The sequence below is a fragment of the Pseudomonas sp. P1.31 genome (assembly GCF_001269815.1).
Taxonomy (GTDB): Bacteria; Pseudomonadota; Gammaproteobacteria; order Pseudomonadales; family Pseudomonadaceae; genus Aquipseudomonas; species Aquipseudomonas rustica.
Genome location: NZ_LHVN01000001.1, coordinates 1 through 40,699 on the forward strand (window position 1 = coordinate 1; position 40,699 = coordinate 40,699).

The 40,699-nt window shown below is 58.2% G+C and carries 40 protein-coding genes, 2 tRNA genes and 1 rRNA gene; 18 read left to right on the forward strand and 25 right to left on the reverse strand.

The features are described 5' to 3' along the window. Positions 1 to 59: 59 nt before the first annotated feature. Together AD669_RS00005 and AD669_RS00010 are read right to left on the reverse strand one after the other, a co-directional pair. On the reverse strand, positions 60 to 1,586 hold the full coding sequence (locus tag AD669_RS00005; protein WP_053116386.1) for a SulP family inorganic anion transporter: 1,527 nt from the start codon (positions 1,584 to 1,586) through the stop codon (positions 60 to 62). 90 nt (positions 1,587 to 1,676) lie between these two features. After that, positions 1,677 to 2,405, reverse strand: coding sequence for a carbonic anhydrase (locus AD669_RS00010; RefSeq protein ID WP_053116387.1), 729 nt, complete (start codon positions 2,403 to 2,405; stop codon positions 1,677 to 1,679). Between the two features lie 500 nt (positions 2,406 to 2,905). Here AD669_RS00010 and AD669_RS00015 point away from each other — a divergent pair, with 500 nt between their 5' ends. Further along, positions 2,906 to 3,484: a hypothetical protein gene (locus AD669_RS00015; RefSeq protein ID WP_156316116.1), complete on the forward strand. Its 579-nt coding sequence runs from the start codon at positions 2,906 to 2,908 to the stop codon at positions 3,482 to 3,484. An 85-nt stretch (positions 3,485 to 3,569) separates the two neighbouring features. Here the strand turns inward: AD669_RS00015 and AD669_RS00020 are convergent, their stop codons facing one another. Next, positions 3,570 to 4,628 carry a PA0069 family radical SAM protein gene (locus AD669_RS00020; RefSeq protein ID WP_053116389.1) on the reverse strand — a complete coding sequence of 353 codons (1,059 nt, stop codon included), beginning with the start codon at positions 4,626 to 4,628 and terminating at the stop codon, positions 3,570 to 3,572. Positions 4,629 to 4,851: 223 nt separating this feature from the next. On the opposite strand from AD669_RS00020, the gene AD669_RS00025 reads away from it, so the two are divergent. Then, on the forward strand, positions 4,852 to 5,154 hold the full coding sequence (locus AD669_RS00025) for a hypothetical protein (protein WP_053116390.1): 303 nt from the start codon (positions 4,852 to 4,854) through the stop codon (positions 5,152 to 5,154). Between the two features lie 71 nt (positions 5,155 to 5,225). On the opposite strand, the gene AD669_RS00030 is transcribed toward AD669_RS00025, so the two are convergent. The 3 genes from AD669_RS00030 to AD669_RS00040 are packed head-to-tail and all read right to left on the reverse strand — an operon-like array spanning position 5,226 to position 9,052. Next, complete coding sequence (locus AD669_RS00030) at positions 5,226 to 6,506, reverse strand: cytochrome c (RefSeq protein ID WP_053116391.1); 1,281 nt, start codon at positions 6,504 to 6,506, stop codon at positions 5,226 to 5,228. A 12-nt stretch (positions 6,507 to 6,518) separates the two neighbouring features. After that, positions 6,519 to 8,303, reverse strand: coding sequence for a GMC family oxidoreductase (locus tag AD669_RS00035; RefSeq protein ID WP_053116392.1), 1,785 nt, complete (start codon positions 8,301 to 8,303; stop codon positions 6,519 to 6,521). A 2-nt stretch (positions 8,304 to 8,305) separates the two neighbouring features. Then, on the reverse strand, positions 8,306 to 9,052 hold the full coding sequence (locus tag AD669_RS00040; RefSeq protein ID WP_053116393.1) for a gluconate 2-dehydrogenase subunit 3 family protein: 747 nt from the start codon (positions 9,050 to 9,052) through the stop codon (positions 8,306 to 8,308). Between the two features lie 309 nt (positions 9,053 to 9,361). Between AD669_RS00040 and AD669_RS00045 the strand changes: the two genes are divergently transcribed. Beyond that, positions 9,362 to 10,006, forward strand: a complete 645-nt coding sequence (locus AD669_RS00045) for a dual specificity protein phosphatase family protein (RefSeq protein WP_053116394.1) — start codon at positions 9,362 to 9,364, stop codon at positions 10,004 to 10,006. Here AD669_RS00045 and AD669_RS00050 read toward each other — a convergent pair. From AD669_RS00050 to prlC, 3 genes are all read right to left on the reverse strand, one after another. Further along, on the reverse strand, positions 9,993 to 12,041 hold the full coding sequence (locus tag AD669_RS00050; RefSeq protein ID WP_053116395.1) for a M3 family metallopeptidase: 2,049 nt from the start codon (positions 12,039 to 12,041) through the stop codon (positions 9,993 to 9,995). The two genes, AD669_RS00045 and AD669_RS00050, sit on opposite strands and share 14 nt — an antisense overlap. Positions 12,042 to 12,154: 113 nt before the next feature. After that, positions 12,155 to 12,448, reverse strand: coding sequence for a YheV family putative zinc ribbon protein (locus AD669_RS00055; protein WP_053116396.1), 294 nt, complete (start codon positions 12,446 to 12,448; stop codon positions 12,155 to 12,157). Beyond that, positions 12,445 to 14,496 carry an oligopeptidase A gene (gene prlC / locus AD669_RS00060; RefSeq protein ID WP_053116397.1) on the reverse strand — a complete coding sequence of 684 codons (2,052 nt, stop codon included), beginning with the start codon at positions 14,494 to 14,496 and terminating at the stop codon, positions 12,445 to 12,447. Before prlC ends, AD669_RS00055 begins: the two co-directional genes overlap by 4 nt. Before the next feature lie 88 nt (positions 14,497 to 14,584). Between prlC and AD669_RS00065 the strand changes: the two genes are divergently transcribed. From AD669_RS00065 to AD669_RS00075, 3 genes are all read left to right on the forward strand, one after another. Next, the gene (locus tag AD669_RS00065) at positions 14,585 to 15,130 is read left to right on the forward strand and encodes a gamma carbonic anhydrase family protein (protein WP_053116398.1); all 546 of its coding nucleotides are present in this window, start codon (positions 14,585 to 14,587) and stop codon (positions 15,128 to 15,130) included. Positions 15,131 to 15,159: 29 nt separating this feature from the next. Beyond that, entirely contained in the window at positions 15,160 to 15,810 is a 651-nt protein-coding gene (locus AD669_RS00070; RefSeq protein ID WP_053116399.1) for an HAD family hydrolase, read from the forward strand. Positions 15,811 to 15,980: 170 nt separating this feature from the next. Beyond that, positions 15,981 to 16,439, forward strand: coding sequence for a transposase (locus tag AD669_RS00075; RefSeq protein ID WP_053116400.1), 459 nt, complete (start codon positions 15,981 to 15,983; stop codon positions 16,437 to 16,439). A gap of 111 nt (positions 16,440 to 16,550) precedes the next feature. Here AD669_RS00075 and AD669_RS00080 read toward each other — a convergent pair whose 3' ends face one another. After that, on the reverse strand, positions 16,551 to 17,627 hold the full coding sequence (locus tag AD669_RS00080; protein ID WP_053116401.1) for an aminopeptidase: 1,077 nt from the start codon (positions 17,625 to 17,627) through the stop codon (positions 16,551 to 16,553). A 60-nt stretch (positions 17,628 to 17,687) separates the two neighbouring features. Here AD669_RS00080 and AD669_RS00085 point away from each other — a divergent pair, with 60 nt between their 5' ends. Next, positions 17,688 to 18,110, forward strand: a complete 423-nt coding sequence (locus AD669_RS00085) for a hypothetical protein (RefSeq protein ID WP_053116402.1) — start codon at positions 17,688 to 17,690, stop codon at positions 18,108 to 18,110. Between the two features lie 40 nt (positions 18,111 to 18,150). Then, positions 18,151 to 18,570 (forward strand): hypothetical protein, encoded by a 420-nt coding sequence (locus AD669_RS00090; RefSeq protein WP_008081161.1) that lies wholly within the window; start codon positions 18,151 to 18,153, stop codon positions 18,568 to 18,570. Between the two features lie 6 nt (positions 18,571 to 18,576). Here the strand turns inward: AD669_RS00090 and AD669_RS00095 are convergent, their stop codons facing one another. Together AD669_RS00095 and AD669_RS00100 are read right to left on the reverse strand one after the other, a co-directional pair. After that, the gene (locus AD669_RS00095) at positions 18,577 to 18,816 is read right to left on the reverse strand and encodes a DUF1161 domain-containing protein (protein ID WP_008081158.1); all 240 of its coding nucleotides are present in this window, start codon (positions 18,814 to 18,816) and stop codon (positions 18,577 to 18,579) included. A gap of 259 nt (positions 18,817 to 19,075) precedes the next feature. Continuing rightward, positions 19,076 to 19,507: an OsmC family protein gene (locus AD669_RS00100; RefSeq protein ID WP_053116403.1), complete on the reverse strand. Its 432-nt coding sequence runs from the start codon at positions 19,505 to 19,507 to the stop codon at positions 19,076 to 19,078. A 243-nt stretch (positions 19,508 to 19,750) separates the two neighbouring features. Between AD669_RS00100 and AD669_RS00105 the strand changes: the two genes are divergently transcribed. Next, the gene (locus tag AD669_RS00105) at positions 19,751 to 20,752 is read left to right on the forward strand and encodes an LLM class flavin-dependent oxidoreductase (RefSeq protein WP_053116404.1); all 1,002 of its coding nucleotides are present in this window, start codon (positions 19,751 to 19,753) and stop codon (positions 20,750 to 20,752) included. Positions 20,753 to 20,909: 157 nt separating this feature from the next. Here AD669_RS00105 and AD669_RS00110 read toward each other — a convergent pair whose 3' ends face one another. Both AD669_RS00110 and AD669_RS00115 read right to left on the reverse strand, forming a co-directional pair. Next, complete coding sequence (locus tag AD669_RS00110; RefSeq protein ID WP_053116405.1) at positions 20,910 to 21,134, reverse strand: DUF1161 domain-containing protein; 225 nt, start codon at positions 21,132 to 21,134, stop codon at positions 20,910 to 20,912. A gap of 128 nt (positions 21,135 to 21,262) precedes the next feature. After that, complete coding sequence (locus AD669_RS00115; protein ID WP_053116406.1) at positions 21,263 to 21,478, reverse strand: dodecin; 216 nt, start codon at positions 21,476 to 21,478, stop codon at positions 21,263 to 21,265. 157 nt (positions 21,479 to 21,635) lie between these two features. Here AD669_RS00115 and AD669_RS00120 point away from each other — a divergent pair, with 157 nt between their 5' ends. Further along, entirely contained in the window at positions 21,636 to 21,962 is a 327-nt protein-coding gene (locus AD669_RS00120) for a YqjD family protein (RefSeq protein WP_007911686.1), read from the forward strand. On the opposite strand, the gene AD669_RS00125 is transcribed toward AD669_RS00120, so the two are convergent. Next, complete coding sequence (locus AD669_RS00125) at positions 21,935 to 22,852, reverse strand: LysR family transcriptional regulator (RefSeq protein WP_053116407.1); 918 nt, start codon at positions 22,850 to 22,852, stop codon at positions 21,935 to 21,937. The genes AD669_RS00120 and AD669_RS00125 overlap by 28 nt on opposite strands. 114 nt (positions 22,853 to 22,966) lie before the next feature. Here AD669_RS00125 and trpB point away from each other — a divergent pair, with 114 nt between their 5' ends. From trpB to AD669_RS00140, 3 genes are all read left to right on the forward strand, one after another. Further along, positions 22,967 to 24,214: a tryptophan synthase subunit beta gene (trpB, locus tag AD669_RS00130; RefSeq protein ID WP_053116408.1), complete on the forward strand. Its 1,248-nt coding sequence runs from the start codon at positions 22,967 to 22,969 to the stop codon at positions 24,212 to 24,214. Further along, complete coding sequence (gene trpA / locus AD669_RS00135) at positions 24,214 to 25,026, forward strand: tryptophan synthase subunit alpha (RefSeq protein ID WP_053116409.1); 813 nt, start codon at positions 24,214 to 24,216, stop codon at positions 25,024 to 25,026. The genes trpB and trpA overlap by 1 nt, the downstream gene beginning before the upstream one ends. 122 nt (positions 25,027 to 25,148) lie before the next feature. After that, entirely contained in the window at positions 25,149 to 25,604 is a 456-nt protein-coding gene (locus AD669_RS00140; RefSeq protein WP_053116410.1) for an anti-virulence regulator CigR family protein, read from the forward strand. Positions 25,605 to 25,788: 184 nt separating this feature from the next. Here AD669_RS00140 and AD669_RS00145 read toward each other — a convergent pair whose 3' ends face one another. From AD669_RS00145 to AD669_RS00190, 10 genes are all read right to left on the reverse strand, one after another. Then, a complete protein-coding gene (locus tag AD669_RS00145; protein ID WP_053116411.1) occupies positions 25,789 to 27,750 on the reverse strand; it encodes a DUF4105 domain-containing protein in 1,962 nt (653 codons plus the stop codon). Continuing rightward, the gene (locus AD669_RS00150) at positions 27,747 to 28,067 is read right to left on the reverse strand and encodes a DUF2388 domain-containing protein (protein WP_007911662.1); all 321 of its coding nucleotides are present in this window, start codon (positions 28,065 to 28,067) and stop codon (positions 27,747 to 27,749) included. The genes AD669_RS00145 and AD669_RS00150 overlap by 4 nt, the downstream gene beginning before the upstream one ends. A gap of 42 nt (positions 28,068 to 28,109) precedes the next feature. Further along, positions 28,110 to 28,427 (reverse strand): DUF2388 domain-containing protein, encoded by a 318-nt coding sequence (locus AD669_RS00155; RefSeq protein WP_053116412.1) that lies wholly within the window; start codon positions 28,425 to 28,427, stop codon positions 28,110 to 28,112. 107 nt (positions 28,428 to 28,534) lie between these two features. Next, the gene (locus tag AD669_RS00160) at positions 28,535 to 28,852 is read right to left on the reverse strand and encodes a DUF2388 domain-containing protein (RefSeq protein WP_008081137.1); all 318 of its coding nucleotides are present in this window, start codon (positions 28,850 to 28,852) and stop codon (positions 28,535 to 28,537) included. Positions 28,853 to 29,229: 377 nt separating this feature from the next. Then, a complete protein-coding gene (locus AD669_RS00165; protein ID WP_053116413.1) occupies positions 29,230 to 29,445 on the reverse strand; it encodes a DUF1127 domain-containing protein in 216 nt (71 codons plus the stop codon). Positions 29,446 to 29,766: 321 nt separating this feature from the next. Beyond that, on the reverse strand, positions 29,767 to 31,260 hold the full coding sequence (locus AD669_RS00170) for an acetyl-CoA hydrolase/transferase family protein (protein ID WP_053116414.1): 1,494 nt from the start codon (positions 31,258 to 31,260) through the stop codon (positions 29,767 to 29,769). A 214-nt stretch (positions 31,261 to 31,474) separates the two neighbouring features. Continuing rightward, positions 31,475 to 32,908 carry an NAD(P)(+) transhydrogenase (Re/Si-specific) subunit beta gene (locus tag AD669_RS00175; RefSeq protein WP_053116415.1) on the reverse strand — a complete coding sequence of 478 codons (1,434 nt, stop codon included), beginning with the start codon at positions 32,906 to 32,908 and terminating at the stop codon, positions 31,475 to 31,477. Then, positions 32,908 to 33,228 (reverse strand): NAD(P) transhydrogenase subunit alpha, encoded by a 321-nt coding sequence (locus tag AD669_RS00180; protein WP_003187417.1) that lies wholly within the window; start codon positions 33,226 to 33,228, stop codon positions 32,908 to 32,910. Before AD669_RS00180 ends, AD669_RS00175 begins: the two co-directional genes overlap by 1 nt. Positions 33,229 to 33,243: 15 nt before the next feature. Continuing rightward, positions 33,244 to 34,365, reverse strand: a complete 1,122-nt coding sequence (locus tag AD669_RS00185) for a Re/Si-specific NAD(P)(+) transhydrogenase subunit alpha (protein WP_053116416.1) — start codon at positions 34,363 to 34,365, stop codon at positions 33,244 to 33,246. Between the two features lie 434 nt (positions 34,366 to 34,799). Then, positions 34,800 to 35,699: a LysR family transcriptional regulator gene (locus tag AD669_RS00190; protein ID WP_053116417.1), complete on the reverse strand. Its 900-nt coding sequence runs from the start codon at positions 35,697 to 35,699 to the stop codon at positions 34,800 to 34,802. Positions 35,700 to 35,857: 158 nt separating this feature from the next. Here AD669_RS00190 and AD669_RS00195 point away from each other — a divergent pair, with 158 nt between their 5' ends. The 5 genes from AD669_RS00195 (at position 35,858) to AD669_RS28385 (ending at position 40,677) form a co-directional block, all read left to right on the forward strand. Continuing rightward, positions 35,858 to 37,039: an acyl-CoA dehydrogenase gene (locus AD669_RS00195; protein WP_053116418.1), complete on the forward strand. Its 1,182-nt coding sequence runs from the start codon at positions 35,858 to 35,860 to the stop codon at positions 37,037 to 37,039. Positions 37,040 to 37,052: 13 nt separating this feature from the next. Beyond that, positions 37,053 to 38,273 carry a CaiB/BaiF CoA-transferase family protein gene (locus tag AD669_RS00200; protein WP_053116419.1) on the forward strand — a complete coding sequence of 407 codons (1,221 nt, stop codon included), beginning with the start codon at positions 37,053 to 37,055 and terminating at the stop codon, positions 38,271 to 38,273. Between the two features lie 586 nt (positions 38,274 to 38,859). Beyond that, a 16S ribosomal RNA gene (locus AD669_RS00205) occupies positions 38,860 to 40,396 on the forward strand. A gap of 123 nt (positions 40,397 to 40,519) precedes the next feature. Beyond that, a tRNA-Ile gene (locus AD669_RS00210) sits at positions 40,520 to 40,596 on the forward strand. Positions 40,597 to 40,606: 10 nt separating this feature from the next. Continuing rightward, a tRNA-Ala gene (locus tag AD669_RS28385) sits at positions 40,607 to 40,677 on the forward strand. The last annotated feature ends 22 nt before the right edge of the window (positions 40,678 to 40,699 follow it).

A 40,699-nucleotide genomic window follows, 5' to 3' on the forward strand; every position in this document is an offset into this window, starting at 1 on the left:
AACGATGATGTCGTCTGACACGCCGCCTTCGCGGGCAAGCCTTGCTCCTACAAAGATTTTTATCCGGCTGCACCGATGCCTGTTGTTGTGCGAATCCGTCCTTCAAGCCTGCGCTTCAACCCGCGCGACTCAATCAACAGCTTCGACCCCTTCGCCGCATTCGCCCGGCCCCATTCCTCCAGCAACTCCAGACACGAATGGTCGATGTAGCTCAGATTATTGAGCGGCACGTGCACCGTCACGCCTGCCGGAATACTGTTGAGCACCTGGGTCAGCGCCGGCACTTTGAGGAAGGTCGCCGCGCCGATCAAACGCAATTCCATCTCGCCGTCCTGCGGCAGATCGATCAGGCTGATCTTCAACCGCGAGGCCTTGAACGCCAGCTTCAACAACGTCAGACCGAAACCCAGCAGCACACCGGTCAGCAGGTCGGTGAAGATGATCGCCAGCGCCGTCGCGGCATAGGTGAACATCGGCATCCGTCCATATCGACTCAGACCGCGAAAGGCTTTCAGGTCGACCAGTTTGAAACCGGTATACACCAGCACACCGGCCAGACTCGCCACCGGAATGCTTTGCAGCACGCTCGACAACAACAGCACGAACGCCAGCAGCCACAAGCCATGGAAAATCGTCGAATAGCGTGTGGTCGCACCGGCCTGGACGTTGGCCGAACTGCGCACGATTACCCCGGTCATCGGCAGCGCGCCAACCAGTCCGCAGAGCATATTGCCTACACCCTGCGCCGACAGTTCGCGGTCGAAATCCGAACGCACGCCACTGTGCATGCGATCTACCGCAGCAGCAGATAACAGCGTTTCGGCGCTGGCAATAAACGCTACAGCGAACGCCGCGATCAACAGCGTCGGATCAGCCAGGCTGAGCAGATCTGTCGGCTTCAACCAGTCGATGGCTTCCGCGAGATTCGCCGGCACCTCAACGCGTTTCACCTGCAAGGCCAGCATCAAGCTGGCACCCGTCGCCAGCCCCACGCCGAGCAGCGCGCCGGGAATAAACCGTAGCGAATGCGGACGGAATTTTTCCCACAACCACATCACTGCAATCGTCGACAGCCCGAGCAACCCGGCCTGCCAACCGAACGACGGCACGGCCTGAGCCACCGCCGCCGGGAATGCGGCGAGGTTATCCAGCCCGGAAGGTTTCGGTGACGCATCGAGCATCACATGCACCTGCGACAGCACGATCAACACGCCAATCCCCGCCAGCATCCCGTAGACCACCGCTGGCGCCGTCACCCGAAACCAGCAGCCGAGCTTCAAGCGCCCGGCCACCAGTTGCAGAAAACCGGCGAGCAACAGAATCGGCCCGAGCATCTCGATGCCGTGCTGGCGCACCAGTTCAAAGACCAACACCGCCAGGCCCGCCGCCGGCCCACTGACCTGCAACGGCGAACCCGCCAGCCAACCGACCACCAAACCACCGATGATCCCGGTGATCAAACCCTTTGCCGGCGGCAACCCTGACGCAATCGCAATGCCCATGCACAGCGGCAGAGCGACCAGAAACACAACCACGGAAGCGAGCAGCTCCCGTGGCAACACCGCTTTCAATTGAGCCGCACGCATGGCGATTCTCCCGACGTTTTCTTCAGGCATGGCAAGGCCGGGTCGCTGAATCAGCGACCGGCGTCAAACCACACAGATGTTTAGGAAGATTTAGAAGCGCGCTTTGGGCGTCGCCACCGGAATCGGATGGCTGCCGTCGAGCGGCAGGAAGCGTCCCTGATCCGCGTCGTAAGCTTTGATTTCGCTGGTTTCGATGTCGTAAACCCAGCCATGGATGAACAGATGACCGTTCGCCATGCGCGAGGCTACCGAAGGATGGGTACGCAAGTGCTGCAGTTGGGCGATGACGTTTTCCTCGGTGAGGATCGGCATGCTTTCTTTTTCGTCGGCGCAGTTACAGTTTTCATGCACCATGGTTTTCGCGACTTCAGCGTGGCGCAGCCAGGCTTTGACCGTCGGCATTTTTTCCAGGCTGTCCGGGTTGAGCACCGCACGCATGGCGCCGCAATCGGAGTGGCCGCAGATGATGATGTGCTGCACGCCGAGCGCCAGTACCGCGTATTCGATCGCGGTGGAAACGCCGCCGTTCATTTGGCCGTAAGGCGGAACCACGTTGCCGACGTTACGGGTCACGAACAGATCGCCGGGCGAACTGTGCGTAATCAGCTCGGGGACGATGCGCGAGTCGGCGCAGGTGATGAACATCGCTTTCGGCGCCTGGGCCGTGGCGAGTTTCTTGAAGAGTTCTTCCTGCTGCGGAAAAATCTCATGATGAAAATGCAAAAAGCCATCTACGATCTGGCGCAGCGCTGCATCGGCGGATTCCGCTTCTGGGGACGGCGCCGACGCAGCCAGCGGCTGTTTATCCTTATCACTCATGATTCATCCTCTTTGACGGATTCAGGGAATCTTCCCCGGTATTCCGGTATGAAGCCAGTGGCTGTTTAAAACTATCGCGGTCATCCAGACCGGTCAGTCACTCGATGAACAAGGTAGCCGCCGAAACTTAACTGAAACTGAATCAACCGCTCTAGAACGTGTGTTCCAGGTCACAAAAAACGTGACTGGCAGTTTTCGACGGGGGGATACCAGCCCCTCAAACCTGTGCTAATTGTCGCTAAATCAATGACGTCTGGCGAGGTAGCAGACAGAAGGTTTGGTGATGCCGCTCTCAGTCTGCCTTTTAGCGATCGGGCTACATTGATCCAAGGGCTGTAGCGATGTAATGAGTTAGTTGTTAATAACGAAGTTTCGTTGTTGTTGATAAGGGTGTTTATTTTTTGAAATAACTAACTAGTTGCGGTCTGATAGTTTAATTTTTATAGTTTTTCGGTGGGCGCAACTTTCGCGCTCTTATTAAAAACTTTCAAGGATTGAAAATGACTACTTCGACTATTTTTGCAACTACCATGAATGCGCTGCGCGAATATCATAAGGCGCACTGTGACCATACGCCTGGTGCACGTCGTCAGGCGCTGGTTAAACCGGTTTATTCGACTTTGTCGACACTGACTGCCCTGAACCCTGAAGAGCAAGCTGCAATTGATGATCTGAAAAACGACTCTCAGCGAAGCGGTACAGTTAGCACTACCGTGATCCAAACCCAGATCACTGCGGATACCGAGGACTTCAAGAAAACCAACGGCGGTGATGACGCCGCTGCCGAATTCCGCAAACGCATGGAGGAGAAACGGGCAAGCCAAAAAGAAGCATCGAATAAACAGATCGACCAAATGTACGATAAGGCCATCGGTATTGGCGAGAAGTATCCTGCTACCCAAGGCGCTATTCTTTCCGTTGCTGACAAGATCATGGCGTTCTTCAGTAACCTGTACAACGAGATTTATTTCTGGATCAGCAATATCGTTGAGAAGTTCGTAGTGTGGGTAAAAAACGCTTGGGAAAACATCAAAAATACTTTCAATACCATCGTCGACTGGATTAAGGGTTGGTTCTAATCAGCTTCTTGCTTAATTAATCAAGTTGTAATTAATCGCCTGGTCGAGCTTAGGCTCGATCAGGCGTTTTTTTTGCGACGCCCATCTACAACAGCGACATTTGTGCGCCCGGCGGGCAAAAAGCTGTGCAATCGAGGTTGTAGCCTTCGCGATGATTGAGACCAAGCCGTTTGATGGCTTTGGCAAAGCGTTGTGCGAGCAGGTCGGCAAACGGCCCTTCGCCACGCATGCGGGCGCCGAAGCGGCTGTCGTAGAGCTCGCCGCCACGGCTCTGGCGGATCAGGCTCAGCACATGCGCAGCGCGTTGCGGATAGTGCGCGGCCAACCATTCCTCGAACAGCGGCGCCACTTCCAGTGGCAGGCGCAACATCATATAAGCAGCACTTTGTGCACCGGCAGCGTGCGCCTCGTTGAGCAGGTTTTCGATTTCGCTGTCGTTGATCATCGGAATCATCGGCGAACACAGCACACCGACCGGAATCCCCGCTTCGCGCATCACCCGAATCGCGCGCAAGCGTGCTTTCGGCGCAGCGGCACGCGGTTCGAGGATGCGTTTGAGTTCGTCGTCCAGCGTGGTCAGGCTGATCATCACCGCCACCAGCCGCTGCTGCGCCAATTCAGTCAGCAGGTCGAGATCGCGAAGAATCAGCGAACCCTTGGTGACGATGGTCACCGGATGCCGGTAGCGCAGCAGCACTTCGAGGATCTGCCGGGTGATTTTGTGTTCGCGTTCGATCGGCTGATACGGATCGGTGTTGGAGCCCAGATTAATCGGCGCACATTGATAACCGCGTTTGCTCAGCTGTTCTTCCAGCACTTGCGCGGCGTTGGTCTTGGCGATCAGCCGAGTTTCGAAATCCAGTCCCGGCGACATGTCCCAATAGGCGTGACTGGGTCGCGCGTAGCAATAAATGCAGCCGTGTTCGCAGCCACGGTAGGGATTGATCGAGCGATCGAAGGGCAGGTCGGGCGATGTGTTACGGGTGATGATGGTTTTCGCGGTTTCGATCATCACCTCGGTGTTCTGCGTTTCGGGCACTTCCTGATACCAGCCGTCGTCCTCAGCTACCGAACGGCTCGGCGCGAAGCGGTTGTGCGGGTTGGTCGCGGTGCCGCGGCCGCGTGGGGGCAGGGCGATGGACATCAGTCGGATCCTTTGTTCTGTATATCCATACAGTAATCGCAATTGCCGGTTTTTGGCCACTACCGTTTGGCTGGCCGGCAAAAAATGCTGCGCTTCGGCTATTTGTCGACAATAAGTAAGTTGTTATGTGCAAACTAGCGAAACAACTATCGGCTAGTTATTCGAGCCTTGAATTTGTAGTCTTTGCTCGTGTTCAAAACTTATTAAATAAAAGGATTTAGTGATGTCGTTTTTCAATTCGCGCGGTGTCTTTCTGCAACTGATGCAACCCGGCCCGTCGGAGCCTAATACACTGGTTTCCATGCAGCTGGCGCGCAAGGAATTGGCGTGGGATGCGCAAACTTCGACCGAAAGCGAATTGCTGGTTGATTCGATCATGGTCACCGCAACCTCTAAGGACGGCGGCAAGACCTTTACCATTGACCGTCTCAATCAAGATGTGGATCGCGACGGTGTGATTGGCGATGCAGACAAAGCCAAACTGGCGGCGCTCGCCAAAGCCTATGCAAGTATCATCAATCCGTAACTAAGATAGTTTTCATATTGATAAAAAACCCTGCTTGATTGCTCAAGCAGGGTTTCTTTAGTTGCAACTAATCATCGAGTGTCGATAGTTGCCTGGCTCAAATCGCCTTTACGCAACTTCGCTACATCATCGGCATTCACGGCCGAACCCTTGTTACCCCAACTGCCACGAATAAAACTCACCACGTCCGCCACTTCCTGATCCGACAAACGCCAGGCGAAACCCGGCATGGTGAAGGTGGAAGGCGCAGTGTGCGTCGCAGGCAAGGTGCCGCCCTTGAGCACGATGTGAATCAGCGAGGTCGGGTCTTCCGATTGCAGTACCGGATTGCCCGCCAGTGCCGGGAACACACGCGTGTAACCGTGGCCGTCAGTGCGGTGGCAGGCCGCGCAGTTGTCGATGTACACCGAAGCACCGCGCTGGCTGTCGTCGCCATTCCACAAGGCTTTGGCGACTTTCTCTTCGTACTGATGCGGCTGGTCGGCAGGATCATTGGCCGGCAGCGACTTGAGATAGCGGGCGATGGCGGTCAGGTCGGCGTCGGTCATGTATTGCATGCTGTGGGTGACCACGTCGCTCATGCCGCCGAACACCGCGCTGCGATCGCTGCGACCGGTTTTGAGGAACTGCACCAATTGCTCTTCGCTCCAGCCGCCGAGGCCATCCTCGTGATCGCCGCGCAGGCTCTTGGCGATCCAGCCTTCCAGCGGCGCACTGCCGGCGAGGAAGTTGCTGCCATCGGCCGCGCTCAAGGATTTTTCCTGCATGGTCAGCGCCCGTGGCGTGTGACAGGCACCGCAATGGCCGAGGCCTTCAACCAGATACGCGCCACGGTCGATCACCGGGTCGGTACTCGTTGCTTTGTAGTCCTCGACCTTCGGCGCAAACATCCAGCGCCAGCCCATCAGCGGCCAACGCATGCTCAACGGCCACGGAATGTCGCTGGCCTTGTTCTCCTGCGCGACCGGTTCCACGCCATGCATGAAGTACGCATACAGCGCCTGCATGTCGGTTTCGCTGACACGCGCGTAGGACGGATACGGCATCGCCGGGTACAACGTACTACCGTTTTTGGCGACGCCATGGCGCACGGCCTGATCGAAGTCCTCGAAGCTGTATTCACCGACGCCGGTTTTATCCGGGGTGATGTTGGTCGAGTAGATCGTGCCGATCGGCGTTTCCATCGGCAGACCACCGGCGAACGGCTTGCCGCCCTTGGCCGTGTGGCAAGCCACGCAGTCACCGGCGCGGGCGAGGTATTCGCCTTGTTTGATCAAGGCTTGATCAACCTCAGTCGCGTGGATTGAGGCGCTGCCGAGCAGGGCCAAAGTCGCGATAACGAAATTCTTCATGGTCATCGCTCCTTAAGCCTGAACCAGCGGGCCGGGGTTTTTCAGGTACTGCTCGCGGATCGCTTTTGCCGACCAGTAGGTCAGTGCAGCCACCAGCCCGGTCGGGTTGTAGCCCAGGCCTTGCGGGAACGCCGAGGCGCCTGGAACGAAGACGTTGTGTACGTCCCAGCTCTGCAGGTAGCGGTTCAGTGCGCTCTTCTTCGGATCGGTGCCCATGATCGCGCCACCGTTAAGGTGGGTGGTCTGGTAGGACGCGGTGTTGAAGTGGTCGCCGACTTTCTTGCCGATCACCGCGATGGCTTTCGGGCCCATCGCTTCGGCGACCTTGCCCATTTTTTCGACCATGAAGCGGTTCATCTTGATGTCGTTTTCCTGCCAGTCGAAAGTCATGCGCAGCAGCGGTAAACCGTAGGCATCGCGGTACACCGGGTCGAGATCGAGGTAGTTGCCACGGTAGGACTGATGCGCGCCGTGGGCGTCCATCGACACTTGGTGGGTGTAGTAATCGGCGGTCGCGCGTTTCCACGCACTGCCCCAGGCAGGCGTGCCGGGCGGGTTCGAGGTACCGGCAATCGGCCGGCTGCCCGCCTGGTTGACCCACATCGGCGAGCCGCCGACGAAGCCGTGCGGGCCGTGGTCGAAGTTGTCGGCGTTGAAGTCGTCCAGCGCCACGCCATTGCCGCCAGCGCCGATGAAGTTGTTGGTGTGGGTGTCCTTGTCAAAGAACGCCTTGATGGTCGCCATGTTCTGGTAGGCGAAGTTACGCCCGATCACGCCTTCGCCAGTCTTCGGGTCGTACGGTTTGCCGATGCCGGAGAGCAGCATCAGACGTACGTTGTGCAACTGGAACGCGCCGAGGATCACCAGATCCGCCGGTTGCTCCATTTCGCGACCCTGTGCGTCGATGTAAGTGACGCCGGTGGCTTTGCTCTTGGTGCTGTCGAGGTTGATCCGCAGCACGTGAGCGTTGGCGCGCAACTCGAAATTCGGCAGCGGCTTCAGCGCCGGCAGAATGTTCACGTTCGGCGACGCCTTGGAGTACATGTAGCAAACATAACCGCTGCAAAAACCGCAGAAGTTGCACGGGCCCATTTGTGCGCCGTAAGGGTTGGTGTACGGCCCCGACGTATTCGCGGACGGCAGGTTGTAGGGTTTGTAACCGACTTCTGTAGCCGCTTTGCCGAACAGCTGTGCGGAAACCGTATTCTTCTGTGCTTCCAACGGGAACGGGTTGGAGCGATCCGGCGCGTACGGGTTGCCGCCCTTGCCCTGACCGACCAGTTGGCCTTTCACCGTCCACGCTTGACCCGAGGTGCCAAAGACTTTTTCGGCGTAATCGAAGAACGGCTCCAGTTCTTCATAGCTGACGCCGAAGTCCTGGATGGTCATGTCCTTGGGTATAAAGCTTTTGCCGTAGCGCTCTTCGTAATGGCTGCGCATGCGCAACTCGATCGGATCGACGCGGAAGTGCACGCCCGACCAGTGCAGGCCGGCGCCGCCAACACCGTTGCCCGGCAGGAACGCGCCCAACTGGCGGTTCGGCAGGGCGATGTCGTTGACGCTGTGGCGGATGGTGACGGTTTCTTTGGAGATGTCCTGAAAGAGTTTTTTCCGCACGCTGTAGGTGAGTTCGTCGATCACCTGTGGATAGTTGCCGTCGGGGTAAGTGTCCTGCATCGGCCCGCGCTCCAGCGCCAGCACGTTGAGGCCCGCTTCGGTCAGCTCCTTGGCCATGATCGCGCCAGTCCAGCCGAAACCGATGATGACTGCGTCCACTTTCTTCAATACCGTTGCCATGCTTACGCCCTCTCGCCGCGAATCGACACTGCCGGGAAGGGGTATTGCTCGTTGCGTTCCACCCAATCCATGAAATCGGCGCGGGCGCCGGGGAAACCGATCATCGTCCAGCCAACCATGCCTTTATTGCCACCGTGGATCGGGTCGCAGAAGAAGCCTTCCTTGGTGTTTTGCAGCAGCAGGTTGAAGAAAATCTTCGCCGGAACCGCATCGAACTGCGGCTTGCCGGCTTCGAGTTGCTTGAGCAAATCCTCTCGGGTAGCGCTGTCTTGCTCAGCAAATACTTTACCGTTGAGGGATTTTGCCCACTGATCCGTGGCGGCGATGCCGAGGCGATAGATTTCTTTCGGCACCAGTTTGCTCTGCCAGCCCATTTCCGGCGCAGCGTCGGCATTGAACGGGCCTTGCATGTACCAAAGGGCACCGGCGGCGTACGGCGTGTTCATTTGACGGTCGATGTATTCCGGCACACCGGCTTCAAGCGCGCCCGGGCCTTGGGCATCGTTGGGGATCAACTGCGCGACGGCGGCATTGATGAATGCCCATTCTTCGGCGGTGAAATAGCTCGGTTGATACACCTCGGCGTCAGCGCGAGCGGCTGGCGCGGCCGGTGCAGCGGGCGCCGCTTCAGGCGCGGCTTGCAAGACGCTGCTGCCCAGGCTGGTGCCGGCGAGGGTCACGACCGGAATCAGGGTCAGGGATTTGCGCAAAAACTCACGCCGCGGGTTGTCTCGATCTTGATCAGACATGGAAGGTGTACCTCATCAGGCATCAATGGTGGTCAACCGTTTCTGCGAACGGCTTGAGGATTTTTCGTCGCGACGTGGCCGGTGGAAGACCCGGAGGAGGGAAAGCGTCTGCAACATCATGTGACAAATGGTAGCAGGCTAAGCATCGGGATGAACCGATTCAGTGAAAAAAAGCCCGGATTTCTTGGATGAAATCGATGAAACAACGCGGATTCACGTTTCTTTGACAAACGCCTCACGGGGCTTTGACCGCCCAACGACGAAGCTACGGCTCCTATTCCTGAAGAATTCCGACACGGTCACCTCAGCATGTCCCCAGTGCGTTTGTTTCCTGTTTTGTGTTTATCGCTTGTAGCGCTGTTGCAGTGGATGCCGGTTCAGGCTGATGCCGCCACCCCGGTTCGCCCGACTGAATGGGCGCAACCGGTTGAAGTGCAATACAACCTGTTTCAGATGTCACCGACGCTCTACCGCAGCGCCTTGCCCGATAGTGGCGCGGTGCCGTTGCTGAAAAATCTCAAAGTCGCCACGGTGATTACCTTTTTGCCGGAATCCGACCAGAACTGGCTGTCGGACTCCGACATCAATCAGGTGCAACTGCCTTACCGCACCAACCACGTCGACGATGCTGACGTGCTGAAAACCCTGCGCGCCATTCAGGCTGCCGAAGCCAACGGCCCAGTGTTGCTGCACTGCAAACACGGCTCCGACCGCACCGGATTGATGGCGGCGATGTACCGTGTGGTTGTGCAAGGCTGGAGCAAAGAAGACGCGCTGAGCGAAATGACCCAAGGCGGATTCGGCGAGAGTGGGCATTTCCGCGACAGCGTGCGCTACGTGATGCAGGCCGATGCAGACAAGCTGCGCACCGCGCTGGCCAATGGTGATTGCAGCACCAGCGCGTTCGCCACGTGCTCGATGAAGAGCTGGTTTCAGTCGGTCAATTTGAAGTGACAGTGGTTGGATCGGGCGCGGTTTCAAACAACTCCGCGCTGACGGGGCGCCCGAGAAATTTTTCCAGAGCACTCAGCAACGTCGGCGAGTCGCCGGAAAAAAATGCCTCGCGAAACGCCCGGCCGGTTTGCGGGTTGAACACGCCGTCGTGCTCGAAGCGTTTGAACGCCTCGGTCGCCAGCACGCCTGACCATTTATAGGCGTACACCGAAGCTTCATAACCGGTGACCAAATAGTCGAAGCTGTTGGCAAACCGGCAGTAGTCCGGCATTTGCAGTTCGGCAAACTGGCGCTGCACCCCATCGAACACCTGCGCAATGCTGCGGCCGTCGCCGTGGCGGTGGTGCAACTCGAAATCGAACAAAGCGCCCATCAGCAACATCCCGGTCGCTCGACTGGATTGCGCGCTCAAAGCCGTGAGCGCGGTGTTCACACGCGCTTCAGACAGGCGCTCTGCGGTTTGATGATGCGCCGCCAGCCACAAGATAAATTCTCGCGACAAACACCATTGCTCAAACAACTGCCCGGCGAATTCCGCGGTGTCGCGTGGGAACTGGGAAATGCCCGACAGGTTGTGATGCGGCGAGCGCGTCAGCACGTGTTGCAGGCAATGCCCGAATTCATGGAACAGCACCCGCAAATCCTGATGCGACAGCAGGCACGGGTGTTCGGGCGTGGGGGCGGTGAAGTTACTGGACAGCACGGCGATCGGCGTCGACGCCCGACCTTCGGCATCGATTCGCCGATTGCGCACCGTGCCCGTCCAGGCATAGTCCGCAGCGTGTTTGCCCGCGTAAGGGTCGAGGTAGATATGCCCGATGACTTGGCCATGTTCGCTGACTTCATACAAGCGGACATGCTCATGCCAGCGATCAAACGTGCGCTGCTCGTGAATCGTGATGCCGAACAAATGTTCGCTGAACCGGCATAACCGCTGCACGGTTGCGTCCAGCGGGAAATACTGCCGCAAGCCTTGCAGCGCGCCGTCCAGTTGCTGCACCCGTAACCGTTCGGCGAGGAATTCCTGATCCCAGGCCTGAATGGTTCCAAAGCCCTGCTGATCGGCGAACGCCTGCAGCGTTTTCGACTCTTGCTCCATCAGCGGTTTGGCTTGCGCGACTTGTCGCTGCAGGAAGGCGCTGACTTGCGCGGTGGAGGTGACCATCCGATCGTTGAGGCGCAGTTGCGCGTAGTTATCGAAGCCGAGAATTTCGGCTTTTTCGTGACGCAAGGTCAGCAGCAAACTCAATACCGGCTCGTTATCGAACTGATCCGCCTGCGGGCCTTGATCCGATGCGCGGGTGGTCCAGGCAATGAAATATTCCTCGCGCAAAGTGCGGTCGCGCGCGTACGTCATGATTTGGTGGCAGGTGTTTTGATCCAGCGTGAGTAGCCAGCCGTCGAGCCCGGCCTGTCTGGCCTTGAGCGCCAGTTGCGCCTGGCTGTGCGGGCTCAGACCGTCGAGCCGCGCGGCGTCGGTGATGTGTTTTGTCCATGCAGCGTTGGCGAGATCGATCTGGCTGGCGAACAGCTGTTCGAGCAGGCCGATGACGCGATTCAAACGGGCGAGTTTCTCCTGTTGCACCGCCGGTAACTCAACTCCGGACAAGCGCAACCTGCGCAGGATTTTGGCCAGTGACGCTTTGCGTGAAGCATCGAAATGGACGGCGACCGCACTGTTTTCCAAGCGTTGGAATGTACGGAACAACGGCACGCTCGCCAACGTGTCAGTCCGGTATTGCCCGGCGATCTGGCTGCACTGCGCGCTGGCTTTTTCCCACGCGCTATCGGCGGATTTTCCCATCGACAGGTATTCGATCACCGCCATGGCTTCAGCCAATGTGGCATCAGCTTCATCGACGGCGAGGATCAGATCGTCCCAGTTCGGATGTTCGGTCTGGCTGGCGATTACTTGTTCAGTGATCAGTTGGTTGTTGGCCACAATCGTTGTGATCGCAGGCACCAAATGTTCAGCGCGCACGGTCGACCACGGCGGCAGCGTCCAGCGTTGTAATAGCGGATTGGAGTCAGGCATGGCGTCTTCCTTGAGGGATGGCTGAAAGAGCCAGCCTAATCAGGAAGCGCGGGGGAAGGGCGGTACATAGTTACCACCTTTCACCGCCAAAACGGTGAAAGGTGGTTTGCGCATCAGTGTTGCTCGTCAGGCTTTTTCTTCAGCTTCGGGTTGGGGAAAAACTGTACGGCTTGCACGGTTTTGTCCGGCGCAGGTTTGCTGATAGCGCTGGTGTTGACCCGCGTGCCCAGTTCTTTCGGCACCGACAACCCTTGCTCGTTGAGCGTGTCGGAGTAACCGCAAGCCACACATTCACGGTGCGGCACGCTGTCTTCGTTCCACATCATCAACTTGTCCGGCTCGCTGCACGCCGGGCAGACCGCCCCGGCGATAAAGCGTTTTTTGGTAATCACAGGCCCCTCACTCATGCTGCCGCGTCCTCACTCAGGCCGCTGTGGCGCAACAGTGCGTCAATCGACGGCTCACGGCCACGGAAGTCGACGAACAGCACCATCGGTGCCTGCGAACCGCCGCGCGCCAGAATCGCTTCGCGGAAGGCGCGACCGGTTTCTGCGTTGAGCACGCCGTCTTCTTCGAATTTCGAGAAGGCATCCGCCGACAGCACTTCAGCCCACTTGTAGCTGTAGTAACCCGCCGCGTAACCGCCGGCGAAGATGTGCGCGAAGCTGTTCGGGAAGCGGTTGTAGGCTGGCGGACGCATCACCGACACCTCGTCGCGGATACCTTCGAGTACCTGTGCAACGCTGCGGCCGTCACCGTGGGTGGCGTGCAGTTCGAAGTCGAACAGCGAGAACTCCAGCTGACGCACCATCATCAGGCCGGACTGGAAGTTCTTCGCCGCGAGCATTTTTTCCAGCAGATCCTGCGGCAGCGGCTCACCGCTTTCGTAGTGACCGGAAATCAGCGCGAGGCCTTCCGGCTCCCAGCACCAGTTTTCCATGAACTGACTTGGCAGCTCGACCGCGTCCCACGCCACACCGTTGATCCCGGAAACACCGGCGTGATCAACGCGGGTCAGCAGGTGATGCAGGCCATGGCCGAATTCGTGGAACAGCGTAGTCACTTCATCGTGGGTCAGCAGCGCAGGCTTGCCGCTGTCAGCCGGGGTGAAGTTACACACCAGATTGGCCACCGGGCTTTGCAGCACGCCGTCGATGGTGCGGCGACGGTCGCGGGCGCCGTCCATCCATGCACCGCCACGCTTGTTGGCGCGGGCGTAGAGGTCGAAGAAGAAGCGGCCGACGTGCTGGCCGTTTTCCTTGATTTCGAACAGGCGCACGTCCGGGTGCCAGGTGTCGAAGCCTTTCTGTTCGGCGATTTCGATGCCGTACAGGAACTGAACAATGGCGAACAGACCGCCCAGGACTTTATCGATCGGGAAGTAGGCGCGCAGGGTTTCCTGAGCAACGCTGTAGCGTTGTTCGCGAAGTTTTTCACCGTAGAAACCGCTGTCCCAGCTTTGCAGATCGGCGCAGCCCTGTTCGGCGGCGTAAGCGCGCAGCTGTTGCAGATCTTGTGCGGCGAACGGTTTGCTGCGCTTGGCCAGATCGCGCAGGAAGCTCAGTACCTGATCGCTGGATTCAGCCATTTTCGTCGCCAGGCTCAGTTCGGAGAAGCTGGCGAAACCCAGCAGCCTGGCCAGTTCCTGACGCAGGTCGAGGATCTCTTCCATCACCGGGCCATTATCGTTCTGGCCGGCGTTCGGGCCTTGATCCGAGGCGCGGGTGCAGTAGGCGGCGTAGACTTCTTCACGCAGCGCACGGTCTTGCGCGTAGGTCATCACCGCGTAGTAGCTCGGGAATTCCAGGGTGATCAGCCAGCCGTCGAGGCCTTTGGCCTGAGCGGCGGCGGCCATTTGCGCCTTGGCCGAATCGGTCAGGCCGGCAAGGGCGGCTTCGTCGCTGACGTGCTTGGTCCACGCCTGAGTGGCGTCGAGCAGTTGATTGGAGAAGCGGCTGCCGAGCTCGGACAGTTTGCTCTGCACTTCGGCGTAGCGTTTCTGTTCGGCTTCCGGCAGGTCTATACCCGACAGACGGAAGTCACGCAGGGCGTGTTCCAGAATAGTCTTCTGCGCCACGTCGAAACCGGCGGCTTCCGGGCTGTTGGCCAGCGCTTCAAACGCCTGGAACAGTTCGCGGTTCTGGCCCATCTCGGTGGAGTAGGCGCTCAAGGCTGGCAGGCACGACTCGTAGGCTTCACGCAATTCGGCGCTGTTGCACACGGCGTTGAGGTGGCTGACCGGGCTCCATGCGGCGCCGAGGCGATCATTGAGTTCGTCCATCGCCAGTACCAGGCCGGCCCAGGTAGGGTTCTGGACTTGGGTTTTGAGGATTTCGGCGATGGCGGCGCGGTTGTCGGCCAGAATAGTTTCAATGGCTGGCAGGACGTGTTCGGCACGGATCGTGGAGAACGGTGGCAGGTCGTAGGACTGCAGCAGAGGGTTGTTCACGCTCACGGTTGGCACCTTGGCTGGGGAAACATTGCCCCATCTTAATTACAATCGGCACTCACCGCAGCTATCGGCGACAGAGAGAGAAATTATCGTGTCCGTTCGCAAGTACCAGAATCACACCCCCAGCCTGAGCAAAGGCGCGTTTGTCGACCGCTCGGCGGTGGTGATCGGCGATGTGGAAATTGGCGAAGACAGCTCGGTCTGGCCGCTGACCGTGATCCGTGGCGACATGCACCGCATCCGCATCGGTGCGCGCACCAGCGTGCAGGACGGCTGCGTGTTGCACATCACCCACGCCGGCCCGTTCAACCCCGACGGCTTCCCGCTGCTGATCGGCGACGACGTGACCATCGCCCATAAAGTCATGCTGCATGGCTGCAGCGTCGGCAGCCGCGTGTTGATCGGCATGGGCAGCATCGTCATGGACGGCGCGGTGGTTGAAGACGACGTGATCATCGGCGCCGGCAGTCTGGTGCCGCCGGGCAAACGTCTGGAAAGCGGCTTCCTGTATGTCGGTAGCCCGGTAAAACAGGTTCGCCCGCTGAGCGACAAGGAACGCGCCTTCTTCACCTACAGCGCGGCCAATTACGTGAAACTCAAGGATCTGCATCTGGCCGAAGGCTACGACACACTCTGAATCGAATTGGCGACTGCCCAGGAATTCCCATGCATTACCAAACCGTACTGTTCGACCTCGATGGCACCCTCACCGACCCGCGTGAAGGCATCACCCGTTCCATTCAGTTTGCCTTGGCCAAACTTGGCATCGATGAGCCGGATCTGACCAAGCTCGAACACTTCATCGGCCCGCCGCTGTTGCAGGCGTTCATGCAGTTCTACGATTTTGATGAAGCCAAAGCGTGGGAGGCGGTGAATTTCTATCGCGAGCGCTTCAAGGTCACCGGTCTGTATGAAAACCGCGTGTTTGATGGCGTTACGCCGTTGCTGGAAACCCTCGGTGGCCAAGGTCGGCAGCTGTATATCGCGACGTCGAAGCCGTGGATATTCGCCCGCGAGATCGCCCGGCACTTTGATTTCGCCCGGCACTTCAAAGTGATTTACGGCAGCGAACTGGATGGCACCCGCACCAATAAGGTTGAGCTGATTGCGCATCTGGTGAAGGAAGAAGGGCTGGATCCGGCGAATACGCTGATGATCGGCGACCGTAAGCACGACCTGATTGGCGCACGCAGCAATGGGCTGGACGCGGCGGCGGTCGGTTATGGATTTGGCAGTTTTGAAGAGCTGAATGCCGAGGCGCCGGCTTATCACTTTGAAACGCTGGATGAGTTACATCAGGCGTTTTTGCGGCGCTGATCAGATTGCTATCGCGAGCAAGCTTTGCTCCTACAGAGGAAACATGGTCTGTAGGAGCAAGGCTTGCCCGCGAAGAGGCCCTCAGTAACATCCCGATTAATTGTTCTTCATCGAGTCCTCCTCCAACGATCTACTGTGAATGCAGAGTTCACGATCAAGGAGGATCGCTTATGAAAAGCCCATGCCACGCCCACCGCCTGCGCCTCGGCCGCTATTCCGGTGAAGGACAGATTTATCTACTTACAGCAGTAGTCCGAAACCGTCGCCCGGTTTTTTCTACGTTTGCGGCCGGCCGCCGGGCCGTCAATGCCTTCCAGAAAGCAGAGCAAGAGCAACTGGCGAAATCATTGGCCTGGGTGGTCATGCCTGACCATATTCATTGGCTGATTGAGCTGCAAAACTCGACGCTACCGTCGTTGATGGGGCGAACAAAATCTCGCACCACGGTTGGCTTGAATCGGTTGCTTAAAATGGAGGGAACCCTGTGGCAGTCAGGCTTTCATGACAGAGCAATCAGGCGAGAGGAGGATCTTCAAGCGGTTGCCCGATACATCGTTGCTAACCCGCTGCGTGCTGGACTGGTCAAGAAGATTGGCGACTATCCGCTTTGGGATGCCATTTGGGTGTGAGCATTCAGAGGCCCTTTCGCGGGCAAGCCTTGCTCCTACAAAAAGCGCACCCGCGATTCATCTGTAGGAGCAAGGCTTGCCCGCGAAGACGCCGGCCTAGCCAATGCAAAATCAGGATTCCGCCAATGCCTTGAGCGCCGCCTTACGCTCAGTCACCGGCAACCCACCCAACCGCTCAACCTCGGCATAAAACCTCAGCCAATCTCCCCCGACCTGTTTGAACAACGCCGAAAACGCCGGCACCCACTGGTCATACAGCCCAAACGGCAACAACCGCGCATTGTTCAGCGGCGCATTCACCCAAGCGTCATAGCGCTTATCCCCGGCCCACTGGCTGTCGCGCATCACCCGATAATCCCGGCGAAACTGCTCGAACTCCGCCGCTTTACGTTCGCGCATCTGCTCAGCCGGTAATGGCTGTGCATACAGCTTCTCCAGCCGTGATCGCACATCCAGCACCAGCTCAATGAATTGATCCCGCTGCTGCAACCGCGAGTCGGTATCCGCCGGTAACCCGCGAAATGCGCGCCATTGCCGCGTGCCTTCCTGTTCGACGAACGTGGCGAAGGACTCGTTGAACTCGGTGTCGTCCTTCACATAAAAGCGCTGATGCGCCAGTTCATGAAAGATCAGCGTGGCCAGGCGTTCGTCGCCCCAGCCCATCATCGTGTTGATGATCGGATCGTTGAACCAACCCAGCGTCGAGTAGGCCTCGACGCCGCCAATCGACACGTCCATGCCCTGCAAGCGCTGGATCGCCGCTTCGCCTCGCGCCGCGCCTTGGCTGTAATAGCCGCGATAAGCCACACACCCGGCAATCGGGAAGCAATGGTTCTGCGGCGTCAGGGAAAACTCCTGAGTGGCGAACACATTCCACACCACGAACGGCCGGCCAATGTCGGCGTACAGGCGATAGCTTTGGTTGTCGGGCAAGTGCAGATGTTCGCTGGCGAAAGCACGAGCGTTTTGCGATTGGCTCAGGTGTGCGCGCAACTTCGCATCGCGGCCCGGGTCGGCAATCACCTCGGCCACTGGCTCGCGCGCCCGCAGCAGTTGCAGCTGCCCGCTGGCCAACTGGCTGTAATAGCTGACGCTGGCGCAACCGTTGAGCAACAAAAACAACACACCCGGAAACAAAATCCGAAAAACGCGATCAAGTAACCCATGGCTTGCAAACGGCCTGATCACAATAAGAAATCCCCCCGGAAAGTCTGCTCGCAAGACTATCCCGCCTTAAGGAGCACCGCTATGCGCATGTTGATGCTGACGGGAGGCCTGCTGACGCTGGCCGGTTGTGCCAATTTCGGAATGCCCGACCCTGACCCCTCACAAGCCTGGATCGATCTCGATGCCCGGCAACAGGACACGACTCTGCAAGCGCTGAAGGTCGACAGCCAGGCCGCGATTGATAAACGCTATTTTGAAGTCGAGCCCGGCAGCCATGAATTGAAGGTGCGCTATCAGTTCCCGGTAGACGCCAGCAACATCGGCCCCGACGCCGAACCGCTGTGGCGCGATTGCCAGTTGAATGTGAAATTCAAGGATTTCAACGCCGGCCAACGCTATCAGTTGCAGGCGGGCAGTATTGGTTTCCGGCCATGGGCCAAACTTTATGATGAGCAGCGCAAAGTCGTCGGGCAGGGCACACCGGCGGGCTGCCAGAAGACCTGATCGGCGGTATGCTGGCTGTCCACATCAAAGGACATTGATCATGCGCAGGTTGACGTTGTTGCTGGTAGGAAGTGTGCTTGCCGGCTGTCAGAGCCCGCTGCCAGCGGTCGATCCACAGATGGCCTGGGTCGATTTTTCGATGCCGACACCCGGCGGCAAAGTGTTGATGGCTGAACGCCTGGATAATCAGCGTCTACGCGATGGGCGTTTTTTCCAGGTCACGCCGGGCAGCCATGAATTGACGGTGCGCTTCGATTTCGAGATTTTCGGCGGCGGTCAGGGCATGGATACCGATCCGCAGGAACGCTTGTGTTACATGACCGTACCCTATGACCACTTCGAAGCCGGGCAACGCTACCGGCTCGAAGCACGGTCGCTGGCCTTCACGCCAAGCGCCCGGTTGATCAATCGTCAGGGGCAGATCGTTGCCGAAGAACGGCAGATCAACTGCGTGCCGTAAGCGTTATCAGGAGTCGTTCTTCTGATAGATGATCGCTTTGGTGCCGTTCTCACACGAACCCACCACCATGGCGATATCGTGCTTGGCCGCCTCTTCCTTGCTGACAATTTCCAGCGTGTACGAAGGCACGGCTTTGGCCTGGATCTTGATCTCGATTTCTTTTCTCAGTTCTTCGCAGTCTTTCGGTGCCGCAACAACCGAAGTGGCCAATGCACTGCAGAGGATGGCCAAGCCAATACGTTTCATGAGTGAAGCTCCCTGAGGCAGCGCGCACGGGCGTGCGCTGAAGCTGCTGTCACGTATTCGACCATATTTTGCTGAAGCGAGTTCTGACTTTGCGCACAAGATGTACGCACGGTTTCTGATTCGCGGTGATGTTGAGATCGCTATCGCGAGCAGGCTCACTCCTACATTTGATCACCGGCGGACACAATTTCTGTGATCGACCGAAATCCCCTGTAGGAGCGGGCTTGCTCGCGAAAGCGTCAGACCTGCTGACGCAGAATCAGCTGACCAGCGTCGCCTCAAGGCTGATCTGCGCATTCAGTACTTTCGACACCGGGCACCCTTCCTTGGCCTTTTTGCTCAGCTCATCAAACTGCGCTTGGGTCGCCCCAGGGATTTTCGCCTTGAGAATCAGCTTCACCGCAGTGATCGCAAACCCGCCGTCCACCTGATCAAGGGTCACTTCAGCCTGAGTATCGATGCTGTCAGCCGTCAGGCCCGCATCGCCGAGAATCATCGAGAACGCCATGGAGAAACAACCGGCATGTGCAGCGCCGATCAGTTCTTCCGGGTTGGTGCCCTTGCCGCCCTCGAAGCGGGCCTTGAAGCCGTAGGGTGCTTCTCTGAGGACACCGGTTTCGGTGGAGATCGAGCCGATGCCGGTTTTCAGATCGCCTGCCCAATGTGCGGATGCTTTCTTCACGATAGCCATGTCTGCCTCCTCAAGATCTGACGCGGAAACGCCGCGTCGTCGTGGTTTTTGCTTGCAAGGCTTCTGAGGATAGACGTCGGAACAAAGTTCAGCCCGTCTGAATCGTTGACTTTTTTAGTAGGAAATATCTTCGCTGCTATTGAAACTCGGGTATATGCCCTCATTGCATGAAACACGCTTATGGATTCGGCAGGATTTCGTTCGCTAAGAAAAACCTGCCGCCTCACTCGGAGACGCAGGTTTATGAAACAACTGTCCGACGTAAAATTTTCTACTCTCGATCTGGTGCCAGTGCGCGAAAACGGCAGCCCGGCGCAAGCGCTGCGCAATTCGCTGGATCTGGCGCAGCACGTCGAGAAATTCGGCTACACAAGGTTTTGGGTGGCGGAACACCACAACATGGACGGCATCGCCAGCTCGGCGACCTCGGTGCTGCTCGGCTATCTGGCCGGCGGTACGTCGACCATTCGCGTCGGCTCCGGCGGCGTAATGCTGCCCAACCATGCGCCGTTGGTGATCGCCGAGCAGTTCGGCACCCTGGAAAGCCTGTATCCGGGGCGGATTGATCTGGGTCTGGGCCGTGCGCCTGGTTCCGATCAGATGACCGCGCGTGCGCTGCGCCGCGAGCGTTCAGGCAGCTCTGATGATTTCCCCGAAGATGTCGCCGAACTGGTGCGCTTCCTCGGCCCGCGCACCCCCGATCAACGGGTGATCGCGATGCCGGGCACGGGCACCAATGTGCCGATCTGGTTGCTGGGTTCCAGTCTGTTCAGTGCACAACTGGCCGGTGAACGCGGTTTGCCATACGCCTTCGCCTCGCACTTCGCCCCGCGCTTCATGCATGAGGCGATCCGCGTTTATCGCAATCACTTCAAACCGTCGGCAGTGCTCGACAAGCCGTACGTGATGCTCGGTGTGCCATTGGTGGCCGCAGATACCGATGAGCAGGCGGATTATCTGGCGACGTCGGTGTACCAGCGCATTCTGGCGCTGATGCGCGGGCAAAGTCTGGTGCAGCGTCCGCCGGTGAAAACCATGGATGGCCTGTGGTTGCCGCATGAGCGTGAGGCGGTGGGTGATTTCCTTGGGCTGGCGATGGTGGGTGGCCCGCAGAAGATCCGCGCGAAGCTGGAAGTGCTGATTGAGCAGACGCAGGCGGATGAGCTGATTTTTACCAGCGATTTGTATGAGCATGCTGATCGCGTGCATTCGTACGAACTGCTGGCGCAAGTCATGAAAGGATAACGTGCGGCCCCCTGTAGGAGCTGTCGAGTGAAACGAGGCTGCGATCTTTTGATCTAGGTTTTTAGAGCAAGATCAAAAGATCGCAGCGTGCCGCAGCTCCTACATGGGACACAAAAAAGCCGACGCATTCACGTCGGCTTTTGTATTTCACACGCAATCAACCGCGCTTGTAGACGATTTCCTTGGTACCACCTTCGCAGGTGCCAACAACTTTAGCGCCAGCATCTGCGCCCTTGTCGACAATCTCCAGCGAATACCCGGAAGCACCTTTGGCATCAATCTTCGCCGCGATCTCGCTTTTCAGCTCTTCACATGGCTTACCGGCAGCAAACGCACCACCCGCAAGGCTCAACAAACCTACCGCCAACATAAACTTCTTCATCGGTCGCACTCCCTGGTCGGATTGAAAGAGGCGGGCATCGGGTCATCCACCCGATGCGCTCACCCTATAGCGCTTTGCCATTCCTATGGCACTCGGCCAGCGCGCAAGTTCAGAAGACTAGACCAAACTCAGCTGCTGGCAATCTTGAAGCCGACTTTCAGCGTCACCTGAAAGTGCGCAGCCTTACCGTTTTCGATATGACCACGGGTTTCGGTGACTTCAAACCATTCCAGGTTGCGAATGGTCTTGTTGGCTTCGGCAATTGCGTTGTTGATGGCTTCTTCGATGCTGGTGGTCGACGAACCGACCAGCTCGACTTTCTTGTACGTGTGATGGTCACTCATAACGAACTCCTTGGCGTGTGGGATTGAGACTAGCAGTGAATCTGCACTGTTGATTTCGGCGGCGCTGAGCAGGCGAAGTTCAGATTTTCTGCACTTTCTCGAACCACCGAAGTCCCAACCAACACACGCCACTCATCACCAATGCAGGAGAGCCACCATGGCCAACACCTCTTTACGTAAAGCCTCGTTGCAAAGCATGGAAGCCGAGATCGAGAGTCTGCTCAAGTCGTTGGAAAGCCTGAAGGACGACGCTTCGGACGAGTCGCGCAAGACCCTCAAGGCGCTGAAAAGCAATGCCGAAAGCGCGCTGAAACACTCGCGTCACCTGCTCAGCGATGCCTATGAAGAAGTCAAAGTGAAAACCCGCGAAACCGGGATCGCCACCCGCGATTACGCGCAGGAACATCCGTGGACGACTGCCGGTGTCGCAGTCGGTGCAATCGGTCTGCTGGCCGCTTACTTGCTGTTCAAGCGCGGCGAGTGATCGCTCTGGCGCAGCTCGTTCTTGAGCCATTGCGCCAGTTGCCGAGCGCGTCCGTCTGCGGCGCGCTTGGGTAGCCACAACGCCAGTTGCGCCGGGGTTTCACTGAAGCCCCACGGCGCAACCAGGCGACCGGCCTTCAAATCTTCCGTCACCAGCGGCTCCGGCGCGATGGCCACGCCGAGACCAGCGACGGCTGCCTCCAGCAAATAATACAAATGCTCAAAACCTTGCCCGAGCTTCAGCGCTTTTGCGTCGAGGTCGCTTTGCTGTGCCCAGCTTGGCCACGCTTGCGGGCGCGAGGTGGTGTGCAGCAGCGGTTCATTGAGCAGTGCCGAGGCTGGCGCGGCTTGCAGGCGCTGATAGCCGCTGAACAGGGGGCTCATCACCGGGCCGATGCGTTCTGCGGCCAATTCGTAAACCTGCATATCTGCTGGCCACGGCGGTTCGGCGAACAGCAGCAAAGCATCCAGACCCGGACGTCGTGGATCGAGATCGCCTTCACCCGCCGACAGATGCAGGCGCAAATCCGGCAGATCAGCATTCAATCGCCCCAAGCGCGGAATAAACCATCGCGCCAGCAAACTCCCAGAACAGCCGAGCACAAACGGCGCATCGGCGGTGCTCTGGGTTAATTCGGCGCAAACACTGCGCAGCCGATCAAAAGCTTCGCCACTGGCATCACGCAAACGCATGCCGGCATCTGTGAGTTTCAAGCCGCGACCATCCTTGACGAAAAGGCTGACGCCGAGGTGCTCCTCCAGCACTTTGAGCTGCCGACTGACCGCGCCATGGGTGACGTGCAATTGCTCGGCAGCCTGACTGACGCTGTTCAGACGGGCGGTCGCTTCGAACGCGCGCAGGGCGTTCAGCGGGGGAAGGTCGTGGCTCATGGTATCTGTGAGTTTTCCTGACAGGTTGTGGCGATCTTATCGGTTTTCAGCGTAGTAGGTCAGGGGTAGAGTGGTCGTCATTGTCTTATCACCCGAATTCACCTGGAGCGACTCATGACCCAGACTTCGAACACCTCTGATCTGCGTAATGGCCCGGACGATAACGGCCTGTTCGGCTCGTTCGGTGGCCGCTACGTGGCGGAAACCTTGATGCCGTTGATCCTCGATCTGGCCCGCGAATACGAAGCGGCCAAGGAAGATTCGGCATTCAAAGAAGAACTGGCCTACTTCCAGCGTGACTACGTCGGACGTCCGAGCCCGCTGTATTTCGCTGAACGCCTGACCGAGTTCTGCGGTGGCGCGAAGATTTATCTCAAGCGCGAAGAGCTGAATCACACCGGCGCGCACAAGATCAACAACTGCATCGGCCAGATTCTGCTGGCGCGGCGCATGGGCAAGAAACGCATCATCGCTGAGACCGGCGCTGGCATGCACGGCGTGGCCACGGCCACCGTCGCCGCCCGTTTCGGTCTGGATTGCGTGATCTACATGGGCACCACTGACATCGAACGTCAGCAGGCCAACGTCTTCCGCATGAAATTGCTGGGCGCTGAAGTGATTCCGGTTGTTGCCGGCACTGGCACCCTGAAAGACGCGATGAACGAAGCCTTGCGTGACTGGGTGACCAACGTCGACAACACCTTCTACCTGATCGGCACCGTGGCCGGCCCGCATCCTTATCCAGCGATGGTTCGCGACTTCCAGGCCGTCATCGGCAAGGAAACCCGCGATCAGTTGCAAGCCCAGGAAGGTCGTCTGCCGGACAGCCTGGTGGCGTGCATCGGTGGCGGTTCCAACGCGATGGGCCTGTTCCACCCGTTCCTCGATGACAAGAGCGTTGAGATCATCGGTGTTGAAGCTGCGGGTTACGGCATTGAAACCGGCAAGCACGCGGCGAGCCTGAATGGCGGCGTTCCGGGTGTGTTGCACGGCAACCGTACTTTCCTGCTGCAGGACGACGATGGCCAAATCATCGACGCCCACTCGATTTCCGCCGGTCTCGACTACCCGGGTATCGGCCCGGAACACGCGTGGTTGCATGACATCGGTCGCGTTCAGTACACCTCGGTGACCGACGACGAAGCGCTGGATGCGTTCCACAAATGCTGCCGCCTGGAAGGGATTATTCCTGCACTGGAAAGCGCCCACGCCTTGGCCGAAGTGTTCAAACGCGCACCGAAGCTGCCGAAGGATCACCTGATGGTGGTCAACCTTTCGGGCCGTGGCGACAAAGACATGCAGACCGTCATGCATCACATGGAAAACTCTCAACAAGAGCCATCCAAGCAGGAGAAACACTGATGAGCCGCCTGCAAACCCGTTTTGCCGACCTCAAAGAACAGAACCGTGCCGCGCTGGTGACCTTCGTCACCGCCGGTGATCCGGACTACGACACTTCGCTGGCGATCCTCAAAGGTTTGCCGGGTGCCGGCGCCGACGTGATCGAGCTGGGCATGCCGTTCACCGACCCGATGGCCGATGGCCCGGCGATCCAGTTGGCGAACATCCGTGCCTTGGGCGCCAAACAGAACCTGCTGAAAACCCTGCAAATGGTTAGCGAGTTCCGCGAGGGCAATAGCGACACGCCGCTGGTGCTGATGGGCTATTTCAACCCGATCCATATGTACGGCGTTGACCGCTTCATCGCTGATGCGAAAGAGGCCGGTGTCGATGGCCTGATCGTGGTCGATATGCCGCCTGAGCACAACGCAGAACTCTGCGACCCGGCGCAGGCTGCCGGTCTGGACTTCATCCGTCTGACCACGCCGACCACTGACGATGCGCGTCTGCCGCGAGTGCTCAATGGCAGTTCCGGTTTCGTTTACTACGTGTCGGTCGCCGGTGTGACCGGTGCTGGCGCTGCAACGCTGGAACACGTCGAAGAGGCGGTAACCCGTCTGCGTCGTCACACCGATCTGCCAATCAGCATCGGTTTCGGCATCCGCACGCCGGAGCAAGCGGCTGCCATCGCGCGTCTGGCTGACGGTGTGGTGGTGGGTTCGGCATTGATTGATCACATCGCCAACGCGACCACTCCTGCACAAGCCATCGACGGTGTGTTGGGTCTGTGCTCGGCGCTGTCCGAAGGCGTGCGTAAGGCCCGCGTCAGCTGAAGGTAAAGTTCCTGATACAGAGGAATTAGCACCTCAAAGCGCAGACTAATCCAGCAAGACCGAGGGCTTCAGAACATCGTTCTGCAGCCCTTTTTGCTGTATGTGCCGTGAGGAAAGACCCGATGAAAATGCCGAAACGTCTGATAGCCGGACTGGGCGTACTGATGATCAGCGCAACGCCGCTGCTGGCCAGCGCCGATCAGCGCGACGATCACGACCACGGCGGCCCGTCGCAGGGCCATTACGACAACCATGGTGATGATCATCGCGACGATCACCGTGGCCCGCAGAACGATCACCGTGGCGGCCCGCCACCGCACGACTTTGGCCCGGTGCGCCAGACCATTCGTGACAATCATGGCTACTTTGTACGCGGTGCACCGCCGCCTCCGGGGATTCATCTGGAGCGTGGCCGGCCGCTGCCGCACGGCTATTACGGCGAGCGTCTGGACAGTCGCGCGTTGGGTCGCTTGCCGGTGTATCCGGGCTACGAATGGCGCCGGACTGGCGGCGATATCGTGCTGATCGCGGTGGGCACCGGGATCGTTTACGAAATCCTCGATGGCGTGCTGTATTGACCATCTGATCTAACTGGCAGGCCATCAACTGTGGTGAGGGGATTTATCCCCGACGGGTTGCGAAGCAGCCCCAAATCCGGCAAATGCGGTTTTTCAGTCAAACTGTGTTCGCTGGGATTGCGACTGCTTCGCAGCCGATCGGGGATAAATCCCCTCGCCACAAGGTATGCACTCAGCATCAGGTTCAGGGCAGCTCCAGTCCACCCGATGCCTTGTGCAATTTGCGCAAATGCGCGCCAATCTGCTTCACATTCTCCTCACTCGCGGCAATCTCGGCCGCGCGCTTCGGCTCCAGCAACTTGCGCACTTCCGCATCCAGATCACCCGACAGCACCAGCAACTTCTTCTGCCGCTGGCTGCTTTCATCCTCCAGTCGCTTGAACTCGCTCGGTTGCGGCAGTCCGTAACCCCGGCTATCGAGCAATTCTGCCGGACGGCTGAGGAAGCCGCTGTTAGCGAGGATTTCCTGCAACGTCGCGTTGGCCTTGTCCATACCGCCATTTTCAAGCTCGCGCGCGCCGAGGTAGCGCTGCTTGACCTCATCCTGAGCCAACAACAACTGACGTCGATAACTCGCCTGTTCCAGCAACAACAACGCGGCGCTGGTGCGCAGATCCGCACGCTCGAACCACTCGCGGCGTTCTTCGGCGGTGAGCGACAGCCATTCTTCAACGGTGGTCTGTTTGATCGGCAACTGTTTCTTCAACACATCAAACATCGCCTGATAGCGATCGCGGAACGAGTCGAAACGATAACCCAGACGCAGCGCTTCTTTCGGATCATCGAGGACGCTGGTATCCGCCAGGCCACGGCCCTTCATCACTTCCAGCAAGCCGTTGGGCATGATGCTGTCGAGTCCAACGAACCGGCTGTTATCACTGCCGCTGCGCAACAGTTTCAAACCTTCCACCGCGCAGTTGTTGGAGAGGAAGAAGTAGTTGCCGTCGTAGCTCCAATGCATCTCGGCAGCGTGTTCGACCACGCCTTCGATCTCTTCCCGTGTCAGGTTGATCGGCACGGAGGCGAGGCTGCGTAATTCGGTCTTGGTGTATTCGTCGATCACCTGTGCGAGCGGCAGCACAAACAGTCGCGAAGGGTATTTGCCGACCAGTCCGTCCCAACTCGATAGCTGCACATCGCCGACAAAGGCGCGGTACGACAACACCAGATGCTGATCGAGATCGAGTCGGCAATCCGGGCCACGCGGACGGCCCGGCGCGCAGATTACCAGGCGCAACATGCTGTGGCCCCAGCGGCTGACCCAGTTCTGATTGGCCTCTGCGAGCAAGTAATCAACCGCGTAAACCCGCTCCGGATCGACGTGCCCCAGTGGCTGTTTGGCGAAGTCGTTACCGGCGTTCAAAAACGCGAAGGTCTTGCTGCAAGTGTCTTTGGCCGGTGGCGCCCAGCCGAAATGTTGCTGGTAATAGCGGTACAGCGCGGGGCGGCGGCAGGCGTAGCTCGGGTCGAGGAGGAAGTACTCCATGTTGACCGCGACGAACTCTTTCGGGCTGGAAATCTCGTACAGATCGGGGCTGCGGGCGATCTGCCGATTGTGCTGCTCACGCTCACCGCGACGGCCGACGTATTGCTGCCAACCGGCGAGGTCGAGCAAGCGCGGATCATCGCTGAGGGTAAAGCGACGGCCGTTCTGGCCACGGCACTCGTCGGGAATGCCGATCAATCCGGCGCTGTTGAAGCGGCGGGTGCAACGCTGGATCAGCGTGCGCTCGGCGTCCGGCCACAAGCGGGCGCGGTCATAAATGTGGGTAATTTCGTGCAGCACCGTGGCGAGCAATTCCTGGCGCACAGTGCCGTGGGGGCGATTGGTTTTCTCTTTCGCGGCGCTGCCATCGGTGAGGCCGGCGAGCAGTTTGCGGTTCAGATCGAGTTCGGCAACCAGCGTCGCCTGGCCGTAGGCATTGGAAGGCATGTCGTCGGTCCAGCCGACATCGATGCGCCGATCCAGCCGCTCGATAAAGCTCGGCGGCAGTTTTTGCATCGCCTCATCGATCAGCGCCTGGCTGGCCTGTTGTTGGGCGGGGCTCAGACCGTCGGTCTTGAGCCGCAATTGCAGGCCGGCGTGGGCGCTGTTGCCAAGTAGCAACAACGCGCCGGCCAGCAGCCAGGCGCCGAGTGATTTCACAGTGCGAGGATGGCTTCGGCGAGTACCTGATCACTGGCGTCGCGGGCTTCCGGGACGCGCGTGCGCAAAGTGTTGAGGGCGGCTTCAAGGTGCGCGCCACGGATATCACCGTTGGTGGCGACGAAACTGGCGGCGTCATCGTGCGCTTCGCGGATGATTTTCGAGTCGCGAATCGAGGTGGTGGTGTCGGAGGTGAAATCGATGGTGCGCTGGGAGGCACGAACGATGATGTTACTGGTGGCTACCAGGGTGTGCGCCTGGGCCACGTCGGCCAACAAAAACAGGCCAAGGGCGGCAGCAATCAGCGGGCTACGCATGGAACGACTCCGGAGGGACAGGTTAACTAAGGGCTGGGTTAACTATTGGACGAGAATTGCTTCTGCCAGTTCAAGGTCAGAGACATGAAGTTTCGGCCGTTTTTTACGCAGGTAATTCAGCGCGGATTCCAGCTGCGCCCCGCGCAATTGGCCGTCACTGGCCACGAACGCTGCCGCGTCATCGTGAGCGGCGAACAGCAGTTTACGGTCGAAAGGCGCGGAAGACACCATGCTGGTGGCGTAACCACTGACGACAATGCCTTGGGTTGACGCATTGAAAGCATCATAGGCATCGACCGACGTCGCCCAACAGGCGCTCAGCAATACGGAAGGGATCAGCAGATTTGGAAGAAAACGCATCGGACTCGGTAACTGTTAGCGAGCCGCAAGGCTAGCGCAATGCCCGGGCCAGAGCCAGTCTCGAAACATCGGGACACGGCTGGCGTGTCCCGCAATGCTCGAATCGCTTAGATCGTCAGGATGGCCTGAGCCAGCTCTGCATCGGTCGCGTTCAGTTGTGGAGCCTGGTGGCGGATGTGATCCAGCGCGCTTTCCAGTTTCACGCCACGGATATCGCCTTGGGTGGCGACGAAGCTGGCCGCGTCATCACGGGCAGCGAGGACGATTTTGTCGTCACGGAACGACGAGGTCACATCGGAAGTGGCGTCGGACGAAGATTTCAGCGCACCGACGACGGCGTCAGTGGTAACGATGAAACTGGTGGCGCTGGCGTTGGCAGCAACGGCCAGAAGGGCAGCAGCGCTGAGCAGGCGAAGACGGGACATGATGTAACTCCTGTGAATAAACCGTATTGAGAGGTGGCTCGGTATCTGAGGAGTCAGACGCCTGTTGCGCATCATTCGCCACGTTCTGTGTGGATATTAGGCGCAGATGCGTTCGCCAAACCAGCATCCAGACGAAAAACCTGTAGGAGCTGCCGAAGGCTGCGATCTTTTGCTTTGGATTTTCAAGATCAAAAAGATCGCAGCCTTCGGCAGCTCCTACAATTGTACTGGTTTGAATTCAACGTATCTGAACTGTACTGGTTTGGGTTTTTCAGGGGCTGAAACGACAAAACCCGTCGTGGTTTCCCACGACGGGTTTTGCTTGTGCAATTCGGGTTGCTGGCGGTGGGTCTAACGACCAGAGCCAGCGACGCTGTTTAGCGCCAGAACGGCTTGCTCAGCTCTTCGTAGCGTTGAGCTTCGCTGATACCGGCGTCTGCCAGCAAACGCGAATCCAGACGGGCCAATTGGTGGCGGCTGGAGATGCGGCGCTGCCACAACATCAGGTTAGCGAGAACGCGCAGAGGCATGGAAGCCTGGTTTTTTGCAGCTTTGTCTTCGAAGAACAGTTCGGAACTGAGTGTACGTTCCATGGTTGACATCCTTCCGCTTGTGGCGGGATCAGGTAGTGGTTTGACTGGTGCCCATGATCCTCTCGTTTGCCTAGTCTCTCTAGATACAGTTCAACTGTATTGTGAGTGACCAGTTAACTGTTTATAGGCGGTGTACGGGTCGAAATAGAGCAAACTGTACCTGTCCGCACTTAAGTAGTGCGTTTTTGCTCAATTCATCAGGAAAGGTAGGCAAATGCTGTAGGAAATGACCAGTACAGCAGTACAGTTTTTGTCAGGCCGGGGGCTTGCGAGAGTCCGCTGACACAAACTGTGTTTGCATCAGCGGTTTATCTGTGTGAATTACACAGCGAGCATGCGTCCGGTTTCTTCCAGATTCATATGCCAGCTCAACGCTTCACGCAGGATGTGCGGGGTGTGGCCACCGATTGCACAGGCCGCCGTGAAGTAATCGTTGAGCGCCTGGCGGAAGTACGGGTGCACACAGTTATCGATGATGACCCGCGCACGCTCCCGTGGCGCCAGACCGCGCAAGTCAGCCAGACCCACTTCGGTCACCAGAATGTCGACGTCATGCTCGGTGTGGTCAACGTGGCTGACCATGGGCACCACGCTGGAAATCGCGCCGCCCTTGGCGATCGATTTAGTTACGAACACCGCCAGATGCGCGTTGCGCGCGAAATCACCCGAGCCACCGATACCGTTCATCATCCGCGTACCGCAGACGTGGGTGGAATTGACGTTGCCGTAGATATCGAACTCCAGCGCCGTGTTGATGCCGATGATGCCTAGGCGGCGCACCACTTCCGGGTGGTTGGAGATCTCCTGCGGACGCAGCACCAGTTTGTCTTTGTACTTCTCGAGATTGCCGAACACGTCGCTGTTGCGGCGCTCCGACAAGGTGATCGAGCTGCCCGAAGCAAAGCTCAGCTTGCCGGCGTCGATCAGGTCGAAGGTCGAATCCTGCAACACTTCGGAGTACATGGTCAGGTCTTCGAACGGTGAATCGATCAGGCCACACATCACCGCGTTGGCAATGTTGCCGATCCCGGCCTGCAACGGGCCGAGCTTGTTGGTCATGCGCCCGGCGTCGACTTCCTGTTTGAAGAAGGTGATCAGATGCTCGGCGATGGCGTTGGTATCGACGTCCGGCGTTGACACGGTGGACGGCGAATCCGACTGTTGGGTGATGACGATGGCGACAATCTTCTCCGGCGGAATCGGAATCGCCGTGCTGCCGATGCGGTCGTCGACTTTTACCAGCGGGATCGGCGTGCGCGTCGGGCGGTAAGTCGGGATATAGATGTCGTGCAGGCCTTCGAGGTTGGCGTTGTGCGCCAGGTTGATCTCGACGATCACCTGTTTGGCGAAAATCGCGAAGCTCGCCGAGTTGCCCACCGAAGTGGTCGGCACGATGTGGCCCTGTTCGGTGATGGCCACGGCTTCGATGACCGCGATGTCCGGCAGCTTCAGTTGCTGGTTGCGCAGTTGCTCAACGGTTTCCGACAGATGCTGATCGATGAACATCACCTGGCCGGCGTTGATCGCCTTGCGCAAAGTGCTGTCGACCTGGAACGGCATGCGCCGCGACAGCACGCCGGCTTCGGTCAGTTGCTTGTCGAGGTCGTTGCCCAGGCTGGCACCGGTCATCAGGCTGATCTTCAGCGGCGTGACCTTGGCGCGCTCGGCCAATGCGTGAGGAACGGCTTTGGCTTCGCCGGCACGGGTGAAACCGCTCATGCCGACGGTCATGCCGTCCTCAATCAGAGCGGCTGCGTCGGCGGCGCTCATCACTTTGTCCAACAACGAAGGCAGGCGAATACGGTCACGGTACATGGATTATTATCTCGGGAAGCGAGTAGCAGGATGCGCAGTCTAGTGAATTTGACGGGCGCCTGTCCCGCTACCAAGGTCGCAAACGAGGCGTCTATTCAGCGGGTTTCAAGTAAAACACCGTTACTGGATCTGCAACAACGCGGCAAATTGTCCGACTGTTTGCGCAAACAAAAACGCCCCGACAAGTCGGGGCGTTCGGTGTTGCAGCGGGGAATTATTCGACCGCTTTAACCATGTCTTCAATGACTTTCTTCGCGTCGCCGAAAACCATCATGGTCTTGTCCAAATAGAACAGCTCGTTGTCCAGACCGGCATAGCCGCTGGCCATCGAGCGCTTGTTGACGATGATGGTCTTGGCCTTGAACGCTTCGAGAATCGGCATGCCGGCAATCGGCGACTTCGGATCGTTCTTTGCCGCCGGGTTGACCACGTCGTTCGCGCCGAGCACCAACACCACGTCGGCCTGGCCGAACTCGGAGTTGATGTCTTCCATCTCGAACACCTGATCGTAAGGCACTTCGGCCTCGGCGAGCAGAACGTTCATGTGCCCCGGCATACGGCCGGCAACCGGGTGGATCGCGTACTTCACGGTCACGCCACGGTGGGTCAGCTTCTCGGTCAGCTCTTTCAGCGCATGTTGTGCACGCGCTACTGCCAAGCCATAACCCGGCACGATGATCACGGTGTCGGCGTTGGTCAGCAGGAAAGTCGCGTCGTCAGCCGAACCGGATTTTACCGGACGGGCTTCTTTCGCACCGGCAGGGCCTGCATCGGCTGTGTTGCCGAAACCGCCGAGCAGTACATTAAAGAAGGAACGGTTCATCGCCTTGCACATGATGTACGAGAGGATCGCACCGCTCGAACCCACCAGCGAGCCGGCAATGATCAGCATCGAGTTGTTCAGCGAGAAGCCGATACCTGCCGCCGCCCAGCCCGAGTAGCTGTTGAGCATCGACACCACGACCGGCATGTCTGCACCGCCAATCGGGATGATGATCAGCACGCCCATCACGAACGCCAGCGCCAGCATCAGCGCGAACGCGGTGAGGTTGCCGGTGAACATGAAGGTCAGGCCGAGCGCCAGTGTCGCCAGGCCCAGTACCGCATTCAACTTGTGCTGACCGGTGAACTGTACCGGTGCGCCCTGGAACAGGCGGAACTTGTACTTGCCCGACAACTTGCCGAAGGCAATCACCGAACCGGAGAAAGTAATCGCACCGATGGCAGCGCCGAGGAACAACTCCAGACGATTGCCCGTCGGGATCGAGTCGCCCAGCTGTTTAACGATGCCCAGCGATTGCGGCTCAACCACCGCAGCGATGGCGATGAAGACTGCCGCGAGGCCGATCATGCTGTGCATGAAAGCGACCAGTTCCGGCATCTTGGTCATTTCAACGCGCTTGGCCATGATCGAACCGGCGGTGCCGCCGACCAGCAGGCCAACGATGACGTAACCGATACCGGCGGTTGCCAGTTCAGCACCGAGCTTATAGATGAGGCCAACGGTAGTCAGAATGGCCAACGCCATGCCGAGCATGCCGAACAGGTTGCCGCGTCGCGAGGTGGTCGGGTGCGACAGGCCTTTGAGGGCCTGGATAAAGCAGATCGACGCGATCAGGTAGAGCGTCGTGACGAGATTCATGCTCATTACTTCGGCGCCTCTTCTTTTACTTTCGGGGCTTTCTTCTTGAACATCTCAAGCATGCGGCGGGTGACCAGGAAGCCACCAAACACGTTGACCGCCGCCAGTGCCACGGCGAGGGTGCCCATGGTTTTGCCCAGCGGCGTGACGGTCAGTGCGGCCGCCAGCATGGCGCCGACGATCACGATCGCCGAGATCGCGTTGGTCACCGCCATCAACGGCGTGTGCAGCGCAGGTGTAACGTTCCAGACCACGTGGTAACCGACATAAATCGCCAGCACGAAGATGATCAGGTTGTAGATACCGGGGGAGATAAGCTCTTCCATCGTCTGAATCCCTGCTTAGGCGTTTTTGCGGATGACTTGGCCGTCGCGGCACATCAGGCACGCGGCGACGATGTCGTCTTCGAGGTTGACGTCGAACTGGCCTTCTTTGGTGAAGACCAGCTTGAGGAAGTCCAGCAGGTTGCGTGCGTACAGTGCCGAAGCGTCTGCAGCGACTTCGCCGGCCAGATTGGTCGGGCCGCAAATGGTCACGCCATTCTCGACCACGACCTGATCAGCCACGGTCAGCGGGCAGTTGCCACCCTGAGCCGCCGCGAGGTCGATGACCACCGAACCCGGTTTCATCTGCGCCACGGTGTCCGCGCTCAACAGCGTCGGTGCCTTGCGGCCCGGAATCAGCGCGGTGGTGATGACGATGTCAGCCTGCTTGGCGCGCTCGTGCACGGCCTGGGCCTGACGCTGCATCCAGCTCGCCGGCATTGGTCGCGCGTAACCGCCGACACCGACGGCGCATTCGCGCTCTTCATCGGTCTCGTACGGCACGTCGACGAACTTCGCGCCGAGGGATTCGATCTGCTCTTTTACCGCCGGACGTACGTCAGACGCTTCGATCACCGCACCCAGACGTTTCGCCGTGGCGATCGCCTGCAACCCGGCCACACCGGCGCCAAGAATCAGCACGCGCGCCGCTTTCACGGTGCCCGCAGCGGTCATCAGCATCGGCATGAAGCGCGGATAGTGGTGAGCGGCCAGCAACACAGCCTTGTAGCCGGCAATGTTCGCCTGCGACGACAACACATCGAGACTCTGCGCGCGCGAGGTGCGCGGCGCCGCTTCGAGGGCGAACGCGGTAATGCCGCACTCGGCCATCTTCGCGATGGTTTCGTTGTTGAACGGGTTGAGCATGCCGACCAACACCGTACCGCGCTTGATCAGCGTCAGTTCGGCATCGCTTGGCGCGACCACTTTGAGAATCAGCTCGGCGCCAAACGCGTCATTGGCACTGCCAATGGTTGCGCCTACCGCTTCATAGGCACTGTCGACCACACTGGCTTTAACGCCGGCGCCGGTTTGCACAGTGACCTTATGACCTTGGCTGATCAGCTTTTTAATGGTTTCCGGGGTTGCAGCAACCCGTGTTTCACCGGTCTGGGTTTCGAGAGGAACACCAATGTGCACGTCAAATCTCCTGCGTGATCTTATTGAGTAAACCCATGCACTACGGATGGTGCGACTGGGGCGGCCGATCAGCACGATCCCGCCAAATCAGGGCGGGGCGCGGCATTTTGCAGGCGAACTTTATGCCCTTCAAGGGATTATGACGGGTGACGGAAAATTAACTACAAGTCATGCCGTGACCGAATGTCGCACATGCACGGTCGAATCCCTTACAGGCCGTGCCCTGCAAGGATTCTGGCGCAATATGGAAAAATTTCTCATCGGTGACGTGAATAGGCCGCAATGCGTCGTGAATGGAGGCTCAAAGCCACGTCCGCAGGCGCTTGTAGGACGTCTGTACGACTTTCGGATACAGTCTGTGCATATGCGACAAATAGTTATATCTGTAGGGCTTTGGTTTTTCTGACTACGAGGTCAGCAAATGCTGAAAGCCTTTAGCCTTCAAGGCTGTAGCTCTGTGCCTGATTTACCAGCCAGTCACGAAAAGCCTTCAGAGACGCCGATTCGACCTTTCGTTCGGGAATCATCAAGTAATAGGCTTTGATGCTGGAGAGTGCCTGCGGGTTGGCAATTACCAGGCGTTTCTCCGCCAATTCCCGCTGAATCAGAAACGGTGGAATCAGCGCAATCCCCATGTCGTGCATGGCCGCTTGGGCGAGCATGGAGAATAGCTCGTAGCGCGGACCTGTCATGTCGCGGGGGATATTCATGTGTTGCGAGTTGAACCACTGACGCCAGGCATAAGGGCGAGTGGTTTGTTGCAGCAGCGGCAGATCGGCAATTTCATCGGCTGTCAGAAGCGTCTTGTTGCCGAGTAGGGCGGGGCTGCACACCGGCATCGGATTTTCACCTATCAGTCTGTGGGATTCGGTACCCGACCAATCGGCGTCGCCGAAGTAGATCGCCGCATCGAACTCAGTGTCGGCAAACAGGAAGGGCCGGGTGCGGTTGGTCAGGTTGACCGTGACTTCCGGGTGCTTGAGCTGGAAATCCTTCAGGCGAGGCAGCAACCATTGCGTGCCGAACGTCGGCACCACCGCCAGTTCGATCACATTGGTGCCTTGCTGGCCCATCACTGAGAGGGTGTCGCGCTCCACTGCATCCAGTTGTGTGGCGACTCGACGGCTGTAGGAAAGTCCCGCCTCGGTCAGCTTCACTCCACGCCGCGAGCGTCGGAACAGTTCCACACTGAGGAACTCCTCGAGGCTGGCGATCTGTCGGCAAATCGCACCCTGGGTGAGGGAAAGTTCTTCGGCGGCGCGGGTAAAGCTTTCGTGACGTGCGGCGGCTTCGAAGCTGATCAGGGCGGTGGTGCTGGGGATCTTCCTGCGCATGTACGTCAACCTCACTAATGCGCCGCATAAAAGGCATTTCGCGACGTTTCGGAGTGAGAAATTAGCACAACAGAATGCGAAATCCTCGTTTGCCGCGACGGCGAACCGCGCCTAGGATCAATGCCACGTTAATTCACCCGATTTACGAGGACACACTCATGGGCGGTAAAGCTAGCTTCAACTGGATCGATCCCCTGCTGCTGGATCAACAGCTCACCGAAGAAGAGCGCATGATCCGCGACACCGCCGAGCAGTTCGCTCAGCAGAAGCTCGCGCCGCGTGTTCTTGAAGCTTTCCGTCATGAGAAGACTGATCCGGCGATCTTCCGCGAAATGGGCGAAGTCGGCCTGTTGGGCGCGACCATCCCTGAGCAGTACGGTGGCAGCGGCCTCAACTACGTCAGCTACGGCCTGATTGCTCGCGAAGTGGAGCGGGTCGACTCTGGCTATCGCTCGATGATGAGCGTGCAGTCCTCGCTGGTGATGGTGCCGATCAACGAATTCGGCACCGAAGCCCAGAAACAGAAATACCTGCCGAAACTGGCGTCCGGCGAATGGATCGGCTGCTTCGGCCTGACCGAGCCGAACCACGGTTCCGACCCGGGCGCGATGATCACCCGTGCACGCAAAGTCGACGGCGGCTACAGCCTCAGCGGCGCGAAGATGTGGATCACTAACAGTCCGATCGCCGATGTGTTCGTGGTCTGGGGTAAGGACGATGCCGGCGACATTCGTGGCTTCGTCCTGGAGAAGGGCTGGAAAGGTCTGAGCGCTCCGGCGATTCACGGCAAGGTCGGCCTGCGTGCGTCGATCACCGGTGAGATCGTCATGGACAACGTGTTCGTGCCGGAAGAGAACATCTTCCCGGACGTGCGCGGTCTGAAAGGCCCGTTCACCTGCCTTAACTCTGCGCGCTATGGCATTTCCTGGGGCGCACTGGGCGCTGCCGAGTTCTGTTGGCACACCGCCCGCCAGTACACGCTGGATCGCCAACAGTTCGGTCGCCCATTGGCCGCTACTCAGTTGATCCAGAAGAAGCTGGCCGACATGCAAACCGAGATCACGTTGGCCCTGCAAGGCTGCCTGCGCCTGGGTCGCATGAAGGACGAAGGTACCGCTGCGGTCGAAATCACTTCGATCATGAAGCGCAACTCCTGCGGCAAGTCGCTGGACATCGCCCGTATGGCGCGCGACATGCTCGGCGGCAACGGTATCTCCGACGAATTCGGCGTGGCGCGTCACCTGGTCAACCTGGAAGTGGTGAATACCTATGAAGGCACTCACGACGTTCACGCGCTGATTCTCGGCCGTGCGCAAACCGGTCTGCAGGCGTTCTATTAATAGGAGAGCGACCATGGGCGCGCTGTCGCATCTGCGGGTACTGGATTTATCGCGAGTGTTGGCCGGGCCGTGGGCCGGGCAGATCCTCGCCGACCTTGGCGCCGAAGTGATCAAGGTTGAGCGTCCGGGTAATGGTGACGACACGCGCGCCTGGGGGCCGCCCTTCCTTAAAGACGCTTATGGCGAGAACACCTCGGAAGCGGCTTATTACCTGTCGGCCAACCGCAACAAGCAATCGGTGACCATCGACTTCACGCGTCCTGAGGGGCAGAAGCTGGTGCGCGAGCTGGCGGCGAAGTCGGACATCCTTATCGAGAATTTCAAGGTCGGTGGTCTGGCGGCGTATGGGCTGGACTATGAATCGCTGAAGGCGATCAATCCGAACCTAATTTATTGCTCGATCACCGGGTTCGGGCAGACCGGGCCGTATGCCAAGCGCGCTGGCTATGACTTCATGATTCAGGGGCTGGGCGGGCTGATGAGCCTGACCGGTCGTCCCGAGGGTGATGAGGGTGCCGGGCCGGTAAAGGTCGGTGTGGCGTTGACGGATATTCTTACCGGTCTGTATTCGACGGTGGCGATTCTTGCGGCGTTGGCTCATCGCGATCACGACGGGGGCGGCCAACACATCGATATGGCGTTGCTGGATGTGCAGGTTGCGTGTCTGGCTAACCAGGCGATGAATTATCTGACCACGGGCAATGCGCCTAAGCGTCTGGGTAATGCGCATCCGAACATCGTGCCTTATCAGGACTTTCCTACGGCCGACGGCGATTTCATTCTTACCGTGGGTAACGACGGGCAGTTCCGCAAGTTTGCCGAAGTGGCGGGGCAGCCACAGTGGGCTGACGATCCGCGCTTCGCTACTAATAAGCTACGGGTGGCGAACCGGGCGGTGTTGATTCCGTTGATTCGCCAGGCGACGGTGTTCAAGACGACTGCCGAGTGGGTTGCCGAGTTGGAGCAGGCGGGCGTGCCTTGTGGGCCGATCAATGATCTGTCGCAGGTGTTCGAGGATCCGCAGGTGAAGGCGCGTGGTCTGGCGATAGAGCTGCCGCACGCATTGGCGGGAATGGTGCCGCAAGTGGCCAGCCCTATCCGCATGTCGCAGACACCGGTTGAATATCGGCGCGCCCCTCCTTTATTGGGTGAGCATACGCTGGAGGTTCTTCAAGGTGTGCTGGGCTTGGGCGCGGGTGCGGTGGCTGAGTTGAAGGCGGCTGGGGTGCTCTAAAGATCCCTTCTATATAGAAGGGATCGCGTTTCCTTCCTTTATATAGGTGCATTTGGTCGTTATTTAGCCAATCTGCAAGTTATTGAAAGAAAAGCGAAATTAACGGTTGACGGCAAATTCCAGACGTCTATAATTCGCCCCACTTCCGGCGCAGTCGAAACGGAAAACTCCTTGAGATTCAATGAGTTATGTAGGTTTCGGCAGCAAGTGCTTCAGTTCATCGAAGCCAAAAGGAAGTTGAAAAAGAGGTGTTGACAGCAGCGTGTAACGCTGTAGAATTCGCCTCCCGCTGACGAGAGATCTGAAGCGCAAGTGGTTGAAGTTGTTGAAGAATTCTTCGAAAACTTCTGAAAATAATCGCTTGACAGCAAATGAGGCTGCTGTAGAATGCGCGCCTCGGTTGAGACGAAAGATCTTAACCAACCGCTCTTTAACAACTGAATCAAGCAATTCGTGTGGGTGCTTGTGGAGTCAGACTGATAGTCAACAAGATTATCAGCATCACAAGTTACTCCGCGAGAAATCAAAGATGTAACCAACGATTGCTGAGCCAAGTTTAGGGTTTCTTAAAAACCCAAAGATGTTTGAACTGAAGAGTTTGATCATGGCTCAGATTGAACGCTGGCGGCAGGCCTAACACATGCAAGTCGAGCGGATGAGAGGAGCTTGCTCCTTAATTCAGCGGCGGACGGGTGAGTAATGCCTAGGAATCTGCCTGGTAGTGGGGGACAACGTTTCGAAAGGAACGCTAATACCGCATACGTCCTACGGGAGAAAGCAGGGGACCTTCGGGCCTTGCGCTATCAGATGAGCCTAGGTCGGATTAGCTAGTTGGTGAGGTAATGGCTCACCAAGGCGACGATCCGTAACTGGTCTGAGAGGATGATCAGTCACACTGGAACTGAGACACGGTCCAGACTCCTACGGGAGGCAGCAGTGGGGAATATTGGACAATGGGCGAAAGCCTGATCCAGCCATGCCGCGTGTGTGAAGAAGGTCTTCGGATTGTAAAGCACTTTAAGTTGGGAGGAAGGGCAGTAAATTAATACTTTGCTGTTTTGACGTTACCGACAGAATAAGCACCGGCTAACTCTGTGCCAGCAGCCGCGGTAATACAGAGGGTGCAAGCGTTAATCGGAATTACTGGGCGTAAAGCGCGCGTAGGTGGTTCGTTAAGTTGGATGTGAAATCCCCGGGCTCAACCTGGGAACTGCATTCAAAACTGTCGAGCTAGAGTATGGTAGAGGGTGGTGGAATTTCCTGTGTAGCGGTGAAATGCGTAGATATAGGAAGGAACACCAGTGGCGAAGGCGACCACCTGGACTGATACTGACACTGAGGTGCGAAAGCGTGGGGAGCAAACAGGATTAGATACCCTGGTAGTCCACGCCGTAAACGATGTCAACTAGCCGTTGGGAGCCTTGAGCTCTTAGTGGCGCAGCTAACGCATTAAGTTGACCGCCTGGGGAGTACGGCCGCAAGGTTAAAACTCAAATGAATTGACGGGGGCCCGCACAAGCGGTGGAGCATGTGGTTTAATTCGAAGCAACGCGAAGAACCTTACCAGGCCTTGACATCCAATGAACTTTCCAGAGATGGATTGGTGCCTTCGGGAACATTGAGACAGGTGCTGCATGGCTGTCGTCAGCTCGTGTCGTGAGATGTTGGGTTAAGTCCCGTAACGAGCGCAACCCTTGTCCTTAGTTACCAGCACGTCATGGTGGGCACTCTAAGGAGACTGCCGGTGACAAACCGGAGGAAGGTGGGGATGACGTCAAGTCATCATGGCCCTTACGGCCTGGGCTACACACGTGCTACAATGGTCGGTACAAAGGGTTGCCAAGCCGCGAGGTGGAGCTAATCCCATAAAACCGATCGTAGTCCGGATCGCAGTCTGCAACTCGACTGCGTGAAGTCGGAATCGCTAGTAATCGTGAATCAGAATGTCACGGTGAATACGTTCCCGGGCCTTGTACACACCGCCCGTCACACCATGGGAGTGGGTTGCACCAGAAGTAGCTAGTCTAACCTTCGGGAGGACGGTTACCACGGTGTGATTCATGACTGGGGTGAAGTCGTAACAAGGTAGCCGTAGGGGAACCTGCGGCTGGATCACCTCCTTAATCGACGACATCAGCTGCTCCATGAGCTCCCACACGAATTGCTTGATTCATTGAAGAAGACGATAGAAGCAGCTTTAAGCTCCAAGCTGATAGCTCCAAGCTAACAGTTACGCGCTCGAAATTGGGTCTGTAGCTCAGTTGGTTAGAGCGCACCCCTGATAAGGGTGAGGTCGGCAGTTCGAATCTGCCCAGACCCACCAATTTTGTTATGGGGCCATAGCTCAGCTGGGAGAGCGCCTGCCTTGCACGCAGGAATTCCCCAAGACGATCCCATGTCCCCCCCCCATATAACTGCTTCTGAAA

Coding starts and splice junctions, on each gene's coding strand:
- AD669_RS00160 (WP_008081137.1), bottom strand. CDS start 28,852: ATGTCCCGTCTTCGCCTGCTCAGCGCTGCTGCCCTTCTGGCCGTTGCT.
- AD669_RS00170 (WP_053116414.1), bottom strand. CDS start 31,260: ATGTACCGTGACCGTATTCGCCTGCCTTCGTTGTTGGACAAAGTGATG.
- trpB (WP_053116408.1), top strand. CDS start 22,967: ATGACCCAGACTTCGAACACCTCTGATCTGCGTAATGGCCCGGACGAT.
- AD669_RS00075 (WP_053116400.1), top strand. CDS start 15,981: ATGAAAAGCCCATGCCACGCCCACCGCCTGCGCCTCGGCCGCTATTCC.
- AD669_RS00010 (WP_053116387.1), bottom strand. CDS start 2,405: ATGAGTGATAAGGATAAACAGCCGCTGGCTGCGTCGGCGCCGTCCCCA.
- AD669_RS00190 (WP_053116417.1), bottom strand. CDS start 35,699: ATGCGCAGGAAGATCCCCAGCACCACCGCCCTGATCAGCTTCGAAGCC.
- AD669_RS00175 (WP_053116415.1), bottom strand. CDS start 32,908: ATGAGCATGAATCTCGTCACGACGCTCTACCTGATCGCGTCGATCTGC.
- AD669_RS00095 (WP_008081158.1), bottom strand. CDS start 18,816: ATGAAACGTATTGGCTTGGCCATCCTCTGCAGTGCATTGGCCACTTCG.
- AD669_RS00085 (WP_053116402.1), top strand. CDS start 17,688: ATGCGCATGTTGATGCTGACGGGAGGCCTGCTGACGCTGGCCGGTTGT.
- AD669_RS00025 (WP_053116390.1), top strand. CDS start 4,852: ATGTCGTTTTTCAATTCGCGCGGTGTCTTTCTGCAACTGATGCAACCC.
- AD669_RS00100 (WP_053116403.1), bottom strand. CDS start 19,507: ATGGCTATCGTGAAGAAAGCATCCGCACATTGGGCAGGCGATCTGAAA.
- AD669_RS00110 (WP_053116405.1), bottom strand. CDS start 21,134: ATGAAGAAGTTTATGTTGGCGGTAGGTTTGTTGAGCCTTGCGGGTGGT.
- AD669_RS00165 (WP_053116413.1), bottom strand. CDS start 29,445: ATGGAACGTACACTCAGTTCCGAACTGTTCTTCGAAGACAAAGCTGCA.
- AD669_RS00015 (WP_156316116.1), top strand. CDS start 2,906: ATGACTACTTCGACTATTTTTGCAACTACCATGAATGCGCTGCGCGAA.
- AD669_RS00180 (WP_003187417.1), bottom strand. CDS start 33,228: ATGGAAGAGCTTATCTCCCCCGGTATCTACAACCTGATCATCTTCGTG.
- AD669_RS00070 (WP_053116399.1), top strand. CDS start 15,160: ATGCATTACCAAACCGTACTGTTCGACCTCGATGGCACCCTCACCGAC.
- AD669_RS00045 (WP_053116394.1), top strand. CDS start 9,362: ATGTCCCCAGTGCGTTTGTTTCCTGTTTTGTGTTTATCGCTTGTAGCG.
- AD669_RS00055 (WP_053116396.1), bottom strand. CDS start 12,448: ATGAGTGAGGGGCCTGTGATTACCAAAAAACGCTTTATCGCCGGGGCG.
- AD669_RS00105 (WP_053116404.1), top strand. CDS start 19,751: ATGAAACAACTGTCCGACGTAAAATTTTCTACTCTCGATCTGGTGCCA.
- AD669_RS00125 (WP_053116407.1), bottom strand. CDS start 22,852: ATGAGCCACGACCTTCCCCCGCTGAACGCCCTGCGCGCGTTCGAAGCG.
- AD669_RS00035 (WP_053116392.1), bottom strand. CDS start 8,303: ATGGCAACGGTATTGAAGAAAGTGGACGCAGTCATCATCGGTTTCGGC.
- AD669_RS00150 (WP_007911662.1), bottom strand. CDS start 28,067: ATGCGTAGCCCGCTGATTGCTGCCGCCCTTGGCCTGTTTTTGTTGGCC.
- AD669_RS00040 (WP_053116393.1), bottom strand. CDS start 9,052: ATGTCTGATCAAGATCGAGACAACCCGCGGCGTGAGTTTTTGCGCAAA.
- AD669_RS00195 (WP_053116418.1), top strand. CDS start 35,858: ATGGGCGGTAAAGCTAGCTTCAACTGGATCGATCCCCTGCTGCTGGAT.
- AD669_RS00090 (WP_008081161.1), top strand. CDS start 18,151: ATGCGCAGGTTGACGTTGTTGCTGGTAGGAAGTGTGCTTGCCGGCTGT.
- AD669_RS00120 (WP_007911686.1), top strand. CDS start 21,636: ATGGCCAACACCTCTTTACGTAAAGCCTCGTTGCAAAGCATGGAAGCC.
- AD669_RS00115 (WP_053116406.1), bottom strand. CDS start 21,478: ATGAGTGACCATCACACGTACAAGAAAGTCGAGCTGGTCGGTTCGTCG.
- AD669_RS00140 (WP_053116410.1), top strand. CDS start 25,149: ATGAAAATGCCGAAACGTCTGATAGCCGGACTGGGCGTACTGATGATC.
- AD669_RS00020 (WP_053116389.1), bottom strand. CDS start 4,628: ATGTCCATCGCCCTGCCCCCACGCGGCCGCGGCACCGCGACCAACCCG.
- AD669_RS00050 (WP_053116395.1), bottom strand. CDS start 12,041: ATGCCTGACTCCAATCCGCTATTACAACGCTGGACGCTGCCGCCGTGG.
- AD669_RS00030 (WP_053116391.1), bottom strand. CDS start 6,506: ATGAAGAATTTCGTTATCGCGACTTTGGCCCTGCTCGGCAGCGCCTCA.
- AD669_RS00155 (WP_053116412.1), bottom strand. CDS start 28,427: ATGCGTTTTCTTCCAAATCTGCTGATCCCTTCCGTATTGCTGAGCGCC.
- trpA (WP_053116409.1), top strand. CDS start 24,214: ATGAGCCGCCTGCAAACCCGTTTTGCCGACCTCAAAGAACAGAACCGT.
- AD669_RS00200 (WP_053116419.1), top strand. CDS start 37,053: ATGGGCGCGCTGTCGCATCTGCGGGTACTGGATTTATCGCGAGTGTTG.
- AD669_RS00005 (WP_053116386.1), bottom strand. CDS start 1,586: ATGCGTGCGGCTCAATTGAAAGCGGTGTTGCCACGGGAGCTGCTCGCT.